The sequence below is a fragment of the Chryseobacterium sediminis genome (genome assembly GCF_008386505.1).
GTDB lineage: Bacteria > Bacteroidota > Bacteroidia > Flavobacteriales > Weeksellaceae > Chryseobacterium > Chryseobacterium sediminis.
In genome coordinates, this window is sequence record NZ_VUNZ01000001.1 from 1208499 (window position 1) to 1265228 (window position 56730).

A 56730-nucleotide genomic window follows, 5' to 3' on the forward strand; every position below is an offset into this window, starting at 1 on the left:
GATTAAAAGAAAATTAAAATTTTCTTCCCTCTCCATTTAACCATTCCTTAAAAATACAATCAAAAACACAGCTGAATATAAGCTGTTTCAAAATTCAAGGATTCCCTTCTCCTTAAGAAAACTCTTATTACTGCATGCACATAACCGATGAAAATGATTTAGGAACTTAAACTTATTAAAAACAGAACATGGCAGTACCCAAACAAATCTTTCAGACTTTCAAGACGAAAAAGCTTCCTTTGATTACCCGATATCACATCTGGAAAATGAAAAGAAAGAATCCTGAATACCGCTATTTCTTTTATGATGATCAGGATATAGAGAAATTTATCGCTGAAGAATTCCCTCCGGAATATATTGAAAATTATCGTAAACTGGCTATAGGGGCTTCAAAAGCAGACTTCTTCAGATACGCCGTTTTATATAAAAAAGGCGGAGTATACCTGGATATAGACAGCAGCATTATAAGACCTTTTAAACACCTCATTCATGAAGACGATGAAGCTGTGATCAGTGTAGAAAGACACGAAAATCTCTATGTTCAATGGGCACTTATTTTCAATAAAAATCATCCTTTTCTAAAGAAAACATTAGAATTGATGATTGATAATATAAAAAACCACCGCTATCCACATGACGTACATGCTACCACAGGCCCTACTGTTTTCAGTAAAGGAATCAGAGAATCATTAGAGGAAAATCCGGCAATTCCCTTTAGACTATTTCAAGGCATTGAGTTCCGTGGATATTTAAGGTTTAAATACAAACTGGGAAAGTTCTTTTTATACAAATCAAGGTCTCAGCATTGGAAACAAATGCAAAAGCGTCAGGAGATTATTTTTTAATGCGTTCCCATTTTTGAAAATACATTAATAATAATCACCCCGATAACAATAAGAGCAATACCAATAATTGCCGGAAGATCAGGAATCTGTTTAAAGGCAATTACCCCAATCAATGTTATAAAAACAATTCCCACTCCGGACCAGATTGCATAGGTAATTCCTACAGGAATCTGACGAAGCGTGAGACTTAGAAAATAAAAAGCACAGGCATATCCTATGACAGTTACTACGGATGGCCATAGCTTGGAGAATTCCTCAGATTTTTTCAGAAAACTAGTAGCGATGATCTCAAATACAATAGCTAGAGCAAGAAAAATATAACTGCGTCCCATAAATTTATTCTTTGTACAAAAGTAACAAAAGCACGCCGGTACTTCCAAAAGGGAATATTGAGAAAATTCTCTGTTGATCCAAAGACAGCAAAGGTTTCTCTGTCTTTATTACGCTACAAAAGTCTCAGTTTTTAAGCCATCAATTCTACGACAATACTTCTCAAAGGCACTTAATTCATCTTAAGTGCTTTGTTTTTAGCCACATTCAGTATTATAAAAGTTTTGAAAAGTATGCCATTCTGCAAAATTATTTTTCCGATCTGGCACAAAAAAATATTTCTCCATGTCATGAAATGTGACACATGACAAAAATTCCGAATGAAAAACGAGGCTAAAAATAAATTTTCTTAACATAAAAATCCTTTTCACGTGAAAAATTCACACTCAAAAAAAGTGGTTTAAAACAATATTATGCCAAGCATTATTTATTATTTGTTTTATCAACTCCAATATAGAAGTCGAGAAACGGTTAACGTTTTCACATAATTTTACAGAGAGAATAATAAAAGTATTAATAAATTCTCAATAATGCATTAATTTAATGTAAACAAAAATTAACCAATAAATGAACTTCAACCTCGTAAAACACTGATATACATCATAAGTATTTACTTTGGCACGTGATTTGAAAGTAGTAATATTGCAATTGAAAGATTGATAAAAAAAAGTCAAATAATTAAAAATAATACAAAATGGTAACTTATATCGGTATCGTAACAGGTTTAGTAGTAATCACTTCATATTTCATGACAGTAAGAAGAGAAAGAAACTAATTTAAAATAAAACAAGCCTATAGAAAATCTATACTAATTATATTGTTTTATGTTTTTAGTCTGAGAGATCGGATTGCTCTTTTACCATCGGGTAAAAGGGCCCAAAAACATAAACCACAAAATCTTAGTTTCATAACAAATTTTAATATCCAAATGAGAAAAGCCAGTCGCAAGTCTGGCTTTTCTTTTTTATTACGGAGTTTCGTAAAAGTGCAAATTGTTTATAGCCTACAGGTTCTTTAGGCTTCCATTCATCATTTATAGTTCATCATTCATTTTACGCTGGCCTAGCTGTTTATTATTATTCAGGATTTTCCCTGACATTTAATAAAGCTTTATCTTTGTTTATTCAATAATCATTTATTATCATCATGAGTCTGTACAATCTTATTATCCAGGATAAAGAACAAGTAAACCTTAACGAAGTATTTCTTGACAGCAAGAACAAGGAGCATCTTGTACAGCTTATCAAGGAACACAATTATATTAAAGAGCTGCAGGAATACGGCCTTCCGGTTAATAATAAGATTTTGCTTCAGGGAAGTTCAGGATGCGGAAAAACAATGACAGCAAAGGCTGTTGCCAATGCTTTAGGAAAAAATATCATGATCCTGAATCTGAGCAACATCGTTTCATCACGTATCGGCGAAACTTCTCAGAATATTAAAATGATCTTTGATAAAGCAGCAAGAGAAAGATCTGTCCTTTTTTTGGATGAGCTGGATCAGATCGGGAAAGCAAGAGGAAGTGATGATAAGGATGTAGGTGAAATGAGAAGACTGGTGAATACGTTGATTCAATTAATTGATTATTATCCTGAGCATTCACTTTTACTTTGTGCTACCAATCACCCTGAGATTATTGATACGGCTCTGCTAAGACGTTTTCAGTTAAAGATCAATTATGAAATGCCTTCTGCCGAAATTCTGGATGTGTTTTACGATCAGTTACTGGCACAGTTTCCTGAGGAAATGAGAAAAGTTGAAAGAAAGTATTCTATTTCTTTTGCGGAAGCGAAAGACTATGCCTTAACAGCCGTTAAAGCAGCTTTAATCAAAAAACTGGAAGCAAAAATAGTGGAGAATTGAGTTAACTAAATTAATTGCCAAAATTATGCGAATCCGTTTTCCTGGAAACAAATTTTTTCTTTATTAAAAAACATCAATTTAGTTAAGCACTGAATTAAGACCCATTTTGAATTTGAAAATTTATTAATTTTAAAACACTGGAATAAACACAAATGGACGATAATTTTTTACTCAATCAGCTCACCAGGTCATTTTTTAATTTGTTTACCAATGCTAATGGAAACAAACCGGACTTTGAAAGTATTGATGATATTTGTTTAAATGAAACAGTAATCATCAAAAAGGATAAAGACAACGAAGAAGTGTATACCCTTGAAAGTTTTATTACTCCAAGAAAAAGAATTCTAACAGACGGAACACTTACCGAATTTGAGGAATATGAAGTACATGAGGAAACAAAAATAGTCAACAATATTGCTCAACGCTTTTCTAAATACCAAAAACATGGCTACCTTAATGGTAATTATTTTGAAGAAAATGGTACTAAATTTTTTCAGTACGTTAAGACCGCAAAAGGCTGGAAAATAAATTCAATTATTTGGGAAGATGAAAATATTTAGAATAAGACAAAAATGATGTATGAACATAATGAATGTTGTGCAGATTTAAACGTGAAAACAGTTGAAAAGAAAACATTCCATCATGAAAGAAGACATTCTCCACAATCTTGCCATTATTAATAACCGGATAAAAACTGCCTGTGAACGATCCGGAAGAAACCTTAATGATGTTAAATTATTGCTGGCCACCAAAACCGTTTCTGCAGACCGTATCAAAATTGCTTTAGAAAACGGACACATGTTAATTGCAGAAAACAAAGTACAGGAATTGAAGGAGAAATATGACGACTTAAAAGACATTCCTCATGACAATCACTTTATAGGACATCTTCAGACTAATAAAATTAAAGATATACTGAAATATGATGTTACCTGCCTTCAGTCTTTAGATCGTCTGGAGCTGGCGGAAAAACTCCATCAAAAGCTTTTGGCTGAAAACAGAACGATTGATGTTTTAATTCAGGTGAATACTTCCAATGAAGAGAGTAAATTCGGAGTTGATCCCAGTAAAGCGATTGAACTTACCCGAAAAATTTCCGGTTTCTCTACATTAAAAATAAAAGGTTTAATGACAATTGGCCTGTTCAGTGCGGAAACAGAAAAAGTAAGAGTTTGTTTTAAAATTCTGAAAAATCTTCAGCAGGAAATCCTCCATGAACATATTCCGAATGTAGAAATGAAAGAGCTTTCTATGGGAATGAGCGGAGATCTGGAAACTGCCATTGAAGAAGGAGCGACCATTGTACGGGTAGGAACCGCAGTTTTTGGAGCCAGAATCTATCCGGACAGCTACTATTGGAATGAGGATAAAACGAATACAAAAGCATAAAATTATATGTTCCCATTTACTTATACTTTTGAAAGAGAAATTATCACAGACAAAACATCTGATCAGGTTATTTATACAACCCGTGATATATTGCGAGAAAAAAAGGTTCAAAACATTCTTTATGGACCTGGATTTGTTTATTTCAATGAAGGCTTTCCCAGAGCGAGAAGCAATAATGATTACTTATCCTTAATTGATGATGGAAAGTTTACCTATAATGAAAATACTAAGATATTGACTTATAAAGTAAAATTATGGAAACTACATTTATTTGCATTTGTGTTTCTTATCATTACGATGATTTATTTTGAAGGTTTCTTTGGGAAACTGCTTCCTGTTTTCGGACTTCTGGTCAATCATTTATTCTCTTATTTTGGAAGCCAAGGTTTAATTGAAGAAATCACCCATAAGCTTAATTATCTTTCATAATCTTACACTCCTACTTATTTGCTGGCAGCTATTAAAGTAATTCCCCCAAAACAACACGTTTTTTAGTCTACAAATTCGGTATACTTTTTGCTGTAAAACTTTAAGAACCAAACCAATACATGTATGACAAAAAAATTACTCTCGGGCTGTCTATTTATAGCAGTATTATTCTTTTATTCATGTGAAAAAGAAAACACACAGATGAAAAGTGGAATTTCAATTGAAACTATTTCAATTATAACCTGCGTTACGATGGGCGTAGCCATTTTACTTGCCTACAGCTTTAAAAGAAGGTAAAGGAATATGACAAAAAATAATAGAACACCTCTCAGTTTTGGAAGGTGTTTTTTTTACTTAACAAAAGAATTTCTGTTTATATTTGAAGCCATCTAATAAAATTAATTTCCCATGAAAACCAAAAGCTTTATTATTGCTTTATCATTATTCACATTCAATTCTATTTATTCTCAGAAAATTTTTAAGGCTATTGAAAACCAAGACCTTGAAAAAGTAAACAAACTTCTTGAAAAAGGCGAAAATGTAAATCAACAGATAGAAAATGGTTTAACTCCATTATTTTCTGCTGCTGCAACCGGAAACATCAAGTTAGTTGAACTTTTAATCAATAAAGGAGCCAATGTAAACACTCAGCTAAAGAACAATGCTATCGCATTAAATATTGTGTCCCAGGAAGGATATACCAACATTGCTGAGCTATTGATAAAAAACAAAGCAAATCCTAATCTGAAAGATATCAACGGCTGGACAGCCTTAACTTTTGCAGCCAGAAACGGAAAGTTTGATATTGTAAAAATGCTTGTAGAAAACAATGCAGAAATAGATTCTAAAGCTAAGGATAATGCCACTCCATTTTGTATAGCCATATCTAAAAACAATTTAAATATAGCAGAATATCTCTTGAAAAAAGGAGCTAATGTCAACAATCTTGATAAAGATAATGAAACACCAATCATGTATTGCGCTCAATCAGGAAATATAGAAGGAGCAAAACTGCTGCTTCAGTACAAGCCCGATCTATCAATAAAAAATAAAGATGGTAAAACTGCTCTTGAAATAGCAAAAGAGAACAACCATTCTGAAGTAACTAAACTACTTGAAGGCATTTAAGCTATGAAAAAAACTTTATATTTGACTCTTGCCCACTTTTCAGTTTTAACCTTTGCACAAAATGTTCCAGATAAAAAATTTGATCAGGAAATATTTCAATATTTAATGGAGACAACAGAAAAAGAGTCCGTTACTTTGGAAACTTTTCTTTTTAATTCTAAACCTTTCTCGAAATGGGACATAAGACCTATAAAAGTTAAAGAAGCCAAGGCGATGGATTCTATATACACATCCAGCCAAATTCCTAATTTTATTTGGGGTGCTTTTTCCGGTAAATATAATATTTCTGAAGAAGAAGCCATGAGTAAGCCCAATAGATTCTTAGATGAAGGCATTAATAATCAAGAAAAGTGGACTTCTTTTTTTAGAGACAACATTAAAAAATTCAATGATATTTCCCAAAATATTTTAAAATCTTCACATACATTATTTTTAAATCAAGGTACAATCCAAAGAATTGATAACCTTTATAAAGAGAAAAATATTTTTTGGAGCTATTTGATAGACAAAGATTCTTTCTATCCTCTTTCCCCTAAGATAAGTATCCAAAACCAAAAGTTTTCTAATGAAGAAACCAAAATACTTGATCTGCTGAAAAATTTAAATATATACTGTGCTATTAAAACAGATAAAGGCATTTTTTATCTAATAGACGGATTCACAGACAACTCATATGGTATCTATTACAATCCAAAAAAAGAAATGGAACAGGATAATCATCTTTTTGAGATTATGAAATATAAAGAATTGAATAATAGTTATTTTTATTATATCGCAAATTAAAACCAATTATTAAGTGGCTCAACATCTGTATTCTTAACTGACCTTTTAGTAATAAACGACAATCACATGAAATGGTTTTTATCAGTAATCTTACCTTTACTTGTCCTTAACTGTACTCAAAAGCAGGAAGCTAAAAAAGAAGAAATAGTTCAAATTCAGTATACAAATAAAGAAGTAGTAGTAAAACCTAAAGTCCCTCCCCCATTTGAATATCTTAAAGATTATCCGGCAATCAAAGACTCTTCGAGGTTTATTCTAAATCTTAGGCAGGCCTTTGATCTTCATATTCATGAAAGCCCGTCTCAGCAGGAAAGTGAAAAAATAACAGTATTCAGGAAAGTAAAGATCAATGGTTCAAATCAGGATTATTATTTTATTGAGTATGACTGGAAGGCTGGCTCTACTTCACAATATCCTTGGAAATATCAGTTATTATTAACGAAGGATGGGAAGCTGGTCAAAACATTAGCTGCTGAACGATATGAATTTGTTTCTGTCTTCCCAAAAGAAAACCCTTTTTTACTGGCAACTATTGTAACAGGGCATGGAAATGGCGGACATGAGCTTTATAAGGTAACTGCAGATTCTTTGGAAAATGTATATGAAGGATATTATGATACCAACCTAAGAACCTATGACGCCCATGAAGACAACAAAATTTATGAACCGTATGAGTTATCATTAAAGATAAAAGATTATAATAATGATGGGGTCAATGATATTGCTTTTAAAGGAAAATCCGTATTGACCCGGGGACGTACTCCGGATGGTATTTGGTATGATTTTACAACAATCAATGGTAAACAGGTCAATTATTCAGCTGATCATCCTTTCCAAAAAATCCCTGTGGAATATATTTTTCTTTATGATCAAAAAGCAAAGCATTTTAAAGCCAAAGAAGATTATGCAGAGAAATATAAGATATTTGAATAATCAAAAAGCATATATTTGAATCAACTCATAACCACCATGAAATACTTTTTTCTCATCCTCACCATTGTAATACAGCTCTTATTAATCATATCATTACAATTATTAGACAGCTTCGAGACCATCATTGGAATTTTCATCATCTGCCTTTTCATGGGAGCTTTGATTTATTTTTCAAAATCGGCAAAAATTGTATCTCTTAAAAATCTTGGTTTTGGTCTTTTTTATGGGTCATTGATTTCACTGGTAAGTGTGGTTGCTTTTATAACGTGGCTTTCTTATAATTTCCCGAAATAAGTATTGAGATTATTTCGCTTTATGCGCGATGACAGAAAACAAAAATCCCTCTCATTACTGAAAGGGATTTTTTATAGTTAAAAAACTAAGATTACATATAAGCTTCAATCGGCTCACAAGTACAAACTAAGTTTCTGTCTCCGTAAGCTTCATCTACTCTTGATACAGAAGCGAAGAATTTGTGGTCTCTTACCCACTCTAATGGATAAGCTGCCTTTTCTCTGCTGTATGGTTTGTCCCAAGAATCAGAGATTACCAATTGTTCTGTGTGAGGAGCGTTTTTCAATACGTTATTTGCAGCATCTGCTTCACCGTTGGCAATTTCATCAATTTCTTTTTTGATAGAGATTAATGCTTCTGCGAAACGGTCAATTTCAGACTTGCTTTCAGATTCTGTAGGCTCAATCATCAAAGTACCTGCAACAGGGAAAGAAACGGTAGGAGCATGGAATCCATAGTCCATTAATCTCTTCGCCACATCAGCCACTTCAATTCCTAAAGATTTGAACTGACGGAAATCTACGATACATTCGTGAGCTACTCTTCCGTTTTCGTTAGAATATAAGATTGGGAAGTGTTCTGCTAAAATTTCTTTCAGGTAGTTAGCATTCATGATAGCATGTCCTGTAGCCTTTTTAAGACCTTCAGTTCCTAACATCTTAATATAAGAATAAGAAATATTAAGGATCAGTCCTGAACCGTAAGGAGCAGCTGAAATACCTTCAATAGCTTCTTTAGACCCGATTCTGATATTCGCGTTAGAAGGAAGGAAAGGTACCAAGTGCTTAGCAACACAGATTGGACCTACTCCAGGACCTCCACCTCCGTGAGGAATTGCGAAAGTTTTGTGAAGGTTAAGGTGGCAAACGTCAGCTCCGATGTTTCCAGGGCTTGTAAATCCTACCTGAGCGTTCATGTTGGCACCATCCATATATACTTGTCCTCCGTGTTCGTGGATAAGGTTGGTAATTTCTTTAATGTTAGCATCAAAGAATCCGTAAGTTGAAGGATAAGTGATCATTACAGCAGATAAGTTTGCTGAATGAAGTTCTGTTTTAGCTTTAAGATCTTCAAAGTCTATTTCACCGTTCTCAAGGTTTTTCACGACAACGATTTTCATTCCTGCCATAGCAGCAGAAGCCGGGTTGGTTCCGTGTGCAGACTGAGGGATCAATACTACATTTCTGTGGTGATCTCCTCTTGAGATATGGTACTCTCTGATTACCATTAATCCTGCATATTCACCCTGAGCCCCAGAGTTTGGCTGAAGAGAAGTTCCTGCAAAACCTGTAATTTCTGCTAAGTCTTTTTCCAATTCACGGATCATTTCCTGGTAACCTTCAGCCTGATTTACAGGTACAAATGGGTGAACTGCACCCCAGTTTTCCCATGAAAGCGGTAACATTTGAGTTGCTGCGTTCAGTTTCATTGTACAAGATCCTAAAGAAATCATTGAGTGCGTCAATGATAAATCTTTTCTCTCAAGACGCTTAATGTAACGCATCAATTCTGTTTCCGTATGGTATTTGTTGAATACTGATTCTGTAAGGATTTCGTCTTTTCTTAAGTTTTCTTCCGGAATGCTGTATCCTTCTTTTATTTCTAATTTGAAAGTCTGCTTATCTTTAAACTGAGCGAAAGAAGCCATCAGATAGTTTAATTTCTCTAATGTTGTACTTTCGTTGATCGCGATACTTACTACTCCTTCTGTGAAATAGTTAAGGTTTAATCTGTGATCAAGCATCAGTCTTACTAATCTTGCTTTCTCATCTTCAGTCATTGTGATTTTCACAGTATCGAAGATTGGCTCTTCTACTACCTGATATCCTAATGCTTTAAGACCTCCTTTCAAAGCATTTGCTTTAAAATGAATCTGATCTGCGATATAGTTTAATCCTTTTGGACCGTGATAAACAGCATACATACCAGCCATTACTGCCAAAAGAACCTGAGCTGTACAGATGTTTGAAGTAGCTTTCTCTCTTTTGATATGCTGCTCTCTTGTCTGTAACGCCATTCTTAGGGCACGTCTTCCGTACATATCCTGAGAAACTCCGATGATTCTTCCCGGAATATCTCTTTTATAGTCTTCTCTACAAGCAAAGAAAGCTGCGTGAGGCCCTCCGTATCCTAATGGAATACCAAATCTCTGTGTAGTTCCTACTGCACAGTCAGCTCCCATTTCTGCCGGAGATTTTAGTTTAACCAAAGCCATAGGATCACAAGCAACAGCTACTTGAAGGTCAAGTTTTTTGTACTCTACGATATCTTCTGTATAGTCTAAAACGATTCCGTTTTTACCAGGATATTGTAATAAAACTCCATAATAAGAACCATCAAACTGGTGTGTTTTATGATCTCCTACTACGATTTCAATTTCTAATCCTTCAGCTTTTGTTTTTAATACAGAAACTGTTTGAGGAAGAACAAGGTCAGAAATAAAGAACTTATTAGCTCCTGCTTTTTTCTGATCTTTCGTTCTGTTGTTGAAGAACATATGCATTGCTTCAGCTGCAGCAGTAGATTCATCCAGCAAAGATGCATTAGCTAATGCAAAACCTGTAAGATCACATACTACAGTCTGGAAATTAAGAAGAGCTTCAAGTCTTCCCTGTGCAATTTCTGCCTGATATGGAGTATAGGCTGTATACCAGCTAGGGTTTTCAAAAATATTTCTCTGGATTGCTGAAGGCAAAAGTGTATTGTGGTATCCAAATCCGATATAACTCGTATAATCTGTATTTTTAGATGCCAATTCTTTTGAGTGGTTCAACATTTCGTATTCAGAAAGCGGTTCCGAGATCTCAAGATCTTTCTCTAAACGGATAGAAGATGGAATGGTCTGAGAAATTAACTCTTCAATACTAGAAACGCCAAGTTTCTCCAACATCGCCTGTTTATCGGCTTCATTAAGGGAAATGTGACGGCTCACAAACTGTTCTGTATTCATTTTTATTTATTAGATTTTGTTTGTAAAAAGATGGGTAAAATTACAATTTTTTGAATGATTGTACAAGAGCATTTCGGGAGTGATAATTCACAAAAATATTTGTGACTTTTATCACTATTTGTTTTTAATAAACTTTTAACAAGGTTTATATAAATTCTAACAAGCACACCCCTTATTCTATACATAATATGCAACAAAACGATCAATTCACATTCAATAAAATCCCAGCATCTTCTTTAAAAACAATGTGAATTATTCATTCATCCGTATCTTATGAATTAAATTTATCTTTAGAATCTTCTTTTATTATTATTTTATTCAAAATGTAAACTTAAATTCAATTCAGGGAGAATTTAAGAACTAATCAAACATAGAATTCAGGTCTGCTATTCCATTAAAAAGCAGGCAATATCTGCTATACATCAGGTTTAAAGAATTTTATGAAATTTTATTAATTATATTTATTCTAAATTAATATATTTGCAACATGAATATGATTGTCCCATTTAAAGTACCGCCTTTGGCACCTTACTCATTCAATAACGAAGAGATGTTTTGTGAAAAGAAATCGTGTTGTAAAAAATTCAAGAAAGGAAAAAGATGTAAAAAATGTCCTGGAAGAAAGAAAATGGCATAATCAGCTGAAGTTTCTGATCAGCATATAAACAGCCACAGCTATAATAATAATTCCCCAGATCAGCATCATAATTTTAGGCTGACCCGTTTTATTAATTCTTGTTCTTGGCTGCGGCTTAAACATTTCTTCTACCGTATTTTTGAACTTCTCAGAATCGTTCTCAAAAACTTCCGTAATGGTAATTCCCTGAACTACGGTTTTGTGCAAAAGAGAATTTGTTGCATGAAGCAGAAGCTGGAATTTTCCATCCTTAAATTCTGTGATCTTAAAGATCCTCTCTCCATACGGCTTTTCTAATCCGAAAGGCAGTACTTTCACCACATCGGCATTACTCGTCTGCCAGTTGATGATAATCTCCTCCCCTTTTTTTGCATGAATTTTATTCGCTGTAAAAGTTTTGATAGCAGGTGGAATATTATACCTGAAACTTCGCTGATGACTTTCTAAATTCTGGTCATAAGCACATCTTCTGACAGAATCACTCAATGTTTCATACGCCTCCTGAATTTCGCGAAAACGGTCGGCAAAAAAATCGTCATTGTCATTTTTATCAGGATGATATTTTAAAGACAGTTTCCGATAGGCTTTTTTGACGTCTTCTTCTGAAGCATCCTGGGATATACCGAGAAAATAGTAGTAGTCTTTCATTGAGAAATACAAAAATAAGGATTTATTTTTCTTTGTGTTTGATATTTATTACAAAAATTTAACTGAAAAACAGAGGTGAAAGTCATTGCGAACCGAAGGTGAAGGAATCTCAATACAGCTCATAATCTATAGGTTGGAAAACGCAAAGACGCTAAGGCTTTTATCTCCGATAAAATTGTACAGTTCTAAAGATTTTACGGAGCTTTCAACAAAGTATTTGTCATTCCGAGCGAAGCAAGGAATCTCAATCTGCGAGAAAAACAGAAGTCTTCTCATTTCAGATTGCATTTGTTTTTTAATAAAAAATTCCGGCGCGGGAAGCAGAGCTTCCCGCGCCGGAATTAAACAATTTCAATTTAGTCTTTACGTATTATGCTTCGCAAGTATTATCTTTTTTGCAGCATCTTGAGTGGAATTCTTTTTTGAATTTCCCTTTCAGTTCCTGATAGTCTTCATCATTCATTTCTCTGATCTTATCTGCCAGTCCGAAAGGTGATTTTTCTTTAATTCCGTACTCATTAAAAATACCTTTGATAAATCTTTTTCTTTGTATTGCTTTTTTAGCGATTAAGGCTACGCCTACAACAGCTAATGCTCCCAGAGCCCCTTTTAATGCTGAATTTTTCATTTTTTCAAAATTTTAAATTTTACTACTTCTTGTTTTTTATAGAGACGAATGAATTTTAATTTTACCTTACTACTTCTTTAAAATTTTTAAATTATTCGTTGTTTCTGTTGAAGAATCCTCCTGAACATTTATTCCTCCAAACTTCTTTGAATTTTTCTCTTTCTTCAGGTGACCAGCTTTCCATTTTTTCTCTCATTTTTCTTTCCTTGAAATCTTTCATTCCTTTGCCAAAATGGAAACCTCCGAAAAGAATTTTACTTAGGATCAGTATTCCCATTGCCTGCCAAAATGTAATGGCTTTTACTCCTAAAATCTCTGGGAGAAGGCAATTCCAAAGCAGCATTACAATCCACGTAACAGCGGCTAAAATTAATGGCGGGCATAACAATAAAAAAATCCAACCCTTTTTGTGTTTATGATTCATAATTTCTTTTTCTAACTTTTTAAATCTTCGTACAATTTTCTCAATCTGTTTCTCAAATGCTTCACAGCATAGTTTTTTCTACTGATGATCGTTTTGATGTTTTCTCCCTGTTCATCGGCAATCTCCTGGAGGGTTTTGTCGTTCAGTTCATTTTCTACGTAGACCAGTCTCTGTTTTTCGGGAAGTTCGTCCAGTGCTTCAAACAGCTTTTTCCAGATCTCATCCTGAAACATCTTCACTTCCGGACCTGCGCTTTCATCCAACAACAAGATATCCTTGATAGAAAAACTGCCGTCTTCATCTTCATATACGAAATCTTCAAGATTTTCTGTTTTCTTTTTACGGTAACGGTCTGTGATTTTATTTGCCGTTACCCTATACAACCACCCACCAACATTTACGATCTCCGAAATATTCGTAAGGCTACTGAACTGATACCACACTTCCTGCAGAATATCTTCCGCATCCTCCGTGTTTTTCACTTTCGGACGAATATAGGACATCAGCTTCCCTCCGTAGTTGGAAACGGTCTGTGAGATGATGCTTTCTTTCTCCTTCTGTGGCATTATTATTTTTTCGACAACCTCCATATTGCTATGACGGCTGATATTTTGGTTTTACTTTAATAAATTTAAAATATTTTTCTTACAATTCAATTTTTCTTCTATTCATCGACCTTTTATCTTCTCAATTATTTTACTGATTGCTTAATGATAGATGATAAGTGATGAATGATGAAGAATATATAAGATAATTTTTGTTGGAGAGTCGCAAGGGCGCAAAATTTTTATCATTATTATATATAATTGTAAGGCGCAAGAATATTTCGACTTCGCTCAATATGAGATTTTCAGCAAGTGATATTCTTTTTATTGTTCCGCAAGTTAAGAATGATTAAACAGTTTTATCAATACCCGTATAATTAACAAGAGGAGCTATTTTCAACACAGAGTCAGGATTCCTCACTTCGTTCGGAATGACAAATGCACTGTTGAAATATCCGCAAAACCTTTTTGGAACAGAACAAATTTTATCGGAGATAAAATCTTTGCGCCTTAAAGCACATAGTTGGTAGAAACCTTGGCGCCTTCGTTTCCACTCTGCTTTATTCAACTTATCATGAGATTGCTTCGCTTTGCTCGCAATGACTTTGTCATAAAAAAAACGGAAGACATTAGTCCTCCGTTCAAATAGTATTTAATTAATAGTTTATTTATTAAAATTTTCTGCGAAAAATCCTAACATTGATTTATAAAGCTCAATTCTGTTCTGTTCTTTTCCAAATCCGTGTCCTTCATCATATTTTACCAGATAAGGAACTTCAAAACCTTTGGCACGCATTGCTTTTACGATTTGATCAGATTCATTGATATTTACTCTTGGATCGTTGGCTCCCTGAACTACAAATAAAGGTTTCTTGATCTTATCAATCTGGAAAACAGGTGAAACTTCCTTCGCAATTTTGGCTTCTTCAGGATTATCCAGGTCATACCAGATTTGTTTTACCATTTCTTTGTAAGGCTTCCAATATTCCGGGAAGGAAGCAAAGAAAGTAAAGATATTGGACACTCCTACATAATCTACACCGCAAGAATAGAGATCCGGAGTTTTAATCAGCCCCATCAGAGTGGCATATCCACCATGACTTCCTCCATAAATGGCTACCTTATCTTTATCTACCCATCCTTGTTCAATTGCATATTTTACTCCATCTTCCACATCATCCATCGCTTTTCTTCCAATCTGTTTGTAGCCGGCTTTTTGGAATGATTTTCCATATCCTCCTGAAATTCTGAAGTTGACCTGAAGTGTAGCATAGCCTCTGCTTGCAAAAAGCTGTGTTTCCGGATTGAATCCCCATCTGTCTCTGATTCCCTGCGGGCCACCATGAGGATTTACAATTAAAGGAACTTTTTTCCCATCTAATGCGGCTTTAGGCAGTGTAATATATCCATGGATAGTCAATCCGTCTCTGCTTTTAAATTCAATCGGTCTCATTTCAGCCATATCTTCTTCCTTCAGCTGAGGCATAAGGTTGTATAGAAGCTTGGTCTGTTTGGTTTTAGTATCGTATTCGTAATAAGTTCCGTAGAGCTTATCACTTCCTACAACAACCAGAAGTTTGTCATTATTATCATCTGAAGAAACGATTCCGAACTCCTTGTCTCCAAATTGAGATTTTAATTTATCGTCTATTTCTTTATAAAATTTACTTACCGGAACTGTTTCTCCTTTGATTCCCTCATAGCTGATAAAATCCAATTCATAGTTTCTGTTTTTACCGGCAGTACTTATTGAACTTACATCATATACAGGATTGGAATAAACTTCTTTAATCACTGCATTTTTCTTTAGATCATACAGTACAATTCTGGCTTTATCACTATCCAGATTCGTCACTACATAGGCTTCATCTTTATTTTTAGAATTTTCATTAAACTCGATGATTCCAAAGGTATCAGACCAGTCTGCAGATTTAATCAGATTAAATTTTCCTGACTGCAGATCTTTATAATACGTCTTTGTAGTCAATCCGTTTTCAAGAATGCTGTAGCCTCTCAACGTCCCGTCTTTATCAAAAATATAGTCGTCAATAGGACTGTTTACATCTTTATTTTCATAGAGCTGGGTAGTTTCTCCGGTAATGAAGTTGATTTTAAAAGGTTCAAAGATTTGCTTATTGTTTTTGTTCATGGTAACCACAACAAAGTCTGTATCTTTTATAGGAATAATTGACTGTACTTTTACTCCGTCAAAGGGTGTCAGATCCTTTTGGTTTCCACCATCTGCATCTGTGGCATATAAATGAATATTCTCATTTCCTCCTCTATCCTGCGTGTAGTAAAGGCGCTTTTTGTTCAGCCAGCCATAACCTCTGATCAGATCATCTTTTTCCACGATGGCTTTAGTAATTTTCCCTGTACTCAGGTCTTTTACATAAACATGGTTCTTTTTATCCTGATCTTTTTCTTTATAGGAAAGGTATTTTCCGTCAGGAGAGATTTTAAAAGCTGAAGCTTTTGGCCTTGCAAAATAGTCTTCTACTTTGTATTTAAAGTTTCCTTTGTCGTAAGAAATAAGTTTCTCAAGATTGGCTTTGGAAGATGGTAAAGTAGGGTCTCCCGGCAATTTGGCAGTGGAACTCTGTGCGTTGGTCATAATGGTAGATAGTACAATAAGGGCTGTACCGAAAATGTTGTGATTTAGGTTCATAACTTCTGTTTTTAAGGTTAAAGTTATATAAGCATTTAATTTTTAGAATAATAAAAAAGAAATACTTTTATATAATAAGACACACTATCCCTACAAAACGTTACATTATATTATCAATTTAATTAAAAGAAATAACAATTACATGAAAAAGACAGCCGTAACGACTGTCTTTTATTTAGTGTAAATATATTCCGAAATACCAGGTCCAGACGATTAAAATAATCTGCATAGGAATCCTTTGCATGTAAAGGTATTTCATTCCCGGACCGGTGTAATCTGCCTTAAAAATATTAATCCTTTTCCTGGAAGAATTGATATTGGCAATAAAAACCAATACATAAAAAATAATGAGTAAAATGGCAGTTATCTCACGAACAGCCGGAATCATAAGCCCGATTCCCGCAGCAACTTCCAGTATTCCTGTACAATACACCCAAAACATTCTGGCAGGAATAAACTCTGGAATCATCATTGCCATCCCTTTCTGAAATTTAAAATGGGAAAAACCTGTAAATATGATGAATACAGCCATTCCAAGGTTTCCTGAAAATATAAAATCCGGCTTACCCTGAACTAAAAAAGTTCCCAGTAAAGCCAGAATAAATGTTGCGAAAAGTATTACGAGTAATTTCATTTTTTAGGTGAGAGATAATAGGTGGCAGGTAGTAGGTAGCAGGGATTAGTATTCAGAATCATCAAGACAGCAATTTAAACTTTGAACTTTCTCACACTGAATCAAGACTTACGCCTTCTGCGAGACTTTTTACGACTATAAGACCTTTTGTAAAGCCTGTGTTCATGTGATCTTCCCATTGTTTTTCGACCTGAACTTCGGCATGAAGTTTTGTTTTTCCTCCAAAGTCGATCAAAAAATATTTTTCAAAGCTACCGTTCCATTCCATTACTTCTTTGCTTTGGGTGTCTTCTACTCCATTTTTATCTACCATTCCCAGATGTTTGAAGACAATCTGATTGGGTTCTTCCAGACTGTCTATTGTTGAAACCATTCCTTCTCCCTCAGCGTTAAGAAAATAGGTTTTTCCGCCTATCTTCCAATCGGATTTCATGACAGATCCTGCACCGAAATATCGGGTCCACTCACTATATGTTTCGGGATTCCAAAGAATGTCCCATACTTTTTGTAGAGGAGCATCAATTACTGTTTCGTATGATAAGGTTTCCATTTTTTATATTTTTACTGTGGTTTGGTTATGAATTACTTTCAATATCAGGCATGTTTTAACCTGAAGTGTTTAAAGCTGATTTTCTGAAAGATGCTTAACGATTATCATCGCTTTTGGAAATTTCTCTTCAAAAAAGTCTTTAAATTCCGCAGGAGTCTGTATCTCTGTTTTCAGCAGTGTTCCTTCTTCATTCTCTTCAAGAAAATAAGCTTCTGTTGCTTCTCCCCAGTCCTGAGGAACTTCAATACCATCATAAATTTCTCCCAGATGCAGAAATCTTATTTCTTCGTTGGGTATAACTTTTTCTACCCTGCTGTACATTCCGTTATTTTTAGGGTCAAGAAATTTAACAATATTGTTTTCTTCAAGTGTTCCTTCATAGAAAGAACCGTCTGTAAATGCCGTTGTCCATTGTCTGTAGGTAATATCTGCCCACAGGACACTCCATACTTTTTCGGGTTCGGCATTGATTTCTATTTCATATGATAATCGTTCCATTTTATTTTAGGTATTTGGTTGTAGATAATAGGTTGGAGGTGATTGGGTTGGAGTTTGAGGGTTTGAAAGTTTTAGAATAAGAGTGTATTAAAACTACAATTTTTAATTCTCAAACTTCTCATTCTATCCTCCTACAAAATCGCCTCCATTGATGTGAATAATTTCTCCTGTGATATAGCTTGCATCTTTAGACGCAAGAAAAACATAAGCAGGTGCCACTTCTGACGGCTGCCCTGCACGTTTCAGCGGAGTATCTTTTCCAAACTTGGAAAGATCATCAAAAGCCTCTTTCACCAGTGGAGTCCATATAGGCCCGGGAGCAACTCCATTCACCAGGATTCCTTTTTTGGCAAGATTATCCGCCAGTGAACGAATAAAAGACAACACGGCTCCTTTTGTAGCCGCATAATCAAGTAAATGATCACTTCCCCGGTATGCTGTGACAGAGGTTGTGCAGATGATTCTTCCTCCTTTTCCGATCAGCGGAAGAAAATTTCTGGTGAAAGAAATCATAGAAATGATATTGGTATCAAATGTTTTCTGAATCTGCTCATCAGAGATTTTTTCCAGACTGCTTTTGGAGGTATGAATTCCTGCATTATTCACAAGAATATCGAGTTTCTTCCACTCCTTTTTAATCTTGTCTGCACACTTAGTTCTGAATGCTTTCCGCGTAAGATCGCCTTTTATAAGAAGACATTTCTGCCCTTCTTTTTCAACCAGTTTCTGGGTTTCTCTGGCATCATCATCGCTTTCTTTGTAAATAATAGCAACATCTGCTCCTTCTCTGGCAAAATGAACAGCTACAGCCTGTCCTATTCCACTGTCTCCTCCTGAGATCACTGCTTTTTTTCCAAGCAGCTTCCGGCTTCCCCGATAGTCGTTTCTGATAATTTCCGGAAACAGACCTTCTTTAGGGACTTTTGACTTAGATTCTGATTTGTTCTGTGTCTTCATATGCAAATCTTTTCTCTAAATCACATCAAACAATACGCCGAAAATTGTTTAAGAATTATAAGCTTCTTCCAAATCCTGAATGATAATTTTCTGCATTTTCATCATCGCCTGAACTACTTTATAGGCTTTTTCCTGATTGGAATCGTTCATTAACTGGATGAGTCTTTTAGGCACAATCTGCCAGCTCAGCCCATATTTATCCTTCAGCCAGCCGCACATACTTTCTCTGCCACCGTCTGCCGTTAACGTGTTCCAGTAGTTATCAGTCTGCTGCTGATCGTCCGTCATTACCACCAATGATATTCCTTCATTGAAATCAAACTGGTGATCATAAGAATTATCCATGCAGAATAAACTGTAATTGTCTATCACAAAATGGGCATGCTGAACATTTTCTGCCGGTTCCGGGATATCGTGACCTTCACTTCCTGCTCCATAGGTCAATATATTTCCGATGCTTGAGTTGGGAAATGTTTTGGTATAAAGTTCCATTGCTTCTTTTGCTTTTCCATTGTTCTGATGGATAAACATTAAAGTTGGAATTATCTTTTGTTCGCTTGCTTTTTCACCCAAAAACAACTGCCATGTTACTCCGTATTTATCCTGAACCCATCCGTATTTCGGACTCCATGAGTAAGATCCCAGTTCCATCAAAGCCATTCCGCCATCCAACAGCTGATCCCAGTATTTTTGAACCTCATCTTCTGTTTCACAAATCACCATGAAAGAGATGGAAGGATTTTTTTTGAATTGCGGACCTCCATTCAGAAGCATCAATCTTTGTCCAAACAAATCAATATTCATCACCACAGGTGTGTCTGCCGTAACTTCGCCCCCAAAAACTTTACAATAAAATTCGGCAGACTGTTTGGCATCTCCGTCATACCAGAGACATGGGAAAATATCGTTATTCATAATTTTATATTTAAATGGATTGATTTATATTGTTTTATTTTTTTCTAAGACTAGTGTTCCATTTGCTGATTCATTTTACAGCAAAAGAAATCTAATGTCTTTGCATTTAAAGAGTTTGTTTCACTTTATTTGCAATGACACCGTAAAATGCCTGGTTATACTTTCTATGCTTCTTTAAACCATACCTGATTTTCTTTCATATAATTCTTCAGTTTTACCATCGTATTTTTCCCGAAACCATGAAGCTGCATAATTTCTTTTTCGGAATAATCTGAAAGCTTTTCCAAAGAATTTATTTTTTCTTTTTCTAAGGCTCTTCTTGCAGGTATTGCAATAACCCCATGAAGAAATTCTTCTTTAGGGTCGTAATTAAAAGCATAAATGGAATTTAAACTCTTGGACATGATAACTAAATTGATCATGGCTACAAAAAATATTGTTAATGATTCTCAACATACTTGTGGAAATTATTAAGAATAGCATACCAGCCATCTCGCTGCATTTCCACAGAATTTTGTTTTTCCGGATCGAAAATTTCAATAACTTTCGTTGTATTTTCATCTATTTTATCGAAAACAACTTCTACTTTCCGTCCGTCCTCCATATGATATTTGATAACCTCGTGAGGTATAATTTCATCATAAACTCCTTCAAAATCAAATCCGAAACTTTTGTCTTTCGCTTCCATTCTGTTTTTGAATTTGCCTCCTACTTTCAGATCATTTTCAGAACTAGGGCATTGCCAGCTTTCGTGGGCAAAATTCCATTTTGTGATATGTTTTGGCTCATTGAAATAATTCCAGACCTTTTCAACGGGAGCTAAAATTGTAATGTCTATTTTAATTGGATCCATAGTTCTAATTTTTTTACAGTTTGAATTTTGAATAAAGAGCTGCCCAAAAAGATGGGCACCTCTTTTTATGATTAGTTAAATATAAGATTATTTTGCGTATTCATCATTATAGTTCACCATCCAATGAACACCATATTTATCCTGAAAGCATCCGAAATAGTCTCCCCAAAACTGATCTTCAATCGGCATTTCTACATTTCCGCCATCAGAAAGTTCTTTAAAGATTCTGTCGGCTTCACTTCTGGAATCCGGAAAAACAGAAACATAATTATTGTTTCCTACAGTAAGGGTCTGTCCAAAACCCGGTACGATATCTGATGCCATTAAAAGGTCACCTCCGATAGGCAAAGCGATGTGCATTACTCGGTTTTTTTCTTCTTCTGAAAGGTTTTCTGTACCGGGAGCATTTCCCATTTTATGAATTCCTCCGACGAATTCACCACCAAAAACTGTTTTGTAAAAATTGAACGCTTCTTCAGCTGTTCCATCAAAATTTAAGTACGGATTTAATTTAGCCATGATTTTTAATTTTAAAGTTATTATTATAAGATATCGTTTCTACTATTGATCCATTAAGGATTAATTAATTTAGTATGAATTACAAAAAAGCTTAATGGGTTAAAAATTTTTCTACTTCTCTGACGGTAAAGTCTATTAAGTTTGCATCAATACTTCCGTCAAAATCGGGCATCATATAAACACCATGAGTTGCGGGAAGTATCATTAACCGTGAGTTTTTTACCAGGCGCCACATCGCTGCAGCATGCTCCGGTTTCATCACATCCTGATCACCACTGATGAATAATACAGGTGATTGTATGGAACTCAATACCTCATCATCCCAGTCTTCAAACGTCTGCATCCTTTTGCAGTCTTTCTCAAAAAGGTTTTCCAGTTTTGAAAAATCCGGATTGAGATTTAAGAAATTAATTTTAAAAGGTTCCGGCATTGATTCAAAAGTAGCTTCCTGCATTCCTTCAAAAAAGCCGTCTATCATTCCGTTTCTTTTATAAAATGCTGAGGCTACGACCAGTTTTTCAACAATTCCCGGATGACGATGGGCAATCTGCATTACTGTACTTCCACCGTTGCTGAATCCCCAGAAGGAAGCTTTTCCAATGTTTAATTCTGCTAAAAGTCCGGCAACATCGTCAGCGTCCTGTTCAAAGGTTTCAGGAATATCACGGTGTTCACTGCGTCCGTGGTTTTGCAGATCTATCCCTATGAGTTGGAACTTGTCTTCCAGTCTTGCAATGACTTCTTTAAAATCATACAGAATGGAAGAACCTCCGCCATGAATGAGAACCAACGGTTTTCCGGACCCATAGATCTCGTAATACAATTGGATTCCGTTGACTTTTTTATAGCCTTTTTCTACTGGACTCATCGTTAATACTTAAGATTTTCGTCCACATCATATTTCATTCCGGGATAGTTCAGAATCCTGCGCATGAGACCTATCTGTCCGCAGAGATAATCTTCACGGCCGATACACATCCCCACAAAATTGAGTTTTGTTTCTTTTATGAAGGGAATATTCATTCCTATTTCAAATATTTCATCCAGTTCTTCATCCGTTACTTCATGAAGCCTCTGGTATACTTTAGCGGAAATTTTATGAAAGTTTTCTTTTAATTCAGCTAAAGTTGGATATTTAAAGCTTTCATCCAGTGCTTTTCCCTGGAAAAATAAATCGCTGTAAGGGTCTTCTTCCTGTATTCCAAGCACCCAGCCTAAGCCATAGCGCATGTTGACAAAATTCCCTGCCATCCATACAATATGGTTGGTTTTATTTTCAATTCTTTTCAATGCATCTTCTTCCGAAATGCCGTCCAAAACATTCATAAAGCTTTGGGAATGCATTCTGTAAGCCGGAATAACGAGTTCCATTTTTTTTGATTTTGGTGTGTCCATTTTAATTAGAGATTAGAAGTTAAAGGGTAAAGGGTTGGATAAACGCAAAGGCGCAAGGTTTCTACAAACTGCGGGTTTTTAAGGCGCGAGAATTTTATCTTCGATAAAATTGCACTCTTCTAAAAAGAGTATGGAAAAATTTGACAGTTCATTTGTCATTCCGAGCAAAGCAAGGAATCTAAAAACACATTATTTTATTGCACCCGGTTTTCCTAAAATTCGGCGGAGATAACCCAGTTGTCCGCTGTGGTAAATTTCATGAAGGCTTAGCGTTGAAATATCTTTCACCATTTCAGGTTTAAAACTGTTAAGGGTATTAAGTTTCGCTTCCAGTCTGTCCTGAGATTGTTTCAAATAGGATTTTAAATCTTCAAAGCTGACCAATTCGTCTTTCCGGTCCAAAGGAATTTCCCCTCTGTTGTAGCAGGAAAACTTTTCAATGTCCCAAACGGATTCTTCACCTAGAATATTCAGAAATGGATTTCTGATGTGGATTAAATGGCCCAGAATCCAATTCATACAATTAGCTTCACCATTAGGAAAAATCATAGATTCTTCATGGGTAATGCCGTCAATATTCAAAGAAATCACCTGATAGTTACTGACAACCTGATTCTTAATCAATTCTATATCGTTTGATATTGTTTCCATTGGATATGTAATTAATAAGTGAATGATAATACGTTATTCTGCGGGCATCTGAGATACGTCTCCATGCATTACTTCCCACTGATGACCGTTGATATCGGCAAAACTGCTTTGATACATCCATCCGTAATCTACAGGTTCTCCATATTTTGAACCTCCGTTTCCAATGGCTGTTTTTACCATCTGATCTACTTCTTCACGGCTGTTTACCCCAATGGCAAGAAGTACCTGAGTAGTATCTCCTTTTGCAAAAGGTCTGTTCGTAAAGGTCTGGAAGAAATCTTCTTTTAGAAACATGGTATAAATATGATTTTCTTTCATGACCACACATATTGCCTTATCGTTTGAAAACTGTTCATTGATAGAAAATCCAAGCTCTGTCCAGAATTCTCTGGTTTTTTGTACGTCTTTTACTGGTAAATTGACGTAGATATCTGTAATGTTCATTTTGTAATTTTTAGTGGTGATTATAATCCAAAATTACCAAGGTATGGTAAGAATGTGCTTGTCATAGGACAAGATTTCATTTTTATTTGGATTTAAATTATTCTGTCGGCATTTTAGACATATCAGCAAAAGTAATATTCCAGCCGTGACCGTCCGGATCCCAGAAAGAGTTCTGATACATCCATCCGTAATCCTGAGGTTCTTCATGCTGCCACGCTCCGTTTTCTACAGCAGTTTTTACTATTTTATCTACTTCTTCACGGCTGTCTAAGCCTACTGCTACAAGAACCTGACTGGTATTTTCTTTGGCAACAGGTTTATTGGTGAAGGTCATAAAATAATCTTCTTGCAGAAACATGACATAGATGGTATCATTCAAGACAACGCAGGTTGCTTTATCATCAGAGAATTGTTCATTAACCGAAAAACCAACCCTGGTCCAGAATTCTTTTGTTTTCTGTACATCTTTTACCGGAAGGTTCACATAAATTTGATTGACTTTCATTTTTTGTAATTTTAGTGTTAATCTGTTATCCAAAATTACCAAGGTGCCATGAAAATCAACTTGTCATAAGGCAAGATTTAATTTTTCTTAGGATGGGAAACTATTTCTTTACGGATACGGCTCAAAGAAGTGTCTGTAACTCCCAGATAGGAAGCAATCTGCTTCAGTGGTGCAAATTGTATGACTTTAGATTTCTGTTCCAGCAGATTAAGATATCTTCTGGTTGCTGAAAGGGTAAACATTTCTACGGAGCGCTGTTTGTAAGCAAAAAGTTCCTTAGACATCCATGATCTTCCCCATTCTCTGAGGTTTGGTATTTTATGGAATAGCTCCTGAAACGTATCATAATCCAATCTCCAGCACTCACAGTCTGTAATACAAACGATATTTTCCTGAGAAGGAATTCTTTGAAACATTGATAAGACCTCAATAATCACTTCATTCTCCGTGAAAAAATGGGTGGTTACTTCATTCCCGTTGAAATCATTCACATACGAACGTGCCAGCCCACTCTCCAGAATGTAGTATTCATTGGCTGTTTTTCCTTCTTCAAGAATAAAATCACCTTTCTGGAAAGATGTTTTTTCATGAGCCTGAAATATTTCAGCAAGCTCTTCAGGGAAAAAGAAAGGAAAATCATAGCAGATTTCTAAGGCTTGATTGGTCATTGGTGTCAATTTTTTAAGTCTTTAAAAATAAAATTTTTAATTGAATTAAGAGCAAGAAATATTAAACAAAGAGCTTAATAATTTTATAAAAAAGTGGATACCACACTGAAACAAAAGAGATTTACAGGTTAATATTTTTTAAACAGCTATTTAAAAAATACTATCTCTGACCACCCCGTCAAAAATTCTTTGAATTTTTGCCACCCCTCCACAGGATGGGAATGACTGTTTGCCGATTATAGTAATTGTAAGCTTTTTACAGGAAATATTTTTTTAAAACAGGGAAAGCTGTATAGATTTTGGAGTGCTGGGTTTCTGAGCATCTCCGAATACGGTCTTTCCGCCAAAACGCCATGAATTTTGTCTTTCTTCTTCAATCACCTGCTGAATATCAAAATCCGGAGTAAAGTCTTTTTCTGCAGCGGTTACAATCTGGTGAAGCTTATTTAACGAATTCAATTTATCAGAATTTCCCAATTTTGATTTTTCTATTCCTTTTCTGAGAATGCTGATACTTTCATCATAGGTATTAACAGGAACGGGAAAAGGGTGTCCGTCTTTTCCTCCATGAGCAAAGGAAAACCTTGCCGGATCGGCAAATCTTGACGGCGCACCATGAATTACTTCACTTACCAAAGCTAATGACTGCATGGTTCTTGGCCCTACTCCTTCCAGCATCAGCAAATCTTCAAAGTTCTGTGGCTGCTGTTCCCTGGTCACATATAAAAGCGCTCCCAGTCTTTTCAAATCTACATCAGAAGCCTGAACATCATGATGGGCAGGAAGGATCAATCTTGCAAAATCTTTCATCACTTCTGCTGAATCTGTATGGGAAATATCCAAAATTCCTTTTCTGTTCTCTGAAGCTTCGGTATCGGTAAGGTTAAGAATCTTTCCTCTTGAAATTCCGTTGATCCCTGTATGAGGCTGCTCTACAAATGATGTGATGTTTTCGGAATGCCAGTGATAACGTCTTGCAGTTCCGTCTGACTCATGCATTCCCTGCTGAATAACGCTCCAGTTTCCGTTATCCGAAAGAATAAAATTGTGCAGATACAGTTGATACCCATCCTGAATGGCTGTATTATCTACTTTTGCAGAAAGTTTACTGGCCCTCACCAGATCTGTCCCGTTGAGTCCGGTTTTATCTGCAATTTTAATTAATTCTGATGGTGTTTCGCGGGAGAATTTCCCTTTTCCCCCACAAATATAAAGTCCCAGAGATTGTGAATTGGGATTAATGGAACGTTTCAGCGCTCCCATGACAGAAGTGGTAATTCCTGAAGAATGCCAGTCCATTCCCATTACAGCCCCAAAACTCTGAAACCAGAACGGATCTGCAAGACGGCGCAATACTTCATCTTTACCGTAATCCATGAGAATTACTTCGATAATGGAAAGTCCCAGCACAGACATACGTTCATACAGCCATGGCGGTACTTTGCCATAGTGAAGAGGTAAATCTGCTGTTCCTGAACGTTTCATTTTGTTTTTAAAATGTAAAGGTAAGTTTTATTCATCTTAGTATTAAATGATCAGGATCATTAATTGTATCATTGAATCATCAACTAGTGGATAAGGCTGGTAAAAGAGAAGTTGGCATCACGCATCTCCAGCTCATTTTTGGAGGAATCAAACTGTGCTTCTCCGGCATAGATAAACATTTTTTGTTCGTAAGCATCAATAGCTTCCTCAATGTTTTGATATTTTCCTTCTGTTAAATTTTCTGATAAAATTAAGGCATCCAGCAGTCCGCTATTCACTCCCTGTCCTGCAAAAGGAGGCATAAGGTGAGCAGCATCTCCAATAAGTGTTACTGGTAACGAGCGGTTGTTTTTCCAGCGTTTGTCTAATGGAATTTTCCTTGTTGGCAATCCTACAAAAAATGAAGTTGCAAGAAATAACTGCTGATATAGCTCATTCCAAGCAGAGAATCTTTGAAAAAGAAACTGGCGAACCTGTTCTGTATTCTGAAAGTCTAAATTACATCCATCTTTCCATTCTTCAGGTTTTTTAAATATAACTCCATAAGTGAGGGCTCCGTTATTACAAGGATTAGCAACCAATAAATTACCTTCAAAAGCTGCCATTGGCCTTTTCCCGTCACACCATTTGAAAAATTCGGGACATGTTTTCTCAGGCTGTGGAATATCTCCCTGAATGATAAAAGTTCCTGTATCTTCCACCTCAGCATCTGTGACATATCTTCTTACTTTAGACATTCCGCCATTAGCGCCTATGACCAAATCTGCAGTTACATCAGGTTTATCTTTAAAGTAAAGCAGCCATCTCCCGTCATTTTCTTCCATTCCGGTAAAGTTCATATCCCAAATTACTGTATTATCTGACAGGCTGTTCAGAAGCATTTCTCTTAAATGATTTCTGTTGATTTCCGGATTGTCATATTGATTTTCCGGGGTAATTTCTTTCGTAAAAAGTATATTGCAATGTTCATCAGCGATTTTGATCCCCATTGGCAATGCCATTGCATAATATTGATCTAACAGTCCTGCCTTTTTCATCGCTTTTTGTCCTGATTCCTGATGAAGATCTAATGTTCCGCCCCAAACCCTTGTCTGCGCATTCTGATCTCTTTCATAAACATGTACTTCAACACCTTTTTGCTGTAATAAGACAGCTATTGTTAATCCCACCGGTCCTGCGCCAATGATGGCGATTTTTTTATGATTTAGCAACATAATTCTGTGATGTATTTATTATGTCACAAAATTCAGGAATACTATTGTATCAGGCTTGTACAAATGCGACAAAATCATTGCTTAAAGTTTGTCTTCTTTTTCTTGCTTCTCTTGCAAAAGCTGCGGGTGTAGAACCGCTGTATCGTTTAAATTCTCTGCTTAAGTGAGATTGATCAGTATATCCAAATTCCTGTGCAAGTGCAGCAATAGAAACCTCAGGAGCGTGCCATAAACGGTTTCTGATCTGTTCAAAACGCATAATTCCGGATACATCTTTTACAGTATGTCCTGAAGACTGCTTGAATTTTCTTTCTAATGTCCGCACTGTTGTATGTGCTGAATCAGCGACTTGATGTACCGGTATAGCTCCGTAGTTTTTTCTCAAGGCTGCACCGGCTTTGAAAAGAAGACTGTCTGCTGCAATAAGTGAATGTAATTTCAGAAAATATTGTTCTAAATTGGAAATTGCTTCCTCTATTTTACCAGTAGTGATGAGATCATTTAATACAGATTGAAGCTCTGCAACAGGATGTTCAAACTGATGAACCCCATTATCCGTTTTTTCTGATGACAATCCCAACAAATCAAAAACGGCCCAGGGAAAACATCTGATCCCGATAATTTCCAATTGATTTTGAGCATAAAAAAGCGCAGGCTGATTGAGCAGTCCCATGATAAACGGAGAAGGCAGAGCCTGTGGAGTTCCGTGATGAGAAATACTGCATCCACTTCCAAAATGAAAAATAATTTCAGCATAACCATCAGGCATCACCGTAAATCCGGACTGTTGTTTACCATAATCTCTTCTGTTATACCAGAAACATTGTATGGTATCCTTAAGTTCTTCCGGAACCTCAAATTCCTGATGTATATTTGAAAACATGGCTTTATTAATCGTGAGAGTACAGTTTTAGATCTTTATGCTTTGCTTCATCGTATTCTTCTTCAAAGGTAATTTTATTTCCAAAAGGATCAATTACAGTAAAGGATACGGATCCGTAAAACGTTTTTTCAAGTCCCGGACGGTTGTATTTGTATTTTTTATCAATGAGTTCTTTATGATATTGAGGAACCCCTTCACCCCAAATGGCAATTCTCGTCCCAGGTGTTCCGTCTCCGTGATGTTCGCTTAAGTGGAAAATCATGTTCTCTCTTTTCACTTCCATATAAACGGGAGTATTTTCATCAAAATAATGCTCCCAGACGATCTCAAATCCCAGCCAGTCTACATAAAATTCTTTTGTTTTCTGATAATCAAAGATTCTTAAAATAGGAATAATACGTTCTGCTTTCATTGTAAGGTAGTTTATTGGTGAGACAGTATATTGATCAGCTTCTGAAATGGATCTTTAACAAAAAACCTGCGAACGCCCCATTCTTCATTAGTCAGTTCGTAAGTGATTTCAAAGCCTGCATTTTTCATTTTATCGTAGATTTCATCTACATTATCTACTTCAATGGAAAGATCGGGCACCTCGGTATCATTTCCGCCCTGTTCAGCAAAGCTGATCTGAATTTTTGCTTCTTCATCGTTCCCCAATGTTTTAATCCAGCCATGATCCATCAAAACATCCAGTTCCAGAATGTCCTGATAAAACTGATTGGCTCTGGAAAGATCATTCGTTTTGATATTGGCTACGATTCTTTTTACCATTTTGCAGTAATTTTTTCATTAAAAAAGCCTTGTGAAATTACATAAAATTTCACAAGGCTTAATAAATATTGTGTTGTATTTTGTATTAAACGGAAGCTGCTGCTTCTAAAATCAGCTGAGTAACTTCTTCAGAATGTGACGCCAATGAAGCGTGTCCTGCGTCCAGAGAGATTATTTTCTTAGGCTCAAGACGTTCTGCCATTTCTTTTTCTGTTTCTGCAGGGATCATACGGTCCTGCAATGAGATCTGATACCAACTTGGGAGTTTTTTCCATGCCGGCTCACCCGCTACGTCACCAAAACATTGCCCGTGAATAGGTTTTTGTGACAATGACATTACCAATGCTTTTTCTTCATCTAAATCCTGACAAAAGGCAGATTTGAATTCATCGTATTTAATCCATAAAAAGCCTTTGCTATCCGGATAAATACTTGCTCCGCCTGGTGACTCACGTCTTCCTAAAAGTGATCCAAGGCTGTCTCCGGCATCAGGTGCAAATGCTGCAATATAAACAAGCCCCACTACTTTATCATGATGTCCTGCTCCTGAAATAACAGCGCCTCCATAAGAATGGCCTACTAAAAGTACTTTCCCATCCTGTGCATCAATAAGATCTTTTGTCTTATCAATATCATCCTGTAAAGACGTTAATGGGTTCTGAACACTTCTTACTTTATACCCCGCTTTTGTCAATGAAGGGATAATATACTGCCAGTGTGACCCATCTCCCCATGCTCCGTGTACCAAAATAATGGTTAAATCTTTTTGTTCCATAATGATTGTGTTAAAATTTGATAATGGTAAAGCTACAGTTTAAAATGTCAGCGGAAGTTAACTTAAGTTAATTAACAATCCGGCTTCTTATTCGGCTGAGTGACTGCTCTGTTACACCAAGGTAACTGGCAATATGTTTCTGAGCTATTTTCTGAAAGAGTGCAGGCTGTTTTTTGACAAGATTGAGATAACGGTTTTCCGGAGAATAGCAAAGTAGATCGTCTATTCGTTTTTTAGCATCCAGGTAAATTTTTTCACTCATCATCCGCCCGAATTGCTGCCAGTAGGCCTCTTTTTTATATAAAGCCCGCAGGTGGTCTTTACTCAGCAGTAAAATCTCGCAGTTTTCCAGGGCCTGGATATTCATATTGGAAACGGTATCACAAAGTATGCTTTCGTAATCGGTAAAAAATTCATTTTCAAAATAAAACCCAAAGTTGATTTCACGACCCTGATCGTTGATATAAAAACATCTGATTGTTCCTTTTTTAATAAAGCCAAGGTATTTGCATTTTTCTCCCTGCTTCAGAAAAAAATCAGATTTTAAAAGCACTGTATCATGAAGGAGCGCATAAAATTCTTCAAAATGTTCTGAGTCTACCTGAAAAAGTTCTCCGTATTTCTTGTAATGGTCTTGCATCATTTGGTGTTATTGATTAGGTTTCATATTCAAAAAAAGCCTTGCAAAAATTACATTCACAAGGCTTTTGTACAAAAATTATTTCTATTATTTCAATGCTGCAAGAGCTGCATCGTAATTAGGTTCGTTTGCTATTTCAGGAACCTGTTCCGTATAAACTACTTTGTTGTTTTCGTCTGTAACGATCACGGCACGGCTCAATAATCCTTTCAATGGTGAATCTGTGATTGTCACTTCATAATCATCTCCAAAGCTGCTTCTGAAATCTGAAAGTGTTTCTACATTATTCAATCCTTCAGCTGCACAGAATCTTCCAAGAGCAAACGGAAGATCTTTTGAAACATTGATAATTACTGTATTATCAAGTTTTGAAGCCTCTTCATTGAATTTTCTGGAAGAAGCGGCACAAGTAGGGGTATCAATACTTGGAAAGATATTAAATACTTTTTTCTTTCCTGCAAAAGTTTCAAGCGTTTTTACAGCCAGCCCTGAGTCTACCAATGCAAAATCTTTTACAGTAGTTCCTACAGATGGTAATGCTCCTATTGTGTGTACTTCGTTTCCTTTTAAAGTGATTGTCGTGGACATAATTTTATTTTTTAGTTTTTCAAATTTAATCAAAAAAGAAAATTTTCACCGATTTATTATGGTTAAATTAATCTTAAAGTGAAAATAAAACCTTTTCTCCTGCTTATCAGTTTCAGACAAAATTACTTACATACCCGTGACTCCAAAAAATAAGCTTTAGTCTGCTAAAGTTCAACACCAGAAATGATACTATTATTTTTAGAATTAATAACAGTACATCCGGAAACAATACAATTACACAGATATGAAAGTAAAGATACAAAAGCCACTTTTTTTTATGGAAATATCCCAAATAAAACAATGATATTTACTAAATTTGTGGGACTTAAAATTTCAAATAAAAAATAACAGTATAATGTCAGAAAAATCAAAAATCTATTACACACTTACTGATGAAGCTCCAATGCTGGCTACTCACTCGTTTTTACCAATTGTAAAAGCTTTCACAAAATCAGCAGATATCGAAATCGCGGTTCCGGATATTTCTTTGTCAGGAAGAATTCTTGCAAACTTCCCTGAGTTTTTAAAAGACGACCAAAAAATAGGTGATGCTTTGGCTGAACTAGGCCAACTGGCAACTCAACCTGACGCTAATATCATTAAATTACCTAACATTTCTGCTTCTGTACCTCAGTTGGATGCTGCTATTGCTGAACTACAAGGTAAAGGTTTCGCGGTTCCAAACTATCCTGCAGAGCCTAAAAATGATGAAGAAAAAGCAATCAAAGCTAAATATGCTAAAGTATTAGGAAGTGCCGTAAACCCTGTATTAAGAGAAGGAAACTCTGACAGACGTGCCCCAAAAGCTGTTAAAAATTATGCAAAAGCAAACCCTCACAGAATGGGTAACTGGGCATCTGACAGCAAAACAGACGTAGCTCACATGAACAATGGTGATTTCTACGGTACAGAAACTTCTACAACATTAGAAAACGCTACAAAATACAGAATCGTATTCAAAGGAAATGATGGTTCTGAATCTGTATTAAAAGATTTCGCAGGTCTTCAGGCTGGTGAAGTAATTGATTCTTCTGTAATGAATTTAAATGCATTGAAAGCATTCGTTCAGGAAGCAATTGAGGAAGCTAAAAACAGAAATGTACTTCTTTCAGCTCACCTTAAAGCTACAATGATGAAAATCTCTGACCCAATTATTTTTGGGGCTATCGTTGAGACTTTCTTCAAAGAAGTATTTACTAAATATGCTGAGACTTTCAAATCTTTAGATATCAATCCAAATAACGGTCTTGCTGATCTTTTCGACAAAATCAAAGGAAATGCTCAGGAAGCTGACATCAAAGCTGATATTGAAGCTGCTTTGGCAAACGGACCTAGAGTGGCGATGGTAAATTCTGACAAAGGAATTACTAACTTCCACGTACCTTCTGATATCATTGTTGATGCATCTATGGCTGCTCTTGTAAGAGGCGGAGGTAAAATGTGGAACAAAGAAGGAAACGAAGAAGATACAGTATGTATCATTCCAGATCGTTCTTATGCAGGTTTCTATCAGTCTGTAATTGACGATATGAAAGCGCACGGAAAATTAGACCCTACAACAATGGGATCTGTTCCAAACGTAGGGTTAATGGCTCAAAAAGCTGAAGAATATGGTTCTCACGATAAAACTTTCCAATTAGCTGCTGACGGAACTGTAGAAGTTCAGGATGAAGCTGGAAACGTTCTTCTTTCTCAGAAAGTAGAAAAAGACGATATCTTCAGAATGTGTCAGACTAAAGACGCTCCTATTCAGGACTGGGTAAAACTGGCGGTAAACAGATCAAGATTATCTGATACTCCGGCTATCTTCTGGTTAGATAAGGGAAGAGCCCACGACAGAGAAATCATCAAAAAAGTAGAAAAATATCTTGCTGATCATGATACAACAGGTCTTGACATCAGAATCCTTGATGTAAAAGATGCTATGACTGAAACGCTGAAGAGAGCAAGAGAAGGTAAAGATACAATCTCTGTTTCCGGAAACGTATTGAGAGATTATTTAACAGACCTTTTCCCAATCCTTGAACTTGGTACTTCTGCAAAAATGCTTTCTATCGTTCCATTGATGAATGGTGGTGGTTTATTTGAAACAGGTGCCGGAGGTTCTGCTCCAAAACACGTTGAGCAGTTCTTAGAAGAAGGATACCTAAGATGGGATTCTTTGGGTGAATTCTTAGCACTTCAGGCTTCTTTAGAGCATTTGGCACAAACTCAGGGGAATACAAAATCTCAGGTTTTAGCTGATGCACTGGATGAAGCGAATGCTAAATTCTTAGCTACAGATAAATCTCCTGCAAGAAAAGTAGGTCAGATCGACAATAGAGGTTCTCACTTCTATTTAGCGATGTACTGGGCTGAAGCGTTGGCTAACCAGACTGCTGATGCTGAATTAGCAGCTCAGTTTGCTCCTGTTGCACAAGCAATGCAGGAAAACGAAGAGGTAATCAACGCAGAATTAATCGGCGCTCAGGGTAAACCTCAGAACATTGAAGGATACTACAAAACTGATACGTATAAAACGTATGCAGCCATGAGACCTAGCACTGTTTTAAATGAAATCATTGACGGAATCTAATTTTTCGTTTTGATATAAATAAAAAGCTCCTTTTTTAAGGGGCTTTTTTTGTGGGAAACTATTACCTTATGCAATTTTAAAACCACCCCGTCAAAAATTCTTTAAATTTTTGCCACCCCTCCAGAGGAGGGGAATTGAGTACATATTTATTAATCTGGAGTCACCATCCTAATCCCTAATCCCTAATCCCTAATCCCTAATCCCTGCAACCTAACACCTTCTATCTGCTACCTATCTGCAACCTATCTGCAACCTATCTGCAACCTAATATCTGCTATCTCCCACCTACCTATCCTCCACAATCACTCTCCTATGCTCTCTGCCCCAGTTGATCATTTCCTGAATGATATTTCCAAAGGTTCTGCAGTATTCTGTGGGTTCATATTCTATTAAAACAGGAGTCTCCGGATAAACGGTGCGTTTTAGCAGTTTGTTCAGTTCCATATCTTTCAGTTCTTTTGAAAGCATTCTGGTGGTAATTCCTGGAATGCTCCGTTCAATTTCCCTGAAACGTCTGTTCCCGTTACAAAGTGAATTGATCACCGGGATTCTCCATTTCCCTCCGATAAAATAAAGGGTATCCTGTAAAGCTCTAAGCTCTTCTGTCTGATCTCTTTCCATAGTTGCAAAGTTAAGTGATATCATGAATGATAGTGGTATACTCTGTGATACTGGTTACAAAAGTATACCATTTTGAAATAACTTTGTCAAAAATTTTACAATGAAAAAATTCAGTAACAAACTAGCTATCGTGACAGGAGGAAACAGCGGAATAGGATTCGCTGCAGCAAAAGAACTTATTTCAGAAGGTGCAACTGTAATTATTACCGGGAGACGAAAAGAAGCGGTAGAAAAAGCGGCTCAGGAACTTGGAGCAATTCCGTTCATCGCAGACCAGGCAAACCTTAATGATATTGATCTTTTAAAGGAAGAAGTAGAGAAACAATATGGAAAAGTAGATATCCTGTTTATCAACGCAGGAATTACAGGAAGCCTAACTTCTATTGAGAACATGGATACCGAAAACTTTGATCAGGTAATGAACATCAATTTCAGAGGAGCTTATTTTACATTAAGTAAATTCACTCCTTTACTGAATGATGGGTCTTCTGTCATCTTTTTATCATCAATTGTAGCTTCTACTTATAAACCCAACAGTTCTGTTTATCAGGCAAGCAAAGCCGCATTGAACTCCATTGCAAAAACAGCGGCAGCAGAACTTGCTCCAAGAAAAATCAGAGTGAATATGATAAGTCCCGGGCCTATAAAAACTGAAATCATGAGTAAGGCCGGTTTGGATGAAGACACTCTTAAAAACATTCAAAATCATCTCATTGATCAGATTCCATTGAAGAAAATGGGGACAGCTGAAGAAGTTGCCAAACTGGTTACCTATTTATCCGATGATCAGATTTCAGGTTATATCACAGGAACCGAAATTGTGATAGACGGCGGTATCACATTATAAACTATACATTTCATCCAATCCCGGTAACACAAATTACCGGGATTTTCTTTTGAATTTTCGGGGCTTAAAATTCCGGATTCACCTTTTAATTTGTCCAACTCGGCCTATTTTCCGTTTCCCGGCATAGACTACACTCCTACTTTTGAATCAGAAAATAAAAACAATACTCATTATGGATACCGTAAAGAAAAAAAGAAATCCCATTGCCATCCTATTTCTGGTAATATTAGGAGTCTTCGGAGGGTTGCAGCTATTCAGCAAACCATTGGAAGGAAAACCGGTTACAGGAAAGATTGAAGCGCCAAAGGAAGTGATCAGTATTCTTGAAAACTCATGTTTCAATTGCCATTCCAACCAGCAAAATCTGAGTTGGTATGATAAAATTGCTCCTGTTTCCTGGGCTGTAAATAAAGACATCAAGAGAGCCAGAGAAGTTCTGAATTTTTCAGAATGGGAAAAACTCTCTCCTGCTGAACATAAGGGAAATATGTATGCAATTCTCAATATGATGCAGAGCGGGAAAATGCCTCTTCATGAGTACACGATTCTGCATCCATCTGCTAAGATTACTGAAAAAGATATTGAAATTATAAAAAAATATACACTTTCACTCTCTTCAGTAAATCCGGCAGTACAACATAAAAATGAACCTCATCCAGCTTCCATATCACCTGCTGCAGCTCCAACAAAGTTTCCGGTTTCGCCCAATGGAGTGCAATACACTCCTGATTTCAAAAATTGGAAAGTGATCAGTATGAGTACGCTGTTTGACAACTCCATCCGTGTCATCTATGGAAATGATATTGCTGTAAAAGCTGTAGAAACAGAAAACTTTCATCCATGGCCAGACGGAAGTATTGTTGTAAAATCCGTATGGAAACAGGAAGAACTTCCTAATGGAGAAATCAGACCTGGAAAATTTATCAATGCACAGTTTATGGTAAAAGATTCCCATCAATATAAAGATACCGAAGGCTGGGGATTTGCAAAATTCTCCGGAGATGATCTTCATCCTACAGGAAAAACAGCATCTTTCGCTAAAGAATCATGTATTGCCTGCCATAGACAGCTCGCAGAAAAAACAGGTTATCTTTTTGATGTTCCAATGAAAGTAAATACCCAAAGATTAATTCAAAATTTACAGAAAAAATGAAAAATGCAATCCTTATTTTAATGGTAAGTCTTGTTGCTCTTACCTCTTGCGGCAAAGAAAATAACGATACAGATAATGGACTAAAAAGAGTTGTTTTTGACCCTGGTCATCTTAAATTCATCTCCAATTCTTTAAATCCTAAGAAAGAAACAATGTCCGCTTTATACGGCAATACAAAGGCTTTGGAATCTTTATCAAAAGAAAGCAAGTCACCGGAAGCAGGTGCTGTTATGAAATTAGTGACCTGGCGCTATCATGATAATCCTCAATATATTGGTGGTACTATCACGGGTGAATTGGTAAGTATCGAAACAGTTCAAGCCGATCAGTCGGGAAATATTTCTTATAATGTTAAAAATAACCTTCCGGAAAGCAGTTCGCCCGATAAGGAAGAAAGAATACAGTATTTCATGAGTTACCGTCCCGTCAGTAGACCTTAATAAAAAACTATAGTTTCCATATTTATCATAATATTTTAAATAAAAAACATTAATTTAACTTTTTCAAATCAGCAGATTTCATGCAACAGCAAAAAATAAAAATCTCACAGGCCATTATCTGGATAAGCTCTATTTTTTTGGGTATCTTATCTTCTGTTCCTCAGCTTGCTTCTCATGAATTCAACTGGAAAGAAGCAGTAGTCAACTCAGCGATTACAGCAGCATTTTCCATCATCATGTGGTATATCAACATTTATATGTTAAATCGTACCGCAAAACGAAGACAGCATATCTCCTACTCAAGATTGATGGTAGTACTGGCTTTCGGGATGGTGATTATGTTTGGGCTTGCCTGGATTCAGCAGCTTATTTTGTCTCATATCAATTTCGGTCCGGTCATGCTGATGGTTGAAGTAAGAGGAATTTTGATCAATCTGGTATGCTATATGTTTTTGACACTGCTTCAGAATAATTATACAGGCCAGCAGATACAGCTTGAACTGGAGAAAGTAAAAAGTGATAATTTGGGGGCTCAGTATGAATTACTGAAACAACAGATCAACCCGCATTTTCTTTTCAACAGTTTGAATACGTTAAAGTTAATGGCAGAAACACATGACGAAGAAACCGTTGACTTCATTGTGAAACTTTCTGATTTTTACCGATTTACACTCGAAAGCAGAAAACTGGATCTGATCAGTGTACAAGAAGAAATGAAAATAGTAGACGCTTATCTTTTCCTTCAGAAAGCCCGTTTTGGTGAAGGAATTAAATTTACCAATGATCTCGGAAAAGAAACGGGGCAAACCCTTATTCCACCTTTTACCCTTCAGCTTTTGGTAGAAAACTGCATCAAACACAATATTGTTTCACAAAGTAAGCCTTTACACATTAAAATCTATAGTACTGACGCTCAAATTGTGATTGAAAACCCTATACAGCAAAAAATGAATACTGAAGACTCTCTGGGAGTGGGACTTGACAATATTAAAATGCGTTACAAACACTTGCTGGAAAAGGAAATTACTATTAACTCAGACGAAAAAATCTTTCAGATAAAACTACCATTAATCCATGAATATAATCATTATTGAAGATGAATTCAGGGCTGCAAAATCCCTACAGAATTTAATATCAGATTTAAAACCGGACTCAAAGATACTGGGTGTTTATGACAGTATTGAAACAAGTATTGAAGGTTTGAAGGACGTGAAACCCGATCTTATTTTTATGGATATCCAGCTTTCGGACGGACTTTCATTTGAAATTTTCAAATCGGTGGACATTACATGCCCTGTGGTTTTCTGTACAGCCTTTGATCAGTATATGCTTGATGCCTTTAAGAGTAAGGGCGTAGATTATGTTTTAAAACCATTTTCTAAAGAAGATATTGCTGAAGCTCTGAGAAAAGTTGATGAACTGAAAAAATTCTTTCAGAAGAATGATGTCCCTGATCTGGAATTGCTGATACAAAAAATCAGTCAGCCTTCTCCTGCGGGTAAGAGTAGTTTTCTGGTTTTTAAAAATCAAAAATATACTACCGTTCTTACTGAAGACATTGCCTATTTCTATATTCATAATGAAATAACCCATCTGGTAACCTTCGGCAAAGAGCAGTTTTCTCTTAGCCAACCTTTGGGGCAGGTCGCGGAACAGGTCTCTGATAAACAATTCTTCAGAGTCAACAGGCAATATCTTGTAAATTTTAAAGCTATTAAGGAGATGGAACATTATTTTCAGCGTAAAATACTGGTAAAACTCACTGTAGAAACTCCCGAAAAACTTCTTATAAATAAAGAAAAGACCCATAGTTTTTTTACCTGGCTGGAAGACAGATAAAAAGTAAGGAAGCGGGAAGTACTTGAAGTCATTCTAATATACAGACTTTTTAAATAAATTATAACCCTGATTGTTACGATCAGGGTTCTTTTATGCTGTTAACACCTTAAAAACAAACTCTATTTTCTCTCAAACCTAGAATACTTCCAGCATCGAGCTACTCTCTTCCCTTCCCCAAAACATCCCCCTCATAATTTCCTGATTCACCTTTCGATTTGTCCGGTTGAACTATTTTTGTATTCTTCTGCCTTTCCAGAGTATCTACTTTTGAATCAAATTAAAAGACATGATACTAAAAAACTTAATCAAAGTAAGCGCTTTCACCGCGTTATTATTTGCTACTTCAGCATTTATTCATCAAGATAAAGTAGAAAAAACCGCACAGCATTCAACTACAGAAAACGGGTTTGCGGTTCTGGAACTCTTCACCTCAGAAGGCTGCTCAAGCTGTCCTCCGGCAGATGAACTGATGGGTAAAATCGGGAAAGAATATAAAGATGAGCCTGTTTATCTCCTTTCCTACCATGTGGATTACTGGAACCGCCTTGGATGGAAAGACCGGTTCAGTACGGCTGAGAACTCACAGCGCCAACAGCAGTACAGCCGTATCCTAAATTCACAGGTTTACACACCCCAACTGGTTGTCAATGGAAAAACAGAATTTGTAGGATCTGATGAAAACAATATCAAAAATACAATCCAGGAAGCCTTATTTAATTCTAAAAAAACAAATGTAGAACTATCTGCAACTATTTCTCAGAAGGAAATCAATGTACAATATAAAACCTCTTCCACTGATCCTAAAAATATGCTTCTCATTAATCTGGTTGAAAAACATTCTTCCACTCAGGTAGGAAAAGGTGAAAATGAAGGCCGTCATCTGCATCACTGGCAGATTGTTCACAAGCAAAATCAGGTTTCACTGAATAAACAGCAGGAAGGAACAACAAAATTTCAACTTCCGGATGGTTTTTCTCCTGAAAACTGGGAAGTTATAGCTTTTATTCAAAATCCAAAAACAGGAGAGATCTCAGGATCAGCAAAAACAGCTTTCAGATAACTTTTATACAACACAATAATAATAACAATTAAAAAATAATACTACAATGAAAACAAAAACAACAAAAATCATCTATTGGGCAGGCGCTATTTTTATGTCATTATGGTTTGGAGCCAGTGGTTTCTTTGAACTCACAAAAAATCCTGTCGTATGGAACATCACCCAACAGCTTGGTTATCCACCACATTTTATTTATATATTGGGTGTTTTTAAAATTTCGGGAGTTCTTGTTCTTCTTCTTCCCAACAGATTACTGAGGTTGAAAGAATGGGTATTTGCAGGAATGTTTTTCGATATTATTTTTGCTTTCTTCTCAAAAATTGCGGTACTAGGTTTTCCAGCTACAATAGATGCAATAATTGCGTTCTCTGTGCTTACAATGACTTACCTGATGTTCAGAAAAATGTATTCTCCCGAACTGGTATTTGGAGAGGCATAATTATAGTAAAACTCTAATTTTTTCTTATGTTCAAACATATCCTCCCGTTGCCCGGGAGGATATGTTATGTAAGGTTGATATTAATATATTTTGGCTAAAGCCGAATGGGTCAATTTTTATTGAAAAGCAAACTAAAGTCCGCTTCTATTGATTGAATTACTTTTTATAATTAACCACCCCGTCAAAAATTCTTTGAATTTTTGACACCCCTCCAGAGGAGGGGAATGTGTGACCACTTCATTACTATAGATTAAGATAACTTATTTCTGTTTCTCCCTAATCCCTCCAACCTATTACCTATTACCTATTACCTATTACCTATTACCTGCTCCCTAATTCATAAAACTTTCCGGGAACCATTCAAAAGCACCGGATTGTGTTTTTGTAAAGCCTAAGCCTGGCCATGGCAAATGACATGCAAATGCTCTGGTTTTAGTATCTGCCAATTGTTTCAGGAGTTCTTTTCTTGAAGCGGTTGCAATATCCAGATCGGTATCACCGAAGTAGCCCCATTCAGGATGTTGGAAAAGAATTACATCGGAATGAATCAAATCTGCAATGTAGATCAGCTTTTCATTCCCTGAAGAAAGAGTTGTCACTGTTAAGCCTGGAGTATGACCGGGAGCCAGCTGAAAACTGAAATAGTCATACAGCGGATTATTAAGGTCATAGAATTTAAGTTTCGGCTGAATAGTTTTCAGGATATTTTGAATGGCAGGAATAATCTGATTAAGCTGCTCAGGCTGTTTTTTCAAAGCACTATTATTAAAGTCTTTAACAGTAGCTTTCATCCAAAAGTCATGTTCAATTTCTGAAATGAAAATATTGGCATTCGGAAAAATCAGATTCTGCTTTTTATCAACCACTCCGCCAATATGGTCAGGATGTGCATGAGAGATAAAAACATCCGTAATATCTTTTGGTGAAAATCCTGCTTTTTGGAGACTTTTTAATAAAAATCCCGTTCTTTCATCAGCAAAAATACCCATTCCGGTATCTAACAGAATAAGTTTATTCTTTGTTTTAACCAATAGAATATTCATGGCCAGATCAATATAATTCTCCGGTCTGAAATTATTCTTAAGGATAGATTTCAACTCAGAAACAGTTCCTCTGGGAGCAAATGAGTTAAGGTTTTCTTCATGAATATATCCGTCTGTAAGAACAAACAGTTCCAGCTCTCCAAGCTTCAGTTTTTTAAATCCGGAAAGATCATCACCTGTTTTTTCAGATGCTTTTGGAGTTTCTGCCAGTACACTGGAAAAAGGAATCATGCTTAATGTTCCTGCCAATAACCCATTCTTTAATAGTTCTCTTCTGTTCATAATTTAGTTTTTTCATTATTTTATACATTCTCATTGAGAATTATAACAAAAAAACTGAGTTCCCATCATAAGCAGGAACTCAGTTTTATATCATAGTCTTTAGTTGTTCACCAATTTCATTGAACCTTCAGTGTATCTTTCCCCTACATTCGGGTATTTTTTCAGAATGGCATCAATAGTATCCAGATCTGATTGGGAAAGTTCTATATTGACGGCGGCAATATTTTCTTCAAGATATTTAATTCGTTTGGTACCCGGAATCGGGATGATATCATCTCCCTGATTCAATACCCAGGCCAGAGCAAGTTGTGTTCCTTTTACTCCTTTGGAAGCTGCAAGATCATTAATCTCATTGGCCAGTTTTGTATTATTTTCAAGATATTCCTGCTGATAACGCGGCAGAGATTTTCTGAAATCATCATCACCAAGATTCTGTACATCATAAATATTGGTAAAAAGTCCTCTTGCCAATGGAGAATAAGGCACTAAAGAAATTCCCAGTTCTCTGATGGTTGGTAAAATTTCTTTTTCAACATCTTTCGTAAGGATAGAATATTCTGACTGTAAAGCTGCAATTGGGTGAATTTTATTAGCTTTTCTGATAGATTCTGCTGAAGCTTCAGATAATCCGATATATTTCACTTTTCCTGCTTTTACCAACTCTGCCATTGCTCCTACTGTTTCCTCTACCGGAACATTAGGATCCACTCTGTGGGCATAATATAAATCAATAGTGTCTATTTTTAATCTTTGAAGACTTAAATCCACTGCCTTTTTTATCCATTCCGGAGAACCGTCAAAATAAGTTCCCGGAGCGCCACTGTGGCTTGCTTTACCATCTTTAAACCTGAATCCGAATTTGGTTGCAATAAAAATCTTATCCCTGTTTGGAACCAAAACCTTAGAAATCAGTTTTTCGTTTTCTCCATTGGCATACATATCTGCTGTATCCCAGAAGTTAACTCCTAAATCCAAAGCTCTGTGTAAGGTATTGATACTTTCCTGTTCATCTGTAGGACCATAAGCAAAGCTCATTCCCATACATCCTAAACCAATTGCTGATAATTGTTCGTCTGTGTTTCCTAATTTTTTAAATTTCATGATAGGTATGATTTAATTTTACAAGACAAAATTAGAACATGAAAAGGCCAATTCCGATATAGAATTCAAACTAAGAATTATAAAATTCAAACAATGTCCATTCTTAAGGCATTAGGAGTAATTCCGGTTTGTTTTTTAAAGTAATTGGTAAAATAAGCGGGCTCTTCAAAGCCCAATCCGTAAGCGATTTCAGCTACATTCCAATCTGTATGCTTCAGTAAAGCATTGGCTTCCTGAATAATCCTTCCGGTAATCTGCTGGCTGGTAGTTTTCCCCGTGATCTCTTTTACGGAACGGTTTAAAGAATTCACATGGATGGAAAGACTCTGAGCATAATCGTTAGGTGTTTTTAATTTTAAAAAAGCTTCGGGGCTGTCAATGGGAAACTGTCTTTCCAAAAGTTCCATAAATAAGGAAGCAACCCGCTGTGAAGCATTCTGATAAGGTTCAAAACTTTCTGCCGGCTGCATTCTCATCGTTTCATGAATCATCAGGTGGAGATAAGCTCTCAGCATATCATATTTGTGAATATAATCAGACTGAATCTCTGTCATCATTTTCGTATAAATATCAGAAAGTATCCTCTGCTGTTCTTCATCCACAAAGAAAACCGGAGTTCCTCCAATCTTAAAAAGCGGGGAATCCTGAAGATTTCCCATACGGCTTCCATTATGCAGAAACTGATCGGTAAACAGACAAAACCAGCCTTTCTGATCTTCATCATCTGCCTCCCAGGAATAAGGAATAATAGGATTTGAAAATAATAAAGCAGGCCGGTCTACTTTAATCCATTTATCTGCATAATGGAGTTTTCCCTTTCCTATGATCAGTGAAATCTTATAATAATCTCTCCTGCTATAAGGAGTCAGCGGAGAACAATATTCCCGCGAAAATACGTTGAAGTGCCCCATTCTGTTGACCCCAATACACTGTGATGCCAGATTGGGAGCATTCCTTTCATAAAAACCTTTGAGTGATTCGTGTGATTCCATAGATCAAAATTATAAAATTCAAACAAATTAATCACTAAAAACAATTCTGTTTAAAAAATAAAATGACTGACAAAGATGCCAGCCATTTAAAAGTGAATATATAGTTGATAATGGTCTAATCCCAATCGTCATCGTGGCCATGACCACGACCGTGATGTTTAGATTGTTTTTTATAGTATTTTTCCTGGTTTTTATAATATTTCTCCTGTTCTTTACGATATTTTTTATAATCGTTTTTATTTCTTCCGTAAACAATTACAGGATTTTGACCTCTGTAATATTTCTTTTTAAAAATGATATATTTTTCTCTACCCAGAATTCTTTCCAGCTCAGAATAACGGTCATTTCTCCATCTTCCCGGCTCTACTACATACACCCTGTTCCATGTGTCGTAATCACGGTATCGGTCATTGAGTACATAAATCTGATTGGCCTGTGTTGTAGACAGCAACAGATCGGCAACAACTCTTTGCCAGTTAATATCCGAAATACTTCTTCTGTAATCGTTATAATAGTCTGACTGGGCATAACTCAAGCTGAATGTCCCAACTAAAAATACTGTTAATAATAACTTTTTCATTTCATTCCCCTTTAAAATTAAACATGATGGCATAGTCAATTAAAGTGCCAAATATTAATTACAAATACTAATATTTGTTAATAAAATCCATAAACAACTGATTATCTTTCAAATATATCATACATTTTTTATGAAACTATTACCTATTAATCGTCCTGATATTATAATCAGAATACATCTCATTTTATTAAACAGAGATTTCTGATAAGTAAATAACAATCAGGAAATAAATATTCCCAATTTCAGCTAAAGCCATCCCCTGTTGAATTTTACCAACAAGATCTTTTATCTTTTATCTTTTATCTTTTATCTTTTATCTTTTATCTTTTATCTTTTATCTTTTATCTTTTATCTTTTATCTTTTATCTTTTATCTTTTATCTTTTCACGATTATGTTATAAATTTCGTTAAGATTCCTAAAAACTATTATTTCATATCATTAAATTTCGTAATTTTAATGGAGAGAATGTTTTTGGAAAATTCTCCAAGTTATTTTTAATCAACCAAATCTTAACATTATCATGGAAAATATAAAGTTTCAGGTATCTCCATATCAGGATGAATTGCAGCTATTTATTGATGAAAAAAAGGCAGGTTATATGTCCATAGAGGTTGACGGAAGACTGCTTATTGTGTATTACACGAAACTTGATGAAGAGCGTGAAGGAAAAGGATACGCCAAATTATTGCTGGATGAGCTGGTACGCTACGCAGAAGAAAAAGATTTGCTTGTAGACCCGGAATGTGATTTTGTGCGACAACAGTTTGAGAACCACCCTGTAAGATATAAAGATATTTGGCATGCCTGATCAGATTTCCCACCAGGCTGTAAATTGCTGTTCATGCTGATTCAGATCTACTACCTCTCCGATCATCGGAGTGAGGATATTCAGTCCTTTTTCTTTTCCAAGAGCAGTTATCTTTTGTAAAGGCTCATTCCATGGATGAAGAGCGAGTGCAAATTTGGCCGCATGAACAGGGATGATACGCTCCGCTTTGAGATCAATACAAGCCTGAATAACATCTTCCGGTAGTGTATGAATATACCTCCATGCTTCTCCATATTGTCCATTCTCAAGAATAGCAAAGTCAAAAGGACCATATTGCTCACCAATTGTTTTAAAATGGCTGTCATAACCACTATCTCCTCCTAAGAAAATTCTCTTTGTTGGTGTTATCAGGACATAGGAACTCCATAGCGTGTCATTCTGCCTGATTCTCCTTCCGGAAAAATGTCTGGCAGGGGTAAAAACAATTTTTATATCATTTTTCAGAGTCACTTCAGTTCCCCATTCTTCTTCAATAAGAGAGTTTTCAGCGTATCCCCATCTCTCCAAATGAGTTCCCACTCCCAAAGGTAAAATAGCCATTCCAGTTCTGTCTTTGATAGATTTTACTGTAGGGTAATCCAAATGGTCAAAATGATCATGGGTTATGACCAGATAATCAATATTAGGAACATCTTCAGGTTTAAAGATATCTGATCCTTTGAATGCCTTATTAAAATACTTAAAAGGAGAACCATATAAACTCAATACAGGATCAATCAGGAAAGAAATACCATCGGTCTGCAGATAATAAGATGAATGTCCCAGCCAGATAAACACATCGGTATTTTTATCTATATTTTTTAAATCGGTATGAAGAGATGGAATAGCTTTCAAAGGCTTCAGAAGGGGATCTTTTTTGCCTAAAAAGAAATCGTAAGTCACTTTCGACATTTTATAACCTTCTGCAATAGATGGAGTATGGCTGATATTCTGAAACTGTCCCTTTTTATAGAGTTTCGACTGTTCTATCCGCTTCAGCCTCTTCCCTTTTGGCACTCCGCCAAACGCTTTCATATTGATCACTATAAAAAAAGTAACCGTTAAGACAACGATAGTCGTAATAATCCAATAAATCATCTGTACAAAATAAATATCAAATGTATTGACTTTTGCCTTTAAAAGAAAATTTATTCCGTTTCAGTGCATATTTTAACTAAATTTATCATGTATTTTGGAAAATTTATTATCCATTTAAGTCGTGGTTAATTTTAAACTTTCTATTTTAGCACCTTAAAAAACTCAGATATATTGAAAAATTATTCGGTAATATTTCTTCTCGCAATACTTTCGTCTTGTGCCTCTATAAGAAAACACAACGAACAGCGGGCTTCATGTATTCCACCGGAGCAACTCAAAGAGGATGTGGACTTTGCTTATTCAAAATTACAGCAAATGCATCCCCAATTATACTGGTATATTCCCAAGAAGGAATTGGAACATAAACTTGACAGTCTTAAACAGACTCTCACTGAATCTCTTACTCCTCTTCAGTTTTATTTTAAACTTCAGCCTGTTATTGCAGGAATCCGAGAAGGACATCTTTCATTGAGAATTCCCAGAAAGAAATTTACCAAAAGAGAGTTTAAAAGACTGGAAAATCAGAAAGGAATGTTCAGCCGTTTTGAATATTATATAACAGGCGATCAGATGTATATTATTCAAAACAGAGATTCTATTGAGCATATACAACCCGGAACTGAAATTTTATCAATTAACAATGTTCCTGTTTCAGATTATATAAAAAAGTACAGAGGTCTGATCAGCAGTGACGGTGACAATACAACTTTCTATCCCTATTTTTTAAAAGATCTTTTCTTTAATTTTTATACTGCAGAGAATGGTTTTGGGAGTAAAGCAACTCTTGAAACACTTTATCAGGGAGAAAAAAAAACATATACTTTAAGCCGAGAAATAAAATCTGACTCCGATCTTGAGAAAGATAAGGAAATGAAGAAAAAGACACTGGAAAAGAAACTGAACGATTACGTAGCTTCAAGTAATTCTTATAACAGAAGTTTTAAATTCCTTGATAAAGACAGCACTATCGCTTATATAAAAGTACAGAGTTTTTCCAGAGATTATTCTGATAAGTTTTATAAAAAGACCTTTGCTAAGATCAATAATGCTAAAGCTCCCTACCTCATCATCGATGTCCGAAATAATTATGGCGGCTCTCTCTATGAGATTAATAACCTGTATTCCTATCTGACGGATACCCCTTTTACTCTCATTAAACCTTCTCAGGTAACGTCAAGAGATACACCGCTGCGTACAAATTATTTCAGAAAAAGCAACCCTTTAGAATATGCTCTTAAAAGTATTGCTTATCCAAGTTATTTCTTCGCACAGGCTTTCAGCACGTATAAAAAAGACGGAAAGGTTTTCTATAAAATGAAAGCTGATAAACCTACAAAACCTAATAAGCAGGCTTTCCACGGAAAAGTTTTTGTATTGATCAACGGGGGAAGTTTCTCAGCATCTTCTATTATTACCGCCAAGCTTAAGAATGACAAAAGAGCAACACTTGTGGGTGAAGAAACCGGAGGTGCCAATGACGGCACAGTAGCAGGTTTCTATTCTTATCAGAAACTTCCTAATTCTGAAATCAGGTTCCCCATCGGATTACTTCTGGTACAGCCTAATATCAAATTTTCAGACTCAAGGAAAGGCGTTGTACCTGATGTAGTGGTTACTGAAAGCATGCAGGATATCATCGACAAAAAGGACCCACAGCTGGATTGGATAAAAAATGAAATTGCCAAGGAAAAAGACAATAAAGGACAATAATCTATAAAGTTTCGGCGGGCTTTCAGCCCGCCGAACTCTTTTTTATCTTTTCAACTCTTCCAAAAGATTTTCAATATGCTGCATGTATCTTCCGTAATAACGGTGAAACCAGAATTTTCCGGCCAGATAGAGTAAAAACAATCCTCCAATTACAGAACCGATTAAGATTACTGCAATTTTCATTTCACTCAAAGGTTTTGGCCACGGGATAAATTCCAGGACAATGAGGATTTCGCATACCAGAAATGGTGCAAAACTGATATAATATGAAAGATAATACTGTTTATTCAGATTCAGCTGCATCACCAGATCTTTCAGAGAATCGTAGGTCTTGGGTGCAGGATTACTGATTTCATTATACAATTTAAAAAACTTACTGAAAAAGAAAACGGTAACAATAAGCATGGAAGCAATTAAAACCGTTATGTACAGTTGAAGTTTGAATGGTCTGCATACAGAACACACCAGAAAGGCGAAAACAAAAATCCCTATCACCCACCAGAATTCTACACGCATGTTTTTACGTATTTTTTCAAGGGGAAGATTCAGTTTATTTCTTTGTTCTATACTTATTTCAGGAGTTTCCTCCATAATATCTTCATTCCAGGTATTTTTCAATTCATCGATATTCATTGGATTACTGATTTTAATGTTTGTTGGTTTTTATTTGGCTTAAGATATCTTTAAGTTTATTTTTTGCGCGGTTCATTTTCACTCTTACATTTCCTTCAGAAATTCCCATCTGCTCTGCAATCTGCCTTCCTGAGAAATCTTCCAGATAGTAGAATATAAATGCTTTGTCAATAGGATTGAGTTGATGAATAGCCTTATACATTTCAGCCAGACGTTCTTCTTTCCGGTAATCATAGTCTTCCTGTACAATGATATGATTGGAAAAATCTTCATGGGCAATAAAGCTTCTTCTTTTTTCTGATTTAAGGAAAATAATGGCCGTATTTAAAGCGATTCTGTACAGCCATGTTGAAAATTCGCTTTCACCTCTGAAACCAGGAAATGCTTTCCAGAGCTGATAGGTAATCTCCTGAAAAAGATCATCCCGATCATCCTTTTCAGTCATGTACATTTTAGAAATCTTAAATAGGATTCCTTTATGCTGTTCAATTTGACTTATAAACTCTTGTTCTAATGAGGTCATGATTTGTTACTCTATAGAGTTAGTTTTCGTTTAAAAAAATTGTTACAGTATTTTACAAAAAAAATAAAAACCCGACAGAAAATAATTCTTGTTCGATTTTGAATCTTTAAAAATGTTTCTCTTATTGATCCGTACCGTTAGTACATAAAAAAAGAACCTGATATGGAAAATAAGGTTCTTCGTATATACTATAAAGTTCAGTTTTTATTTAAAATCTAAGAAGTCATCTTTTTCAAGATAATGGTTCAGGGCATCAATAAGCTGAGATGAAGTGATGCCGGTATACTGCCGAAAAGCAAGATCCACCACATCCTGAATATTCTCATCAGAACACATATAGCTCAGTTTATTTTGAAAAACAAAATCAGGTAAGATTTCATTATCATTCTCACCAATATCCAAAGGATCACCGACAAAAATTTTCATTTCCGGTTCAAACTCATCTTTAGAAGAGTACACCGCATAATTATAATCCGGATCAAAGGAAGTCTTCCGATCTTGTTTATTCTTTACAAGCTCAAGAAATTCTTCTATGGGATATACTTGATTTTTGATCTCATCCATGTTACAGTTTTTTACCTCAACGTCTTAAAGATAGTAAATTAAAAGAAAACAGAGCAATTTCTAATTCAACTGGTCTAAAGCCTTCTGCAGCGCTCCTATATCAAGAAAATGAAATTTGGCACCAATCACAATAACGATCAAAAGTACTGCTGTCAAAAATAAAATGATAAAAACATACATGGAAACAAACCAAATAACGGTATTCAGTATATTTCCTTTAATGCCCATTTTATTCATAAAAAACCTCTGAGAACGTTCAAACCAGGTCTTTTTCTTTTCACGTTTTGGGCCTGTTTCAATTCCGTTCAGTTCATCTACAAGCCGTACCACATCATCAATATACCTTCCATACATATAATAGATCCAGTATTTGATAATAAAAGCAATCAGCAACAAGGTAATCAGAAGACTGATTCCGAAGATGGCCAGATTATACTCTTTATCAAAATGAAAATTAATTCTGATCAGAGACAACAGAAATCCAAGAGGAATATAGGAAATATAATAGGCTATATAAATTTCTTTCGATATGAGAAGCTGAGTTTTAAGATTGAACAAATCATAATTTGTATTGATACTATTCTTTTGAAGCAGCTTATACAATTTCAGAAAACGGGAATAAAAATAGACGATAATAACAATGGTCAGGATGGTGACAAATACAGATATGTTTTTAATATTAGAATCAGCAGAAGCAAACGGGAAATTGGTTAAAAGTAAAGGCAGCGTTACAATCATCAGCCAGAACTCGGTTTCCATATTTACTTTCAGCATCTGTAACGGGGAATGTATTTCCGTCTGTTTTTCAAGAGAAATTTCAGGAGATTCCTGTCCTGTATCTTTATTCCAAAGTTCTTTAAAGTTTTCTAACTCCATTGTTTTATCTTTTAATGAGAACCCGCTCCTTGTTTGGTAATAATCTCTTTCAGCTTCTCTTTTGCCCTTTTAAGCTTTACTCTTGTATTTACTTCTGTAATTCCCAGCTGAACAGCAATTTCTTTTCCGGAAAAACCCTCCAGAAAGAAAAATATAAGAGCTTTATCAATAGGGCTCAGCTGGTGGATTGCTTCGTACATCAGCTTCATGTTCACATCATCCGTATCATTATAAGGTTCCTGCCGGGCACTCAGCCCATCTACATTCTGATTCTGTATAAAACTACGTTTTTTTTCACTTCGCAGGAAAACAATTGCTGTGTTGAGCGCAGTTCTGTACAGCCATGTAGAGAAATCACTCCTCTTTTGAAAATCACCGTATGATTTCCAGGCCTGGTAAATGATCTCCTGATAGAGATCATTCTGATCGTCCTTATTATCCATATACATTTTAGAGATCTTGAAAACAACACCTTTGTGCTTTTCAATTTTCTCTAAAAATTCTTTTTCCGGTGAAGACATGATTTACACACTGATCCTTAAATGATATTTACAAAAAACATCATTTTTATTATAACATAAACTCTATTTCCGGCATTAAGTTAAAAAAATCCTCAACAAACGAAGAAGTTTATTGAGGATTTTTATTTATGTTAAATACGATACTGTCAGAATCAGAAAATATAATCTGTACTTAAAAAGTTAGAATCATGTTCTCTTACGATAGTATTCAGCAACTCTTTGTTGGATTCTGTCAGTTTTGCAGCCACTAAAGACCGAATTGAGAAGGAACGAAGCGCATCAAAAACAGAAAGCGTTCCTTCCGCACTGTCTTTTCTTCCGGTAAAAGGGAAAACATCCGGACCTCTCTGCGCCTGGCAGTTGATATTGACACGGCTTACAAGATTTACAAACGGATCAATCAGCCTTGCTACTTCCTGTGGATCTTCACTGAAAATACTTACCTGCATCCCATGTGAAGCGTTCACCTGATACTCTATAGGTTCTTCTATATCTTCAAACGGAACAACAGGGATTACCGGACCAAACTGTTCCTCATGATACAGTTTCATATCACTGTTTACCGGATAAACTACCGCCGGAAAAACAAATGACTCATCCGTATAGCCTCCGTCTTTATTCAAAACAGCAGCACCTTTCTGTAAGGCATCATCAATACATTCTTTCAAATAAGGAGGTTTATTGACTTCCGGAAGCGGCGTTATCCTCACATCTTTTTCCCATGGCAATCCAGGTTTCAAGGCAGAAACAGCTGCACTTAGCTTTTCTGTAAACTCTAAAGCAATTTCTTTTTGAACAAATATCAACTTCAGTGCCGTACATCGCTGTCCGTTGAAAGAAAGCGCTCCCAGAATACACTCGCTCACCGCTACATCCAGATTTGCATTTTTGGTAACGATCGCAGCATTTTTAGCATCCAGACTCAGAATTGCTCTTAAGCGGTTTACTTTCGGATGCAGTTTTTTCAAGCCATTAGCCACTTTACTTGATCCGATGAAGGCAAGAACATTTACTTTCCCGCTTTCCATGATAGGAGTGATGATTTCTGATCCTTTTCCGTATAATGTGTTCACCGTTCCTTTCGGGAATGCTTCTTTAAAAGCGTTTAATAAAGGATAATGAGCCAGTACACCATGTTTCGGAAGCTTAAACAGAATAGTATTTCCCATGATCAGAGCGGGAATCAACGTGGTGAAAATTTCATTCAGAGGATAATTGAATGGCCCCATACTCAAAACCACTCCCAAAGGAGCCCTTCTGATTTGTGCAATGGTTCCTTCTGCCTGCTGAAAGCGGGAAGATTCTCTGTCCAGATCCTTCAGAGCATCAATAGTTTGGTTGATATAATCTACAGTACGGTCAAATTCTTTAGTAGAATCCGCCAGCGTTTTCCCGATTTCCCACATCAGTAACTTAATGATCAGATCTCTTTGCTGGATCATCAGGTATACGAACTTCTGCATGCATTTTATACGCCCTTCCACAGACATAGTCGGCCATTCGCCAAGACCATTATCATAGGCTTTTACACAGGCTTCAAGGACATCCATTGCTTCCTTCGGACCAATATTCGGGATGCTGCCCAAAAGTTTTCTTTCTAATCCGTTTTCTGTGGGGATGCATACCGGAGAATAGATTTCGGTAACATCTCCGTCCCATTCTACCAGCTCGCCATTCAACAGATAAGTTCTCTGGTGAATCACCGGAACTTTATATTCTTCGGGAATTTCATTTTCACTCTTAAAAATGTGATGGAATGATGCTGTATTTTCTGAACTCATAAATCTTTCTATTTTTTTATGTGATAAGATTGAGACGATCTCAAAAGTGTCATTCTGAATGAAATGAAATGTAGTGAAGAATCTACATATCCAAGCATCAATAAGATTCTTCCTTCGTCAGAATGACAAAAGCCAAACTATTGACTCTTGAGACAGCCTCGTTTAATAATATAAAGGTAGAAGTAAAATCTTTTGAAAGAAACAATCTCACAATAGATTTGATCTATTTGAATTAAAATTAATCTCAGCTCCTGAAAAAAAGAATAATTTAGCTGAAAAATAAAATTTCATGTTTTCAAAATTAGTTTTCAGTACACTATTGTTCTTCTCTGCAATGGGCATTGCACAAAAATCTAAAGCAACCAATACGGTTTTAATGGGAGGAAAAGAAGTACATACTTATGCAAAATTACCGGCACTGAATAAACCGGCTCCTAAATTTACCCTTACCGATGTAAATTTGGATGACCAGACTCTGGAATCCTACAAAGGCAGATATGTCATTCTGAATATCTTCCCGAGTGTAGACACAGGCGTATGCTCTGCATCTGTACACCATTTCAACGAAGAGGCAGGTAACCTTCCCAATACAGTAGTGCTTTGTATCTCCAAAGATCTTCCGTTTGCACAGAAAAGATTCTGTGGTGCCGAAGGGATTAAAAATGTAGTGATGCTTTCAGATTTCCGTTCAGACTTTGGATGGAACTATGGGGTGGAACTGGTAGATTCTGCAATGAAGGGCCTTCTAAGCAGAGCGGTTGTAGTAATAGATCCTTCCGGAAAGATCATCTATGAAGAGCAGGTGCCTGATATTTCACAGGAACCGAATTATGAAGCAGCTATTGCAGCGGTGAAATAATACATATTATTTAATATAACAGAGACTCCGGCGATCTTCGATCGCCGGAGTTTTTATTTCGTTATTTTCTTTTTAGTAGTAATTACTACTACTCCACCTTTTGCTTTTTCGCCATACTTTGCAGATGCAGAAGCTCCCTTCAGAACATTCATTGTTTTTATAAGATAAGGATCCAGCGCTTTTACTTTTTCATAATCACTTATTTTTCCATTTACTACATATATAGGTTTATATACTCTTCCACTTGAAGGGGCTCCACCAATGCGTATACTGTTATTATCTGTAGGAGACTTCCCAATTACCCCTGACAATTTTGATACAAGTTCTATTCTTTCTTTTTCTTTACTTTCTGATAAAACACTGGCAGACACTACCGAAACATAACCAAGGGATTTCTTGTCTCTCTGAGTACTGAAAACAACTTCCTGCATATCTTCAGTCTTTAGGGTATCACAGGTTTTATTTTGCTGTGCATTCACACTTACAATACCTCCTGTTGTAAGGATAGCGCCTACCGCAAATTTTACAAAAAGAGTATTGATATAAGAATAATGCAGCTCCCTGTTGAGTTGTGATGGATTAAAATTTCCACAGATCTCTTCCGAAGCTTTGGAAAACACATCAATAATATCATCATCCGAAACTTTCCTGAAGTCTCGTACCGTTTTGGAACAAACAGCACAGAATCTTCCTTTTTCGTCTGGTGACATCGTATTCCAGTTTTCATGACAAGGTTTGGGTATCGTAATTTTCATAGTGAGCTTTTATTATAAAGATGAGCTTATAGCAGATAAGGTTGGAAAGAGTTGTGAAATTTTCTGACATTTTAAGTTTTGTTGAAAAATTGCTTACATAGTCTTACTACGCTTTCACCTTGTCATTCCGAAGGAATCTAAACTCTTATTTTTTTCATCAATCCAAAAGCTTTCACCGCAGAGATTCCTCCGGAATGACAATGAGGACGGGAAAAGTTCTTCCTTGATTGTGTAAACAATACTATTAAACACATTTTAAATATACATAACGTTGTCATTCAGAGCGAAACGAAGTGAAGCGTGGAATCTAAAACTACTTGATAAAGCAGAGATTCCTACGGAATGACAAACTGTATGGATAATCTAAGCGCTCCTTTTTGTCTTTCCTGAGGAATCTAAACTCTTATTATAAAAAGAAATAAAAATAGAAAACCTGCTTCACAGCAGGTTTTCTTTATATCTAAAATATTTTACAGTAAATTTTCATCTACAAGGTTCGGAAGAGTTACTTTCAGGTTGGGTTCTACTTCCATAGCTCTTTTAATAGCGAAAATAGCGCCTTCGTTTCTGGCCCAGCTTCTTCTTGAGATTCCGTTGTTTACGTCCCAGAAAAGCATAGACTTTAGTCTTCTGTCGGCATCATCGCTTCCATCCAGCAGCATTCCGAAACCACCATTGATCACTTCTCCCCAGCCTACTCCACCACCATTGTGAATGGAAACCCACGTAGCCCCGCGGAAACTGTCACCAATTACATTGTGAATGGCCATATCTGCAGTAAATCTTGATCCGTCATAGATATTGGAAGTCTCTCTGTAAGGAGAATCCGTCCCGGAAACATCATGATGGTCTCTTCCTAGTACCACAGGCCCTATCTCTCCGTTTTTAATAGCTTTGTTGAAGGCTTCTGCAATTTTCATTCTTCCTTCTGCATCTGCATAAAGGATTCTCGCCTGCGAACCTACAACCAATTTATTTTCCTGAGCCCCTTTGATCCACTGGATATTATCTTTCATCTGCTGCTGAATTTCTTCAGGAGAGTTTTTTACCATTTCTTCTAATACTGCACACGCAATATCATCTGTTTTCTGCAGATCTTCCGGATTTCCGCTGGAACATACCCAACGGAACGGCCCAAAGCCATAATCGAAACACATAGGTCCCATGATATCCTGTACATAACTCGGATATTTGAATTCTCTTCCTAATGTAGGATTATCTGCCATTACATCTGCTCCGGCTCTGGAAGCTTCCAGTAAAAAAGCATTTCCGTAATCGAAGAAATAGGTTCCTTTTGCTGTATGTTTGTTGATGGCTGCCGCATGTCTTCTCAATGTTTCCTGAACTTTTTCTTTGAATAATTCAGGGTTTTCAGCCATCATTGTATTAGATTCTTCAAATGTCTGTCCTACCGGATAATACCCTCCAGCCCAAGGATTGTGAAGTGAAGTCTGATCTGAACCGATATCAATTCTTAAGTCTTCCTGATCGAACTTTTCCCAAACATCAACAATGTTTCCAAGGTAAGCCAGAGAAACAGTTTCTTTATTAGCCTGTGCTTCTCTTACTCTTTTTACCAGTTCATCAAGATTTTCATAGATTTCATTTACCCACTTCTGATCATGACGGATTTTAGTGATTTTCGGATTCACTTCTGCACATACGGTTACACAGCCTGCAATATTACCAGCTTTTGGCTGAGCTCCGCTCATTCCTCCTAATCCTGAAGTCACGAAAAGGCCTCCTTTCGGTTCTTTTTTTATTTTTCTGAAAGCATTCAACGCTGTAATGGTTGTCCCGTGAACAATTCCCTGTGGGCCAATATACATATAGCTTCCGGCCGTCATTTGTCCGTATTGGGTAACGCCTAATGCATTGAATTTCTCCCAATCATCCGGCTTTGAATAATTTGGAATCATCATTCCATTGGTTACAACAACTCTTGGTGCATCTTTATGAGACGGGAACAATCCCATTGGATGTCCGGAATACATCACCAATGTCTGCTCGTTGCTCATTTCCGACAGATATTTCATCGTCAGCAGATACTGAGCCCAGTTAGAGAATACAGCTCCGTTTCCACCATAGGTAATCAATTCGTGAGGGTGCTGTGCTACTGCATAATCCAAATTATTCTGAATCATCAGCATAATAGCTTTTGCCTGCTCAGATTGTCCCGGATAATCTGTA

General features: G+C 36.1%; 63 protein-coding genes (1 of these 63 cut by a window edge). 20 read left to right on the forward strand and 43 right to left on the reverse strand.

Features of this window, described 5'->3' with window-relative positions; genetic code table 11:
- The first annotated feature begins 188 nt into the window (after positions 1-188).
- Complete coding sequence (locus tag FW780_RS05615; RefSeq protein WP_149832592.1) at positions 189-845, forward strand: glycosyltransferase family 32 protein; 657 nt, start codon at positions 189-191, stop codon at positions 843-845.
- On the opposite strand, the gene FW780_RS05620 is transcribed toward FW780_RS05615, so the two are convergent.
- Positions 842-1177, reverse strand: coding sequence for a DMT family transporter (locus FW780_RS05620; RefSeq protein ID WP_149832593.1), 336 nt, complete (start codon positions 1175-1177; stop codon positions 842-844). The genes FW780_RS05615 and FW780_RS05620 overlap by 4 nt on opposite strands.
- Positions 1178-2321: 1144 nt before the next feature.
- On the opposite strand from FW780_RS05620, the gene FW780_RS05625 reads away from it, so the two are divergent.
- From FW780_RS05625 to FW780_RS05660, 8 genes are all read left to right on the forward strand, one after another.
- A complete protein-coding gene (locus tag FW780_RS05625; protein ID WP_149832594.1) occupies positions 2322-3038 on the forward strand; it encodes an AAA family ATPase in 717 nt (238 codons plus the stop codon).
- A gap of 152 nt (positions 3039-3190) precedes the next feature.
- Positions 3191-3598 (forward strand): DUF4440 domain-containing protein, encoded by a 408-nt coding sequence (locus FW780_RS05630; RefSeq protein WP_149832595.1) that lies wholly within the window; start codon positions 3191-3193, stop codon positions 3596-3598.
- Positions 3599-3680: 82 nt separating this feature from the next.
- A complete protein-coding gene (locus FW780_RS05635; RefSeq protein WP_149832596.1) occupies positions 3681-4427 on the forward strand; it encodes a YggS family pyridoxal phosphate-dependent enzyme in 747 nt (248 codons plus the stop codon).
- A gap of 6 nt (positions 4428-4433) precedes the next feature.
- Positions 4434-4856 carry a hypothetical protein gene (locus FW780_RS05640; RefSeq protein ID WP_149832597.1) on the forward strand — a complete coding sequence of 141 codons (423 nt, stop codon included), beginning with the start codon at positions 4434-4436 and terminating at the stop codon, positions 4854-4856.
- Positions 4857-5264: 408 nt separating this feature from the next.
- Positions 5265-5984, forward strand: coding sequence for an ankyrin repeat domain-containing protein (locus FW780_RS05645; RefSeq protein WP_149832598.1), 720 nt, complete (start codon positions 5265-5267; stop codon positions 5982-5984).
- A gap of 3 nt (positions 5985-5987) precedes the next feature.
- Positions 5988-6767: a hypothetical protein gene (locus FW780_RS05650; protein ID WP_149832599.1), complete on the forward strand. Its 780-nt coding sequence runs from the start codon at positions 5988-5990 to the stop codon at positions 6765-6767.
- Between the two features lie 66 nt (positions 6768-6833).
- The gene (locus tag FW780_RS05655) at positions 6834-7700 is read left to right on the forward strand and encodes a hypothetical protein (RefSeq protein WP_149832600.1); all 867 of its coding nucleotides are present in this window, start codon (positions 6834-6836) and stop codon (positions 7698-7700) included.
- Between the two features lie 36 nt (positions 7701-7736).
- Positions 7737-7994, forward strand: coding sequence for a hypothetical protein (locus FW780_RS05660; RefSeq protein WP_167510646.1), 258 nt, complete (start codon positions 7737-7739; stop codon positions 7992-7994).
- A gap of 91 nt (positions 7995-8085) precedes the next feature.
- On the opposite strand, the gene gcvP is transcribed toward FW780_RS05660, so the two are convergent.
- From gcvP to tpx (FW780_RS05800), 28 genes are all read right to left on the reverse strand, one after another.
- Positions 8086-10944 (reverse strand): aminomethyl-transferring glycine dehydrogenase, encoded by a 2859-nt coding sequence (gene gcvP, locus FW780_RS05665; protein ID WP_149832602.1) that lies wholly within the window; start codon positions 10942-10944, stop codon positions 8086-8088.
- Positions 10945-11581: 637 nt separating this feature from the next.
- Complete coding sequence (locus FW780_RS05670; RefSeq protein WP_149832603.1) at positions 11582-12229, reverse strand: J domain-containing protein; 648 nt, start codon at positions 12227-12229, stop codon at positions 11582-11584.
- A 370-nt stretch (positions 12230-12599) separates the two neighbouring features.
- On the reverse strand, positions 12600-12857 hold the full coding sequence (locus FW780_RS05675) for a hypothetical protein (RefSeq protein WP_149832604.1): 258 nt from the start codon (positions 12855-12857) through the stop codon (positions 12600-12602).
- A 91-nt stretch (positions 12858-12948) separates the two neighbouring features.
- A complete protein-coding gene (locus FW780_RS05680; RefSeq protein ID WP_149832605.1) occupies positions 12949-13281 on the reverse strand; it encodes a hypothetical protein in 333 nt (110 codons plus the stop codon).
- 11 nt (positions 13282-13292) lie between these two features.
- Entirely contained in the window at positions 13293-13847 is a 555-nt protein-coding gene (locus FW780_RS05685) for an RNA polymerase sigma factor (RefSeq protein WP_174774444.1), read from the reverse strand.
- Positions 13848-14490: 643 nt separating this feature from the next.
- Positions 14491-16494, reverse strand: coding sequence for a S9 family peptidase (locus FW780_RS05690; protein ID WP_149832607.1), 2004 nt, complete (start codon positions 16492-16494; stop codon positions 14491-14493).
- Between the two features lie 175 nt (positions 16495-16669).
- Entirely contained in the window at positions 16670-17128 is a 459-nt protein-coding gene (locus FW780_RS05695; RefSeq protein ID WP_149832608.1) for a DoxX family protein, read from the reverse strand.
- A gap of 91 nt (positions 17129-17219) precedes the next feature.
- A complete protein-coding gene (locus tag FW780_RS05700; protein ID WP_149832609.1) occupies positions 17220-17678 on the reverse strand; it encodes an SRPBCC family protein in 459 nt (152 codons plus the stop codon).
- 69 nt (positions 17679-17747) lie between these two features.
- Complete coding sequence (locus tag FW780_RS05705; RefSeq protein ID WP_149832610.1) at positions 17748-18176, reverse strand: SRPBCC family protein; 429 nt, start codon at positions 18174-18176, stop codon at positions 17748-17750.
- A 123-nt stretch (positions 18177-18299) separates the two neighbouring features.
- Positions 18300-19133: an SDR family oxidoreductase gene (locus FW780_RS05710; protein ID WP_149832611.1), complete on the reverse strand. Its 834-nt coding sequence runs from the start codon at positions 19131-19133 to the stop codon at positions 18300-18302.
- A 48-nt stretch (positions 19134-19181) separates the two neighbouring features.
- Positions 19182-20048, reverse strand: coding sequence for a VOC family protein (locus FW780_RS05715; RefSeq protein ID WP_149832612.1), 867 nt, complete (start codon positions 20046-20048; stop codon positions 19182-19184).
- Positions 20049-20212: 164 nt separating this feature from the next.
- A complete protein-coding gene (locus tag FW780_RS05720; RefSeq protein WP_241676850.1) occupies positions 20213-20452 on the reverse strand; it encodes a helix-hairpin-helix domain-containing protein in 240 nt (79 codons plus the stop codon).
- A 35-nt stretch (positions 20453-20487) separates the two neighbouring features.
- Entirely contained in the window at positions 20488-20901 is a 414-nt protein-coding gene (locus tag FW780_RS05725) for an SRPBCC family protein (RefSeq protein ID WP_047385479.1), read from the reverse strand.
- Between the two features lie 87 nt (positions 20902-20988).
- Positions 20989-21420 carry a VOC family protein gene (locus FW780_RS05730; RefSeq protein WP_149832613.1) on the reverse strand — a complete coding sequence of 144 codons (432 nt, stop codon included), beginning with the start codon at positions 21418-21420 and terminating at the stop codon, positions 20989-20991.
- A 91-nt stretch (positions 21421-21511) separates the two neighbouring features.
- Positions 21512-22288: an alpha/beta fold hydrolase gene (locus FW780_RS05735; protein WP_149832614.1), complete on the reverse strand. Its 777-nt coding sequence runs from the start codon at positions 22286-22288 to the stop codon at positions 21512-21514.
- A gap of 2 nt (positions 22289-22290) precedes the next feature.
- The gene (locus tag FW780_RS05740) at positions 22291-22791 is read right to left on the reverse strand and encodes a DinB family protein (protein WP_241676851.1); all 501 of its coding nucleotides are present in this window, start codon (positions 22789-22791) and stop codon (positions 22291-22293) included.
- Positions 22792-23004: 213 nt separating this feature from the next.
- Positions 23005-23466 (reverse strand): hypothetical protein, encoded by a 462-nt coding sequence (locus tag FW780_RS05745; RefSeq protein ID WP_149832616.1) that lies wholly within the window; start codon positions 23464-23466, stop codon positions 23005-23007.
- 33 nt (positions 23467-23499) lie between these two features.
- A complete protein-coding gene (locus tag FW780_RS05750; RefSeq protein ID WP_149832617.1) occupies positions 23500-23910 on the reverse strand; it encodes a VOC family protein in 411 nt (136 codons plus the stop codon).
- Between the two features lie 97 nt (positions 23911-24007).
- Positions 24008-24415 carry a VOC family protein gene (locus FW780_RS05755; protein ID WP_149832618.1) on the reverse strand — a complete coding sequence of 136 codons (408 nt, stop codon included), beginning with the start codon at positions 24413-24415 and terminating at the stop codon, positions 24008-24010.
- A gap of 77 nt (positions 24416-24492) precedes the next feature.
- Complete coding sequence (locus FW780_RS05760) at positions 24493-25083, reverse strand: Crp/Fnr family transcriptional regulator (protein WP_149832619.1); 591 nt, start codon at positions 25081-25083, stop codon at positions 24493-24495.
- Between the two features lie 273 nt (positions 25084-25356).
- On the reverse strand, positions 25357-26568 hold the full coding sequence (locus FW780_RS05765; protein WP_149832620.1) for a DUF763 domain-containing protein: 1212 nt from the start codon (positions 26566-26568) through the stop codon (positions 25357-25359).
- An 83-nt stretch (positions 26569-26651) separates the two neighbouring features.
- Positions 26652-27782 (reverse strand): FAD-dependent oxidoreductase, encoded by a 1131-nt coding sequence (locus FW780_RS05770; RefSeq protein WP_149832621.1) that lies wholly within the window; start codon positions 27780-27782, stop codon positions 26652-26654.
- Positions 27783-27831: 49 nt separating this feature from the next.
- Positions 27832-28665: a helix-turn-helix domain-containing protein gene (locus FW780_RS05775; protein WP_149832622.1), complete on the reverse strand. Its 834-nt coding sequence runs from the start codon at positions 28663-28665 to the stop codon at positions 27832-27834.
- A gap of 7 nt (positions 28666-28672) precedes the next feature.
- Positions 28673-29077, reverse strand: coding sequence for a glyoxalase superfamily protein (locus FW780_RS05780; RefSeq protein ID WP_149832623.1), 405 nt, complete (start codon positions 29075-29077; stop codon positions 28673-28675).
- Positions 29078-29088: 11 nt separating this feature from the next.
- Positions 29089-29436 carry a VOC family protein gene (locus FW780_RS05785; protein ID WP_149832624.1) on the reverse strand — a complete coding sequence of 116 codons (348 nt, stop codon included), beginning with the start codon at positions 29434-29436 and terminating at the stop codon, positions 29089-29091.
- An 85-nt stretch (positions 29437-29521) separates the two neighbouring features.
- A complete protein-coding gene (locus FW780_RS05790) occupies positions 29522-30211 on the reverse strand; it encodes an alpha/beta hydrolase (RefSeq protein WP_149832625.1) in 690 nt (229 codons plus the stop codon).
- Positions 30212-30278: 67 nt separating this feature from the next.
- Positions 30279-30854 carry a Crp/Fnr family transcriptional regulator gene (locus FW780_RS05795; RefSeq protein WP_149832626.1) on the reverse strand — a complete coding sequence of 192 codons (576 nt, stop codon included), beginning with the start codon at positions 30852-30854 and terminating at the stop codon, positions 30279-30281.
- Positions 30855-30938: 84 nt separating this feature from the next.
- Positions 30939-31439: a thiol peroxidase gene (tpx, locus tag FW780_RS05800; protein ID WP_149832627.1), complete on the reverse strand. Its 501-nt coding sequence runs from the start codon at positions 31437-31439 to the stop codon at positions 30939-30941.
- Between the two features lie 355 nt (positions 31440-31794).
- On the opposite strand from tpx (FW780_RS05800), the gene FW780_RS05805 reads away from it, so the two are divergent.
- Positions 31795-34014: an NADP-dependent isocitrate dehydrogenase gene (locus tag FW780_RS05805; protein ID WP_149832628.1), complete on the forward strand. Its 2220-nt coding sequence runs from the start codon at positions 31795-31797 to the stop codon at positions 34012-34014.
- A gap of 285 nt (positions 34015-34299) precedes the next feature.
- Here FW780_RS05805 and FW780_RS05810 read toward each other — a convergent pair whose 3' ends face one another.
- Complete coding sequence (locus FW780_RS05810; protein ID WP_047377604.1) at positions 34300-34635, reverse strand: winged helix-turn-helix transcriptional regulator; 336 nt, start codon at positions 34633-34635, stop codon at positions 34300-34302.
- A 100-nt stretch (positions 34636-34735) separates the two neighbouring features.
- On the opposite strand from FW780_RS05810, the gene FW780_RS05815 reads away from it, so the two are divergent.
- The 7 genes from FW780_RS05815 to FW780_RS05845 all read left to right on the forward strand — a co-directional run bounded on the left by FW780_RS05815 (position 34736) and on the right by FW780_RS05845 (position 40413).
- On the forward strand, positions 34736-35482 hold the full coding sequence (locus tag FW780_RS05815) for an SDR family oxidoreductase (RefSeq protein ID WP_167510647.1): 747 nt from the start codon (positions 34736-34738) through the stop codon (positions 35480-35482).
- Between the two features lie 172 nt (positions 35483-35654).
- Entirely contained in the window at positions 35655-36635 is a 981-nt protein-coding gene (locus tag FW780_RS05820; RefSeq protein WP_149832629.1) for a heme-binding domain-containing protein, read from the forward strand.
- On the forward strand, positions 36632-37075 hold the full coding sequence (locus FW780_RS05825) for a hypothetical protein (RefSeq protein WP_149832630.1): 444 nt from the start codon (positions 36632-36634) through the stop codon (positions 37073-37075). Before FW780_RS05820 ends, FW780_RS05825 begins: the two co-directional genes overlap by 4 nt.
- 80 nt (positions 37076-37155) lie before the next feature.
- Positions 37156-38169, forward strand: coding sequence for a sensor histidine kinase (locus FW780_RS05830; protein ID WP_149832631.1), 1014 nt, complete (start codon positions 37156-37158; stop codon positions 38167-38169).
- On the forward strand, positions 38150-38914 hold the full coding sequence (locus FW780_RS05835) for a LytR/AlgR family response regulator transcription factor (RefSeq protein WP_149832632.1): 765 nt from the start codon (positions 38150-38152) through the stop codon (positions 38912-38914). Before FW780_RS05830 ends, FW780_RS05835 begins: the two co-directional genes overlap by 20 nt.
- 286 nt (positions 38915-39200) lie before the next feature.
- On the forward strand, positions 39201-39974 hold the full coding sequence (locus FW780_RS05840; RefSeq protein WP_149832633.1) for a DUF1223 domain-containing protein: 774 nt from the start codon (positions 39201-39203) through the stop codon (positions 39972-39974).
- Between the two features lie 46 nt (positions 39975-40020).
- Positions 40021-40413: a DoxX family protein gene (locus FW780_RS05845; protein ID WP_149832634.1), complete on the forward strand. Its 393-nt coding sequence runs from the start codon at positions 40021-40023 to the stop codon at positions 40411-40413.
- 332 nt (positions 40414-40745) lie between these two features.
- Here the strand turns inward: FW780_RS05845 and FW780_RS05850 are convergent, their stop codons facing one another.
- From FW780_RS05850 to FW780_RS05865, 4 genes are all read right to left on the reverse strand, one after another.
- Positions 40746-41738, reverse strand: a complete 993-nt coding sequence (locus tag FW780_RS05850) for an MBL fold metallo-hydrolase (protein ID WP_149832635.1) — start codon at positions 41736-41738, stop codon at positions 40746-40748.
- A gap of 99 nt (positions 41739-41837) precedes the next feature.
- Positions 41838-42839 (reverse strand): aldo/keto reductase, encoded by a 1002-nt coding sequence (locus tag FW780_RS05855; protein WP_149832636.1) that lies wholly within the window; start codon positions 42837-42839, stop codon positions 41838-41840.
- Between the two features lie 86 nt (positions 42840-42925).
- The gene (locus FW780_RS05860; protein ID WP_149832637.1) at positions 42926-43831 is read right to left on the reverse strand and encodes a helix-turn-helix domain-containing protein; all 906 of its coding nucleotides are present in this window, start codon (positions 43829-43831) and stop codon (positions 42926-42928) included.
- A gap of 115 nt (positions 43832-43946) precedes the next feature.
- Positions 43947-44411 carry a hypothetical protein gene (locus tag FW780_RS05865; protein ID WP_149832638.1) on the reverse strand — a complete coding sequence of 155 codons (465 nt, stop codon included), beginning with the start codon at positions 44409-44411 and terminating at the stop codon, positions 43947-43949.
- Positions 44412-44932: 521 nt separating this feature from the next.
- Here FW780_RS05865 and FW780_RS05870 point away from each other — a divergent pair.
- Positions 44933-45220 carry a GNAT family N-acetyltransferase gene (locus FW780_RS05870; RefSeq protein WP_149832639.1) on the forward strand — a complete coding sequence of 96 codons (288 nt, stop codon included), beginning with the start codon at positions 44933-44935 and terminating at the stop codon, positions 45218-45220.
- Here the strand turns inward: FW780_RS05870 and FW780_RS05875 are convergent, their stop codons facing one another.
- Positions 45221-46318 carry an MBL fold metallo-hydrolase gene (locus tag FW780_RS05875; protein ID WP_149832640.1) on the reverse strand — a complete coding sequence of 366 codons (1098 nt, stop codon included), beginning with the start codon at positions 46316-46318 and terminating at the stop codon, positions 45221-45223. It abuts the gene before it with no gap.
- A gap of 171 nt (positions 46319-46489) precedes the next feature.
- Between FW780_RS05875 and FW780_RS05880 the strand changes: the two genes are divergently transcribed.
- On the forward strand, positions 46490-48028 hold the full coding sequence (locus tag FW780_RS05880; RefSeq protein WP_149832641.1) for a S41 family peptidase: 1539 nt from the start codon (positions 46490-46492) through the stop codon (positions 48026-48028).
- 42 nt (positions 48029-48070) lie between these two features.
- Here FW780_RS05880 and FW780_RS05885 read toward each other — a convergent pair whose 3' ends face one another.
- The 6 genes from FW780_RS05885 to FW780_RS05910 form a co-directional block, all read right to left on the reverse strand.
- Positions 48071-48661: a hypothetical protein gene (locus FW780_RS05885; protein WP_149832642.1), complete on the reverse strand. Its 591-nt coding sequence runs from the start codon at positions 48659-48661 to the stop codon at positions 48071-48073.
- Positions 48662-48674: 13 nt separating this feature from the next.
- Complete coding sequence (locus FW780_RS05890; protein WP_149832643.1) at positions 48675-49184, reverse strand: RNA polymerase sigma factor; 510 nt, start codon at positions 49182-49184, stop codon at positions 48675-48677.
- A 204-nt stretch (positions 49185-49388) separates the two neighbouring features.
- On the reverse strand, positions 49389-49748 hold the full coding sequence (locus tag FW780_RS05895) for a DUF7716 domain-containing protein (protein ID WP_149832644.1): 360 nt from the start codon (positions 49746-49748) through the stop codon (positions 49389-49391).
- A gap of 60 nt (positions 49749-49808) precedes the next feature.
- Positions 49809-50624: a hypothetical protein gene (locus FW780_RS05900; protein WP_149832645.1), complete on the reverse strand. Its 816-nt coding sequence runs from the start codon at positions 50622-50624 to the stop codon at positions 49809-49811.
- Positions 50625-50635: 11 nt separating this feature from the next.
- Positions 50636-51145, reverse strand: coding sequence for an RNA polymerase sigma factor (locus tag FW780_RS05905; RefSeq protein ID WP_149832646.1), 510 nt, complete (start codon positions 51143-51145; stop codon positions 50636-50638).
- A gap of 152 nt (positions 51146-51297) precedes the next feature.
- Positions 51298-52926 carry an NADP-dependent glyceraldehyde-3-phosphate dehydrogenase gene (locus tag FW780_RS05910; protein WP_149832647.1) on the reverse strand — a complete coding sequence of 543 codons (1629 nt, stop codon included), beginning with the start codon at positions 52924-52926 and terminating at the stop codon, positions 51298-51300.
- A 289-nt stretch (positions 52927-53215) separates the two neighbouring features.
- On the opposite strand from FW780_RS05910, the gene tpx (FW780_RS05915) reads away from it, so the two are divergent.
- On the forward strand, positions 53216-53785 hold the full coding sequence (gene tpx, locus FW780_RS05915; RefSeq protein ID WP_174774445.1) for a thiol peroxidase: 570 nt from the start codon (positions 53216-53218) through the stop codon (positions 53783-53785).
- A gap of 53 nt (positions 53786-53838) precedes the next feature.
- Here the strand turns inward: tpx (FW780_RS05915) and FW780_RS05920 are convergent, their stop codons facing one another.
- Both FW780_RS05920 and FW780_RS05925 read right to left on the reverse strand, forming a co-directional pair.
- Entirely contained in the window at positions 53839-54540 is a 702-nt protein-coding gene (locus FW780_RS05920; protein WP_149832648.1) for a TonB-dependent receptor plug domain-containing protein, read from the reverse strand.
- A gap of 470 nt (positions 54541-55010) precedes the next feature.
- Positions 55011-56730 carry the 3' portion of a urocanate hydratase gene (locus FW780_RS05925; protein ID WP_149832649.1) on the reverse strand. Its footprint extends 266 nt past the window's final position, so 1720 of the gene's 1986 nt are visible here — the last part of the coding sequence; its start codon lies beyond the right edge, outside the window — the gene reads right to left on this strand; its stop codon occupies positions 55011-55013.

What these genes read in the sequence shown, in the direction of transcription:
- FW780_RS05615 (WP_149832592.1), top strand. Translation starts at nt 189, where the DNA reads ATGGCAGTACCCAAACAAATCTTTCAGACTTTCAAGACGAAAAAGCTT.
- FW780_RS05620 (WP_149832593.1), bottom strand. Translation starts at nt 1,177, where the DNA reads ATGGGACGCAGTTATATTTTTCTTGCTCTAGCTATTGTATTTGAGATC.
- FW780_RS05625 (WP_149832594.1), top strand. Translation starts at nt 2,322, where the DNA reads ATGAGTCTGTACAATCTTATTATCCAGGATAAAGAACAAGTAAACCTT.
- FW780_RS05630 (WP_149832595.1), top strand. Translation starts at nt 3,191, where the DNA reads ATGGACGATAATTTTTTACTCAATCAGCTCACCAGGTCATTTTTTAAT.
- FW780_RS05635 (WP_149832596.1), top strand. Translation starts at nt 3,681, where the DNA reads ATGAAAGAAGACATTCTCCACAATCTTGCCATTATTAATAACCGGATA.
- FW780_RS05640 (WP_149832597.1), top strand. Translation starts at nt 4,434, where the DNA reads ATGTTCCCATTTACTTATACTTTTGAAAGAGAAATTATCACAGACAAA.
- FW780_RS05645 (WP_149832598.1), top strand. Translation starts at nt 5,265, where the DNA reads ATGAAAACCAAAAGCTTTATTATTGCTTTATCATTATTCACATTCAAT.
- FW780_RS05650 (WP_149832599.1), top strand. Translation starts at nt 5,988, where the DNA reads ATGAAAAAAACTTTATATTTGACTCTTGCCCACTTTTCAGTTTTAACC.
- FW780_RS05655 (WP_149832600.1), top strand. Translation starts at nt 6,834, where the DNA reads ATGAAATGGTTTTTATCAGTAATCTTACCTTTACTTGTCCTTAACTGT.
- FW780_RS05660 (WP_167510646.1), top strand. Translation starts at nt 7,737, where the DNA reads ATGAAATACTTTTTTCTCATCCTCACCATTGTAATACAGCTCTTATTA.
- gcvP (WP_149832602.1), bottom strand. Translation starts at nt 10,944, where the DNA reads ATGAATACAGAACAGTTTGTGAGCCGTCACATTTCCCTTAATGAAGCC.
- FW780_RS05670 (WP_149832603.1), bottom strand. Translation starts at nt 12,229, where the DNA reads ATGAAAGACTACTACTATTTTCTCGGTATATCCCAGGATGCTTCAGAA.
- FW780_RS05675 (WP_149832604.1), bottom strand. Translation starts at nt 12,857, where the DNA reads ATGAAAAATTCAGCATTAAAAGGGGCTCTGGGAGCATTAGCTGTTGTA.
- FW780_RS05680 (WP_149832605.1), bottom strand. Translation starts at nt 13,281, where the DNA reads ATGAATCATAAACACAAAAAGGGTTGGATTTTTTTATTGTTATGCCCG.
- FW780_RS05685 (WP_174774444.1), bottom strand. Translation starts at nt 13,847, where the DNA reads ATGCCACAGAAGGAGAAAGAAAGCATCATCTCACAGACCGTTTCCAAC.
- FW780_RS05690 (WP_149832607.1), bottom strand. Translation starts at nt 16,494, where the DNA reads ATGAACCTAAATCACAACATTTTCGGTACAGCCCTTATTGTACTATCT.
- FW780_RS05695 (WP_149832608.1), bottom strand. Translation starts at nt 17,128, where the DNA reads ATGAAATTACTCGTAATACTTTTCGCAACATTTATTCTGGCTTTACTG.
- FW780_RS05700 (WP_149832609.1), bottom strand. Translation starts at nt 17,678, where the DNA reads ATGGAAACCTTATCATACGAAACAGTAATTGATGCTCCTCTACAAAAA.
- FW780_RS05705 (WP_149832610.1), bottom strand. Translation starts at nt 18,176, where the DNA reads ATGGAACGATTATCATATGAAATAGAAATCAATGCCGAACCCGAAAAA.
- FW780_RS05710 (WP_149832611.1), bottom strand. Translation starts at nt 19,133, where the DNA reads ATGAAGACACAGAACAAATCAGAATCTAAGTCAAAAGTCCCTAAAGAA.
- FW780_RS05715 (WP_149832612.1), bottom strand. Translation starts at nt 20,048, where the DNA reads ATGAATAACGATATTTTCCCATGTCTCTGGTATGACGGAGATGCCAAA.
- FW780_RS05720 (WP_241676850.1), bottom strand. Translation starts at nt 20,452, where the DNA reads ATGTCCAAGAGTTTAAATTCCATTTATGCTTTTAATTACGACCCTAAA.
- FW780_RS05725 (WP_047385479.1), bottom strand. Translation starts at nt 20,901, where the DNA reads ATGGATCCAATTAAAATAGACATTACAATTTTAGCTCCCGTTGAAAAG.
- FW780_RS05730 (WP_149832613.1), bottom strand. Translation starts at nt 21,420, where the DNA reads ATGGCTAAATTAAATCCGTACTTAAATTTTGATGGAACAGCTGAAGAA.
- FW780_RS05735 (WP_149832614.1), bottom strand. Translation starts at nt 22,288, where the DNA reads ATGAGTCCAGTAGAAAAAGGCTATAAAAAAGTCAACGGAATCCAATTG.
- FW780_RS05740 (WP_241676851.1), bottom strand. Translation starts at nt 22,791, where the DNA reads ATGGAACTCGTTATTCCGGCTTACAGAATGCATTCCCAAAGCTTTATG.
- FW780_RS05745 (WP_149832616.1), bottom strand. Translation starts at nt 23,466, where the DNA reads ATGGAAACAATATCAAACGATATAGAATTGATTAAGAATCAGGTTGTC.
- FW780_RS05750 (WP_149832617.1), bottom strand. Translation starts at nt 23,910, where the DNA reads ATGAACATTACAGATATCTACGTCAATTTACCAGTAAAAGACGTACAA.
- FW780_RS05755 (WP_149832618.1), bottom strand. Translation starts at nt 24,415, where the DNA reads ATGAAAGTCAATCAAATTTATGTGAACCTTCCGGTAAAAGATGTACAG.
- FW780_RS05760 (WP_149832619.1), bottom strand. Translation starts at nt 25,083, where the DNA reads ATGACCAATCAAGCCTTAGAAATCTGCTATGATTTTCCTTTCTTTTTC.
- FW780_RS05765 (WP_149832620.1), bottom strand. Translation starts at nt 26,568, where the DNA reads ATGAAACGTTCAGGAACAGCAGATTTACCTCTTCACTATGGCAAAGTA.
- FW780_RS05770 (WP_149832621.1), bottom strand. Translation starts at nt 27,782, where the DNA reads ATGTTGCTAAATCATAAAAAAATCGCCATCATTGGCGCAGGACCGGTG.
- FW780_RS05775 (WP_149832622.1), bottom strand. Translation starts at nt 28,665, where the DNA reads ATGTTTTCAAATATACATCAGGAATTTGAGGTTCCGGAAGAACTTAAG.
- FW780_RS05780 (WP_149832623.1), bottom strand. Translation starts at nt 29,077, where the DNA reads ATGAAAGCAGAACGTATTATTCCTATTTTAAGAATCTTTGATTATCAG.
- FW780_RS05785 (WP_149832624.1), bottom strand. Translation starts at nt 29,436, where the DNA reads ATGGTAAAAAGAATCGTAGCCAATATCAAAACGAATGATCTTTCCAGA.
- FW780_RS05790 (WP_149832625.1), bottom strand. Translation starts at nt 30,211, where the DNA reads ATGGAACAAAAAGATTTAACCATTATTTTGGTACACGGAGCATGGGGA.
- FW780_RS05795 (WP_149832626.1), bottom strand. Translation starts at nt 30,854, where the DNA reads ATGATGCAAGACCATTACAAGAAATACGGAGAACTTTTTCAGGTAGAC.
- tpx (WP_149832627.1), bottom strand. Translation starts at nt 31,439, where the DNA reads ATGTCCACGACAATCACTTTAAAAGGAAACGAAGTACACACAATAGGA.
- FW780_RS05805 (WP_149832628.1), top strand. Translation starts at nt 31,795, where the DNA reads ATGTCAGAAAAATCAAAAATCTATTACACACTTACTGATGAAGCTCCA.
- FW780_RS05810 (WP_047377604.1), bottom strand. Translation starts at nt 34,635, where the DNA reads ATGGAAAGAGATCAGACAGAAGAGCTTAGAGCTTTACAGGATACCCTT.
- FW780_RS05815 (WP_167510647.1), top strand. Translation starts at nt 34,736, where the DNA reads ATGAAAAAATTCAGTAACAAACTAGCTATCGTGACAGGAGGAAACAGC.
- FW780_RS05820 (WP_149832629.1), top strand. Translation starts at nt 35,655, where the DNA reads ATGGATACCGTAAAGAAAAAAAGAAATCCCATTGCCATCCTATTTCTG.
- FW780_RS05825 (WP_149832630.1), top strand. Translation starts at nt 36,632, where the DNA reads ATGAAAAATGCAATCCTTATTTTAATGGTAAGTCTTGTTGCTCTTACC.
- FW780_RS05830 (WP_149832631.1), top strand. Translation starts at nt 37,156, where the DNA reads ATGCAACAGCAAAAAATAAAAATCTCACAGGCCATTATCTGGATAAGC.
- FW780_RS05835 (WP_149832632.1), top strand. Translation starts at nt 38,150, where the DNA reads ATGAATATAATCATTATTGAAGATGAATTCAGGGCTGCAAAATCCCTA.
- FW780_RS05840 (WP_149832633.1), top strand. Translation starts at nt 39,201, where the DNA reads ATGATACTAAAAAACTTAATCAAAGTAAGCGCTTTCACCGCGTTATTA.
- FW780_RS05845 (WP_149832634.1), top strand. Translation starts at nt 40,021, where the DNA reads ATGAAAACAAAAACAACAAAAATCATCTATTGGGCAGGCGCTATTTTT.
- FW780_RS05850 (WP_149832635.1), bottom strand. Translation starts at nt 41,738, where the DNA reads ATGAACAGAAGAGAACTATTAAAGAATGGGTTATTGGCAGGAACATTA.
- FW780_RS05855 (WP_149832636.1), bottom strand. Translation starts at nt 42,839, where the DNA reads ATGAAATTTAAAAAATTAGGAAACACAGACGAACAATTATCAGCAATT.
- FW780_RS05860 (WP_149832637.1), bottom strand. Translation starts at nt 43,831, where the DNA reads ATGGAATCACACGAATCACTCAAAGGTTTTTATGAAAGGAATGCTCCC.
- FW780_RS05865 (WP_149832638.1), bottom strand. Translation starts at nt 44,411, where the DNA reads ATGAAAAAGTTATTATTAACAGTATTTTTAGTTGGGACATTCAGCTTG.
- FW780_RS05870 (WP_149832639.1), top strand. Translation starts at nt 44,933, where the DNA reads ATGGAAAATATAAAGTTTCAGGTATCTCCATATCAGGATGAATTGCAG.
- FW780_RS05875 (WP_149832640.1), bottom strand. Translation starts at nt 46,318, where the DNA reads ATGATTTATTGGATTATTACGACTATCGTTGTCTTAACGGTTACTTTT.
- FW780_RS05885 (WP_149832642.1), bottom strand. Translation starts at nt 48,661, where the DNA reads ATGAATATCGATGAATTGAAAAATACCTGGAATGAAGATATTATGGAG.
- FW780_RS05890 (WP_149832643.1), bottom strand. Translation starts at nt 49,184, where the DNA reads ATGACCTCATTAGAACAAGAGTTTATAAGTCAAATTGAACAGCATAAA.
- FW780_RS05895 (WP_149832644.1), bottom strand. Translation starts at nt 49,748, where the DNA reads ATGGATGAGATCAAAAATCAAGTATATCCCATAGAAGAATTTCTTGAG.
- FW780_RS05900 (WP_149832645.1), bottom strand. Translation starts at nt 50,624, where the DNA reads ATGGAGTTAGAAAACTTTAAAGAACTTTGGAATAAAGATACAGGACAG.
- FW780_RS05905 (WP_149832646.1), bottom strand. Translation starts at nt 51,145, where the DNA reads ATGTCTTCACCGGAAAAAGAATTTTTAGAGAAAATTGAAAAGCACAAA.
- FW780_RS05910 (WP_149832647.1), bottom strand. Translation starts at nt 52,926, where the DNA reads ATGAGTTCAGAAAATACAGCATCATTCCATCACATTTTTAAGAGTGAA.
- tpx (WP_174774445.1), top strand. Translation starts at nt 53,216, where the DNA reads ATGTTTTCAAAATTAGTTTTCAGTACACTATTGTTCTTCTCTGCAATG.
- FW780_RS05920 (WP_149832648.1), bottom strand. Translation starts at nt 54,540, where the DNA reads ATGAAAATTACGATACCCAAACCTTGTCATGAAAACTGGAATACGATG.